54 protein-coding genes (1 of these 54 running past the window's edge) are annotated in these 57,671 nt (G+C 35.2%); 32 read left to right on the top strand and 22 right to left on the bottom strand.

What is annotated here, in order from left to right; all coding sequences use genetic code 11:
• Both RCH13_RS11650 and RCH13_RS11645 read left to right on the top strand, forming a co-directional pair.
• On the top strand, positions 1-1,183 hold the 3' portion of the coding sequence (locus RCH13_RS11650) for a protein adenylyltransferase SelO (RefSeq protein ID WP_326987420.1). Its footprint begins 362 nt before the window's first position; the window shows 1,183 of its 1,545 coding nt (coding positions 363-1,545); its start codon lies beyond the left edge, outside the window; its stop codon occupies positions 1,181-1,183.
• 12 nt (positions 1,184-1,195) lie between these two features.
• Positions 1,196-2,488, top strand: coding sequence for a DUF6080 domain-containing protein (locus RCH13_RS11645; RefSeq protein ID WP_326987419.1), 1,293 nt, complete (start codon positions 1,196-1,198; stop codon positions 2,486-2,488).
• Positions 2,489-2,491: 3 nt separating this feature from the next.
• On the opposite strand, the gene RCH13_RS11640 is transcribed toward RCH13_RS11645, so the two are convergent.
• The gene (locus tag RCH13_RS11640) at positions 2,492-2,995 is read right to left on the bottom strand and encodes a superoxide dismutase family protein (protein WP_326987418.1); all 504 of its coding nucleotides are present in this window, start codon (positions 2,993-2,995) and stop codon (positions 2,492-2,494) included.
• 149 nt (positions 2,996-3,144) lie between these two features.
• Here RCH13_RS11640 and RCH13_RS11635 point away from each other — a divergent pair, with 149 nt between their 5' ends.
• Together RCH13_RS11635 and RCH13_RS11630 are read left to right on the top strand one after the other, a co-directional pair.
• Positions 3,145-5,367 (top strand): TonB-dependent receptor, encoded by a 2,223-nt coding sequence (locus RCH13_RS11635; RefSeq protein WP_326987417.1) that lies wholly within the window; start codon positions 3,145-3,147, stop codon positions 5,365-5,367.
• A gap of 109 nt (positions 5,368-5,476) precedes the next feature.
• The gene (locus tag RCH13_RS11630) at positions 5,477-6,118 is read left to right on the top strand and encodes a hypothetical protein (RefSeq protein WP_326987416.1); all 642 of its coding nucleotides are present in this window, start codon (positions 5,477-5,479) and stop codon (positions 6,116-6,118) included.
• Positions 6,119-6,205: 87 nt separating this feature from the next.
• On the opposite strand, the gene RCH13_RS11625 is transcribed toward RCH13_RS11630, so the two are convergent.
• Positions 6,206-6,745, bottom strand: coding sequence for a hypothetical protein (locus RCH13_RS11625; RefSeq protein ID WP_326987415.1), 540 nt, complete (start codon positions 6,743-6,745; stop codon positions 6,206-6,208).
• 300 nt (positions 6,746-7,045) lie between these two features.
• Between RCH13_RS11625 and mnmA the strand changes: the two genes are divergently transcribed.
• Positions 7,046-8,233 (top strand): tRNA 2-thiouridine(34) synthase MnmA, encoded by a 1,188-nt coding sequence (mnmA, locus tag RCH13_RS11620; RefSeq protein WP_326987414.1) that lies wholly within the window; start codon positions 7,046-7,048, stop codon positions 8,231-8,233.
• 8 nt (positions 8,234-8,241) lie between these two features.
• Here the strand turns inward: mnmA and RCH13_RS11615 are convergent, their stop codons facing one another.
• From RCH13_RS11615 to RCH13_RS11585, 7 genes are all read right to left on the bottom strand, one after another.
• The gene (locus tag RCH13_RS11615) at positions 8,242-8,724 is read right to left on the bottom strand and encodes a PIN domain-containing protein (protein WP_326987413.1); all 483 of its coding nucleotides are present in this window, start codon (positions 8,722-8,724) and stop codon (positions 8,242-8,244) included.
• The gene (locus RCH13_RS11610) at positions 8,721-9,488 is read right to left on the bottom strand and encodes a hypothetical protein (protein ID WP_326987412.1); all 768 of its coding nucleotides are present in this window, start codon (positions 9,486-9,488) and stop codon (positions 8,721-8,723) included. Before RCH13_RS11610 ends, RCH13_RS11615 begins: the two co-directional genes overlap by 4 nt.
• Before the next feature lie 434 nt (positions 9,489-9,922).
• On the bottom strand, positions 9,923-10,666 hold the full coding sequence (locus RCH13_RS11605; protein ID WP_326987462.1) for a LytR/AlgR family response regulator transcription factor: 744 nt from the start codon (positions 10,664-10,666) through the stop codon (positions 9,923-9,925).
• Positions 10,667-10,702: 36 nt separating this feature from the next.
• On the bottom strand, positions 10,703-10,993 hold the full coding sequence (locus RCH13_RS11600; protein WP_326987411.1) for a 2TM domain-containing protein: 291 nt from the start codon (positions 10,991-10,993) through the stop codon (positions 10,703-10,705).
• Between the two features lie 301 nt (positions 10,994-11,294).
• A complete protein-coding gene (locus RCH13_RS11595; protein ID WP_326987410.1) occupies positions 11,295-12,611 on the bottom strand; it encodes a 2TM domain-containing protein in 1,317 nt (438 codons plus the stop codon).
• Positions 12,612-12,693: 82 nt separating this feature from the next.
• The gene (locus RCH13_RS11590) at positions 12,694-12,984 is read right to left on the bottom strand and encodes a 2TM domain-containing protein (protein ID WP_326987409.1); all 291 of its coding nucleotides are present in this window, start codon (positions 12,982-12,984) and stop codon (positions 12,694-12,696) included.
• A gap of 161 nt (positions 12,985-13,145) precedes the next feature.
• On the bottom strand, positions 13,146-15,266 hold the full coding sequence (locus RCH13_RS11585) for a carboxy terminal-processing peptidase (protein WP_326987408.1): 2,121 nt from the start codon (positions 15,264-15,266) through the stop codon (positions 13,146-13,148).
• A gap of 134 nt (positions 15,267-15,400) precedes the next feature.
• On the opposite strand from RCH13_RS11585, the gene surE reads away from it, so the two are divergent.
• Genes surE through RCH13_RS11570 form a run of 3 tightly spaced genes read left to right on the top strand, consistent with a single transcriptional unit; the run spans position 15,401 to position 17,919 of the window.
• Complete coding sequence (gene surE / locus RCH13_RS11580) at positions 15,401-16,165, top strand: 5'/3'-nucleotidase SurE (RefSeq protein WP_326987407.1); 765 nt, start codon at positions 15,401-15,403, stop codon at positions 16,163-16,165.
• 24 nt (positions 16,166-16,189) lie between these two features.
• Complete coding sequence (locus tag RCH13_RS11575; protein WP_326987406.1) at positions 16,190-17,230, top strand: GMP reductase; 1,041 nt, start codon at positions 16,190-16,192, stop codon at positions 17,228-17,230.
• Between the two features lie 29 nt (positions 17,231-17,259).
• Positions 17,260-17,919, top strand: coding sequence for a hypothetical protein (locus tag RCH13_RS11570; RefSeq protein ID WP_326987405.1), 660 nt, complete (start codon positions 17,260-17,262; stop codon positions 17,917-17,919).
• Positions 17,920-17,936: 17 nt separating this feature from the next.
• Here RCH13_RS11570 and RCH13_RS11565 read toward each other — a convergent pair whose 3' ends face one another.
• From RCH13_RS11565 to RCH13_RS11535, 7 genes are all read right to left on the bottom strand, one after another.
• Positions 17,937-18,602 (bottom strand): hypothetical protein, encoded by a 666-nt coding sequence (locus tag RCH13_RS11565; protein ID WP_326987404.1) that lies wholly within the window; start codon positions 18,600-18,602, stop codon positions 17,937-17,939.
• On the bottom strand, positions 18,599-19,552 hold the full coding sequence (locus tag RCH13_RS11560) for an L-histidine N(alpha)-methyltransferase (RefSeq protein WP_326987403.1): 954 nt from the start codon (positions 19,550-19,552) through the stop codon (positions 18,599-18,601). Before RCH13_RS11560 ends, RCH13_RS11565 begins: the two co-directional genes overlap by 4 nt.
• Complete coding sequence (gene egtB / locus RCH13_RS11555) at positions 19,549-20,697, bottom strand: ergothioneine biosynthesis protein EgtB (RefSeq protein ID WP_326987402.1); 1,149 nt, start codon at positions 20,695-20,697, stop codon at positions 19,549-19,551. Before egtB ends, RCH13_RS11560 begins: the two co-directional genes overlap by 4 nt.
• A 295-nt stretch (positions 20,698-20,992) precedes the next feature.
• Complete coding sequence (fabG, locus tag RCH13_RS11550; protein WP_326987401.1) at positions 20,993-21,736, bottom strand: 3-oxoacyl-[acyl-carrier-protein] reductase; 744 nt, start codon at positions 21,734-21,736, stop codon at positions 20,993-20,995.
• A 7-nt stretch (positions 21,737-21,743) separates the two neighbouring features.
• Positions 21,744-22,478 carry a 16S rRNA (cytidine(1402)-2'-O)-methyltransferase gene (gene rsmI, locus RCH13_RS11545; RefSeq protein WP_326987400.1) on the bottom strand — a complete coding sequence of 245 codons (735 nt, stop codon included), beginning with the start codon at positions 22,476-22,478 and terminating at the stop codon, positions 21,744-21,746.
• Positions 22,479-23,855, bottom strand: a complete 1,377-nt coding sequence (locus tag RCH13_RS11540; RefSeq protein ID WP_326987399.1) for a UDP-N-acetylmuramate--L-alanine ligase — start codon at positions 23,853-23,855, stop codon at positions 22,479-22,481.
• Between the two features lie 46 nt (positions 23,856-23,901).
• Complete coding sequence (locus RCH13_RS11535; protein ID WP_326987398.1) at positions 23,902-24,897, bottom strand: hypothetical protein; 996 nt, start codon at positions 24,895-24,897, stop codon at positions 23,902-23,904.
• Between the two features lie 113 nt (positions 24,898-25,010).
• Between RCH13_RS11535 and RCH13_RS11530 the strand changes: the two genes are divergently transcribed.
• The 6 genes from RCH13_RS11530 to RCH13_RS11505 all read left to right on the top strand — a co-directional run bounded on the left by RCH13_RS11530 (position 25,011) and on the right by RCH13_RS11505 (position 33,466).
• Positions 25,011-25,601, top strand: coding sequence for a thymidine kinase (locus RCH13_RS11530; RefSeq protein WP_326987397.1), 591 nt, complete (start codon positions 25,011-25,013; stop codon positions 25,599-25,601).
• Entirely contained in the window at positions 25,598-28,045 is a 2,448-nt protein-coding gene (locus RCH13_RS11525; protein ID WP_326987396.1) for a bifunctional UDP-N-acetylmuramoyl-tripeptide:D-alanyl-D-alanine ligase/alanine racemase, read from the top strand. Before RCH13_RS11530 ends, RCH13_RS11525 begins: the two co-directional genes overlap by 4 nt.
• Positions 28,045-30,210 (top strand): patatin-like phospholipase family protein, encoded by a 2,166-nt coding sequence (locus RCH13_RS11520; RefSeq protein WP_326987395.1) that lies wholly within the window; start codon positions 28,045-28,047, stop codon positions 30,208-30,210. The genes RCH13_RS11525 and RCH13_RS11520 overlap by 1 nt, the downstream gene beginning before the upstream one ends.
• A gap of 5 nt (positions 30,211-30,215) precedes the next feature.
• Positions 30,216-30,623, top strand: a complete 408-nt coding sequence (gene ybeY / locus RCH13_RS11515; protein WP_326987394.1) for an rRNA maturation RNase YbeY — start codon at positions 30,216-30,218, stop codon at positions 30,621-30,623.
• A gap of 95 nt (positions 30,624-30,718) precedes the next feature.
• Positions 30,719-32,581 (top strand): tRNA uridine-5-carboxymethylaminomethyl(34) synthesis enzyme MnmG, encoded by a 1,863-nt coding sequence (mnmG, locus tag RCH13_RS11510; RefSeq protein ID WP_326987393.1) that lies wholly within the window; start codon positions 30,719-30,721, stop codon positions 32,579-32,581.
• A 66-nt stretch (positions 32,582-32,647) separates the two neighbouring features.
• Entirely contained in the window at positions 32,648-33,466 is an 819-nt protein-coding gene (locus tag RCH13_RS11505) for a class I SAM-dependent methyltransferase (protein WP_326987392.1), read from the top strand.
• A 151-nt stretch (positions 33,467-33,617) separates the two neighbouring features.
• Here the strand turns inward: RCH13_RS11505 and RCH13_RS11500 are convergent, their stop codons facing one another.
• Positions 33,618-34,808 carry a phosphoglycerate kinase gene (locus RCH13_RS11500; RefSeq protein ID WP_326987391.1) on the bottom strand — a complete coding sequence of 397 codons (1,191 nt, stop codon included), beginning with the start codon at positions 34,806-34,808 and terminating at the stop codon, positions 33,618-33,620.
• Positions 34,809-35,526: 718 nt separating this feature from the next.
• Here RCH13_RS11500 and rpiB point away from each other — a divergent pair.
• The 8 genes from rpiB (at position 35,527) to tsaB (ending at position 42,171) form a co-directional block, all read left to right on the top strand.
• Positions 35,527-35,958 (top strand): ribose 5-phosphate isomerase B, encoded by a 432-nt coding sequence (gene rpiB, locus RCH13_RS11495; protein ID WP_326987390.1) that lies wholly within the window; start codon positions 35,527-35,529, stop codon positions 35,956-35,958.
• A gap of 34 nt (positions 35,959-35,992) precedes the next feature.
• Positions 35,993-38,137 (top strand): ribonuclease R, encoded by a 2,145-nt coding sequence (gene rnr, locus RCH13_RS11490; RefSeq protein WP_326987389.1) that lies wholly within the window; start codon positions 35,993-35,995, stop codon positions 38,135-38,137.
• A 201-nt stretch (positions 38,138-38,338) separates the two neighbouring features.
• Positions 38,339-39,022: a LysE family translocator gene (locus RCH13_RS11485; RefSeq protein ID WP_326987388.1), complete on the top strand. Its 684-nt coding sequence runs from the start codon at positions 38,339-38,341 to the stop codon at positions 39,020-39,022.
• Entirely contained in the window at positions 39,019-39,948 is a 930-nt protein-coding gene (locus tag RCH13_RS11480; RefSeq protein WP_326987387.1) for a S66 peptidase family protein, read from the top strand. Before RCH13_RS11485 ends, RCH13_RS11480 begins: the two co-directional genes overlap by 4 nt.
• Positions 39,948-40,307, top strand: coding sequence for a DoxX family protein (locus tag RCH13_RS11475; protein ID WP_326987386.1), 360 nt, complete (start codon positions 39,948-39,950; stop codon positions 40,305-40,307). The genes RCH13_RS11480 and RCH13_RS11475 overlap by 1 nt, the downstream gene beginning before the upstream one ends.
• Positions 40,307-40,678, top strand: coding sequence for a YraN family protein (locus RCH13_RS11470; protein ID WP_326987385.1), 372 nt, complete (start codon positions 40,307-40,309; stop codon positions 40,676-40,678). Before RCH13_RS11475 ends, RCH13_RS11470 begins: the two co-directional genes overlap by 1 nt.
• 11 nt (positions 40,679-40,689) lie before the next feature.
• Entirely contained in the window at positions 40,690-41,448 is a 759-nt protein-coding gene (locus tag RCH13_RS11465) for an SDR family NAD(P)-dependent oxidoreductase (protein ID WP_326987384.1), read from the top strand.
• Between the two features lie 30 nt (positions 41,449-41,478).
• Positions 41,479-42,171, top strand: coding sequence for a tRNA (adenosine(37)-N6)-threonylcarbamoyltransferase complex dimerization subunit type 1 TsaB (gene tsaB, locus RCH13_RS11460; protein ID WP_326987383.1), 693 nt, complete (start codon positions 41,479-41,481; stop codon positions 42,169-42,171).
• A gap of 13 nt (positions 42,172-42,184) precedes the next feature.
• Here the strand turns inward: tsaB and porW are convergent, their stop codons facing one another.
• From porW to RCH13_RS11440, 4 genes are all read right to left on the bottom strand, one after another.
• Positions 42,185-44,740 carry a type IX secretion system periplasmic lipoprotein PorW/SprE gene (gene porW, locus RCH13_RS11455; RefSeq protein ID WP_326987382.1) on the bottom strand — a complete coding sequence of 852 codons (2,556 nt, stop codon included), beginning with the start codon at positions 44,738-44,740 and terminating at the stop codon, positions 42,185-42,187.
• 84 nt (positions 44,741-44,824) lie between these two features.
• Positions 44,825-45,388: a Maf family protein gene (locus RCH13_RS11450; RefSeq protein ID WP_326987381.1), complete on the bottom strand. Its 564-nt coding sequence runs from the start codon at positions 45,386-45,388 to the stop codon at positions 44,825-44,827.
• Positions 45,389-45,395: 7 nt separating this feature from the next.
• A complete protein-coding gene (locus RCH13_RS11445) occupies positions 45,396-45,914 on the bottom strand; it encodes a KdsC family phosphatase (RefSeq protein ID WP_326987380.1) in 519 nt (172 codons plus the stop codon).
• A complete protein-coding gene (locus RCH13_RS11440) occupies positions 45,904-46,656 on the bottom strand; it encodes a Rossmann-like and DUF2520 domain-containing protein (RefSeq protein ID WP_326987379.1) in 753 nt (250 codons plus the stop codon). Before RCH13_RS11440 ends, RCH13_RS11445 begins: the two co-directional genes overlap by 11 nt.
• A gap of 104 nt (positions 46,657-46,760) precedes the next feature.
• On the opposite strand from RCH13_RS11440, the gene RCH13_RS11435 reads away from it, so the two are divergent.
• The 9 genes from RCH13_RS11435 to RCH13_RS11395 all read left to right on the top strand — a co-directional run bounded on the left by RCH13_RS11435 (position 46,761) and on the right by RCH13_RS11395 (position 55,395).
• A complete protein-coding gene (locus RCH13_RS11435; protein WP_326987378.1) occupies positions 46,761-47,312 on the top strand; it encodes an RNA polymerase sigma factor in 552 nt (183 codons plus the stop codon).
• Positions 47,313-47,325: 13 nt separating this feature from the next.
• A complete protein-coding gene (locus RCH13_RS11430) occupies positions 47,326-47,877 on the top strand; it encodes a hypothetical protein (protein ID WP_326987377.1) in 552 nt (183 codons plus the stop codon).
• A gap of 11 nt (positions 47,878-47,888) precedes the next feature.
• The gene (locus RCH13_RS11425) at positions 47,889-48,401 is read left to right on the top strand and encodes a hypothetical protein (protein ID WP_326987376.1); all 513 of its coding nucleotides are present in this window, start codon (positions 47,889-47,891) and stop codon (positions 48,399-48,401) included.
• A gap of 110 nt (positions 48,402-48,511) precedes the next feature.
• Positions 48,512-49,504, top strand: a complete 993-nt coding sequence (locus RCH13_RS11420; protein WP_326987375.1) for a hypothetical protein — start codon at positions 48,512-48,514, stop codon at positions 49,502-49,504.
• Positions 49,505-49,580: 76 nt separating this feature from the next.
• Positions 49,581-51,377 (top strand): translation elongation factor 4, encoded by a 1,797-nt coding sequence (gene lepA, locus RCH13_RS11415; protein ID WP_326987374.1) that lies wholly within the window; start codon positions 49,581-49,583, stop codon positions 51,375-51,377.
• A gap of 53 nt (positions 51,378-51,430) precedes the next feature.
• On the top strand, positions 51,431-52,492 hold the full coding sequence (locus RCH13_RS11410; protein WP_326987373.1) for a hypothetical protein: 1,062 nt from the start codon (positions 51,431-51,433) through the stop codon (positions 52,490-52,492).
• Positions 52,492-53,151 carry a hypothetical protein gene (locus tag RCH13_RS11405; RefSeq protein ID WP_326987372.1) on the top strand — a complete coding sequence of 220 codons (660 nt, stop codon included), beginning with the start codon at positions 52,492-52,494 and terminating at the stop codon, positions 53,149-53,151. The genes RCH13_RS11410 and RCH13_RS11405 overlap by 1 nt, the downstream gene beginning before the upstream one ends.
• A 118-nt stretch (positions 53,152-53,269) precedes the next feature.
• Positions 53,270-54,967, top strand: coding sequence for a M14 family metallopeptidase (locus tag RCH13_RS11400; RefSeq protein WP_326987371.1), 1,698 nt, complete (start codon positions 53,270-53,272; stop codon positions 54,965-54,967).
• A gap of 47 nt (positions 54,968-55,014) precedes the next feature.
• Positions 55,015-55,395: a DoxX family protein gene (locus RCH13_RS11395; RefSeq protein ID WP_326987370.1), complete on the top strand. Its 381-nt coding sequence runs from the start codon at positions 55,015-55,017 to the stop codon at positions 55,393-55,395.
• 42 nt (positions 55,396-55,437) lie between these two features.
• On the opposite strand, the gene RCH13_RS11390 is transcribed toward RCH13_RS11395, so the two are convergent.
• Positions 55,438-56,319: a cupin-like domain-containing protein gene (locus RCH13_RS11390; RefSeq protein WP_326987369.1), complete on the bottom strand. Its 882-nt coding sequence runs from the start codon at positions 56,317-56,319 to the stop codon at positions 55,438-55,440.
• Between the two features lie 454 nt (positions 56,320-56,773).
• On the opposite strand from RCH13_RS11390, the gene RCH13_RS11385 reads away from it, so the two are divergent.
• Positions 56,774-57,562: a GLPGLI family protein gene (locus RCH13_RS11385; RefSeq protein ID WP_326987368.1), complete on the top strand. Its 789-nt coding sequence runs from the start codon at positions 56,774-56,776 to the stop codon at positions 57,560-57,562.
• Positions 57,563-57,671: the final 109 nt, after the last annotated feature.

Below are 57,671 nucleotides of genomic sequence, written 5' to 3'. Positions count from 1 at the left end.
GAAAGGAGCCGGTGCAACGCCTTATTCCAGACATGCAGATGGACGTGCCGTTTTAAGATCTTCGATTCGAGAATATTTAATGAGCGAAGCCATGCATCATTTGGGCGTACCGACAACGAGATCACTTTCTCTATCATTTTCCGGTGAAGACATTGTGCGGGACATGATGTATGATGGCAATCCACAGTATGAAAAAGGCGCCGTCATGATGCGAACCGCGGAAAGTTTTTTGCGTTTTGGCCATTTTGAATTGCTTTCCGCCCAGCAAGAAACTGAAACTTTAAAAAAGTTAACAGATTTCACCATTACAAATTACTATGCCGAAATCTCCGAAAACGACCCTCAAAAATATGCCGAATTATTTCAAAAAATTGCAAACCGAACTGCAGATTTAATGGTAGAGTGGTATCGTGTGGGATTTGTACATGGCGTGATGAATACGGATAATATGTCCGCTTTGGGCTTGACCATAGATTACGGTCCCTTTTCTTTTTTGGATGAATATGACTTAAGTTTTACGCCGAACACAACGGATTTACCCGGCAGAAGATATGCTTTCGGAAGTCAAGCCAAAATTGCACAGTGGAATCTCTGGCAATTGGCCAATGCACTTTTTCCCCTCATCAAAGATGAAAAGATTTTAGAAAAAATACTGAATGACTTCACCGAAAACTTTTGGCAGAAACATGATCTCATGATGGCTGATAAATTTGGGTTCAATGAACTTTTAGAAGGCGACGGTGAGTTTTTCACCAATGCTCAAAAAGTAATGGAAGATTTAAAAATTGATTATACTCTTTTCTTTAATAAATTAGAAAGGTTTGAGAATGGAATGAATTTAAAAGATCATTTTCAAGACATTTTTTATCATTTTTTATCTGAGGAAGAATCGTTGCAATTTTCAGAATTTATCAACTTATATTTTAATCGTTTGGCGAAAAATGAAATTTCGAGAGCGGAATCAAATGCCTTAATGGCGAAAACAAATCCAAAATTTATCCTGAGAAATTACTTGCTGTTTGAATGCATACAAGAAATGAATGAAGGAAAAAAGGATCTATTTTTAAAACTTCAGAAGGCTTTGGAAAATCCGTACGAGGAATTATTTCCAGAATTTTCTAAAAAGCGCCCTGCCCTTTATAATGGACAAGTTGGATGCTCCACGCTTTCCTGCAGTTCCTAAAATTGCTTACTTTTGCCGAAATTCTATATTTTGGTTTTCAAAAAAAAATTTTTCGGCTTTCTAAAAACGGTATTTCCCGCCACCAACTTTGAGGCTTTATTGTTTCTGATTTTTCTCACAGGTTATGGAATTTTAGGAACTTCTATCGCGCTGAACTACAGAATTATTTTCGATGACCGCATTCCGTGGGATGCGTACTTTAGTTTCGATAATCGGGCAATCGTGATGACCGGTGGCGGATTTGAAAGACATCCACTTGCGAATTACTTTTTTGATTGGCTCCGAAACTTTGCACTCTGGATTTCTGACGGCAAAAAAGATGAAACTTTTCGCCTGGTTTTAGCCTGGATCAGTAATTTAGCCATCAGTTTAAGCATTGTTCAGATTTATAAATATTTGAAAAACATCATTGGTTTGCCTCAGAAGATCTCCCTGCTGATTCTTGTATTCTATGCCTTTTTCTCCACGAATATTTTGCTCTCTTTCACGCCAGAAACTTATACCTACACGCTGTTCTTCCTCATCCTTTTCAATTATTATACCGCGTTGAAAATGAAAAAAGAAGAAAAAATTCCGGCTACTGCACTTACCTTCGCAACCGTTTTCATTGGGGGATTAACCGTGACCAATGCTTTAAAAGTTTATATTCCATTGCTCTTTGAAAAGAATATTTTTAAAAGTGGAAAAAAAATTGGGAATGCGGTCATTCGCGTAGCGATTTCTGTGGCCGTTTTTGTGCTGCTATTTCTGTACAGAATTGACTTTAAATATCTCAACTTCCTGAATAAATCAGGAGAACAATATGAAAAATTCTCTAAACCGAAAGTCACCCCGATTTGGGATATGATTGCCTCTTGGTTTTTTGGCGGCAACATTCTATTATCAGATTTTGTAACGCGAGATTACCACAACAAAAAGGGCTTTAATTACAAAGCCCTTTTTATGGAAGTTTATCATTCTTGGTTGCCGTACGTATTGATTGCAACGTTAGTACTGATGATTATTTGGTCTTACGTGAAAAATTTTAAGAACAAATTGGTGCAGATTTTAATGATATCCTTTTTTGTTGATATCCTCATTCACTGCATCCTAAAATTTGGTTTACACACTTCTTACATCTACGGTGGACACTTTGTTTTTGTGTATCCGCTGCTTCTCGGGTGGTTATTTTTCACCTATAAAAACAATCCGAAAATTACAACATTCTTGTACGTCTCGGTTTGCTTAATGTGCTCTTATGTAGTGTTCAATAATATTTTTAGAATGGAAGAGTTTTTCTTCTTCTTAAATAAATACTATCAATAAGTTCTACTTAATTTCTACGCAACCTACTCTACCACCAGCATTTCCTGTAGGTTGAGTTTTAAAATCATCTTTATCTGCGTGAACAATAATAGATTTACCGATGATGTTTTTTGCTGGATCATTACAACCGATACACCATTTATCAGTTTTAAAGATTACTCGCGCTGTTCCGTTTTTATCTGCATTTAAGTTTCCAATATCTCCCATGTGGAAAGCTGCGGTGTCCCATTTTCCGTGATCCATGGTTGTTGGATTCCAGTGTCCGCCTGCAGATGATCCGTCTGCTGCTGAGCAATCCCCTTTTTCATGTATATGAACCGCGTGAATTCCTGGGGTTAGTTTGTAAACGTTTAAGTCCATTTCTACATTTTTACCCGTTTGGGTAAATTTTGCTGTTCCTTGCGTCGCTGTTCCACTTTTAGACATTACCGTGTAGGTTTTAGTGGTTGTACATGATACCGCGAAAAGTGCTGCACCAAAAAGAACTGAAAGAGTTGTAATTTTCATAATAATATTTTTAGAAAGTTAGTCATTTTCAAAGCGAATCGAATTGACGGGAATCATGATTGCAATTCAGTAAGCAAAAACTGCCATTCAGCAACAAAATTTTTTAGCAAAAGGTATTCCGTACTAGATTTGAAGTATAAAATTATACCATGCAAAGCTTTATCCTACACAAAGTTTTATTATTGATTGCTATTTTGATGGGCTTCTTTCTCCAGTCTCAAGTGCAAATCTCTGGTAAAGTCAACTTCAAAAATAAAGGAGCACAAGAAATTTCAGTCACGCTGAAAAATACTTACGAGGGTGCAACCACAAATTCCGAGGGAAATTACACTTTTTCTACAGCGGAAAAGGGTCCACACATTTTAGTTTTTACGAATCCAAAATTTGTGGAAGTTGAAAAAGAGATCAATATTGCAGAGTCTAATCTCACTCAAAACATAGATTTAAAAGAAGAGATTTCAGAGATTGATGCCGTGGTAATTTCAGCAGGTTCCATCGAAGCGAGTGATAAAAAACGCGCAACCGCACTTTTGACTCCTATAGATATTTATACCACGGCAGGAGCAAATGGCCAGATTTCCTCCGCTTTGGAAACACTTCCCGGTGTGCAGAAAATTGGGGAGACTGAAGGATTATTTGTTCGCGGTGGAACGGGAACGGAAACCAAATTTTTTATGGATGGTAACCTGGTTAATAATTTTTTCGGTAATTCAATTCCGGGCGTGAAGTCTATGGATAGACTCAATACTTCTTTATTTAAAGGCAATGTATTCTCGAGTGGCGGTTATTCCGCCTTATATGGCCAAGCTTTATCTTCGGTTTTGGTTTTAGAAAGTATTGATTTTCCCGAAAGAAATTCTGTAGATATTGGAATTTCGCCCATCTTCCTCAATGCAGGATTTCAAAATGTGAACGAAGAAAAAACCAAATCCTTTGGAATTTCTGCAGGCTATTCTAACATTGGATTGATGACCAAAATCATCAAATTCAACAATGGGTTTACGAAAGCACCTGAAGGTTTTGGTACCAATTTCAATTTCAGGCTTAAAAATAAAGGCGGTGGAATTTTAAAATATTACGGCAGCTTTGATGCAAATAGAATTGGACTACAAGAAGAAAGCTTAGAGCCCGATGTTGATTTTGACCAAACCGATTTGAAAGGGAAAAACACCTTCCACAATCTTTCTTTCCGGCAAAAATTTGGAAAGTATGTTTTGAACCTAGGAAGTTCCTACACCTACAATAGCAGCTTGATCAACCTCCGTAATTCTTTGCAAAATGTAGATTTCAACCGTAATACCATAGACAATGAGGGAAATTACTTCAACGCAAAAGGAATAATAGAAAGAAAAATTAATAAAATATCAGCGGTAAGAGCAGGTTTAGAATGGAATAAAACCAAGGAAACCACCAGAATTTCATTGGCTCCAAGTCCTTATGAATTTAAAGATGCCATTTCCTCCCTTTTTGCCGAAACAGATTTGGGATTTAGCAATAACCTCTCGGCTAAAATTGGTCTGCGTTCAGAATATTCCTCCGCTTTAGATCAATGGAATATTGCACCTCGATTTGCCATGGCCTACAGAATCTCTAAAAACTGGACAAGTTCATTGGCATACGGAATTTTTTATCAAAATCCAGAAAGCAAATTTTTTGGCCCAAATGTTTTAGATTACCAACGTGCTGAACACTACATTTTACAAGTTCAAAAATCTTCTGAAGGTCGCAGTTTTCGTGCCGAAGCCTTCTATAAATCCTACGCGGATTTGATTAAAACTAAATTTTTAGATTACAGGGATATTGCCGTTAAAAATAAGGGTGAGGGATTTGCAAAAGGCCTGGAAATTTTTTGGCGAGATAAAAAATCAATCCAGGACATTGATTATTGGATTTCTTACTCATTTCTGGATTCAAAGCGTGATTTTCAAAATTATGATCGAAGTTTATATCCCAGTTTCGCTGCAAAACATACTTTATCGTTAGTCGCAAAAAAGTTTGTTAGTACCTGGAAAACTGGATTTAATATGTCTTATACTTATGCTTCCGGGCGACCTTATTATAACTTCCGACCAGATAATGAAGGTAATTTCTTTTTAGGTAATAATGGGAAGCTGAAAGATTTCAGTTCATTAAATTTCAGTTTTAATTACTTACCCAATTTAGGAAAAAAGGACGCAAAATCTTTTACGGTCCTTGTCCTCGCAATTAACAATGTTTTAAATCAGAAAAATATTTATGGCTACAATTTCTCTGCAGACGGATCCAGAAGCAGAGCTGTTTTACCGTCCGCAAACACTTTTATTTTTATCGGAGCCTTCATCAGTTTTGGTATAGACAGAACCGAAGATGCCATTAATAATAATCTGCAATAACCATTCAGAAATCAAAATCAACCCTTCAGAAAAAAAGAATTTCACCAACAGATTTCAGACAATACCTTTGGCTCATCAAAAAGATAACAACCCCTAAAAATGTAACACCATGAAAAAATTAATGTTAATCTTCGCGCTTATTATTGCTACAAGCAGCTTTGCTCAAACTGGATTTGAAAAAATCATGACTGAAAAAACGGCAAAATTGGAACATGCCAAAACACCAGAAGAACTTGGAGCGATTTCGAACGACTTTACCAGAATAGGCGAAAAAGAGAAAACGCAATGGCTCCCTTTCTATTACGCCGCCCATTCTACCATAGAAAAAGGCAGACTTTTAATGAGAACCGGAAATGTTGCTCAATTGGATCCCATTGCAGCAGAAGCACAGAAAAGTTTAAATAAAGCCAGTGAATTGAGCAAGGAAAATGCGGAAATTTTAATCTTGCAAAAAATGATACACGGTTTAAAAATGATGGTTGATCCGCAAGGAAGATTTATGAGCGAAGGAATGTTGGGCGAAGAAGCCTTAGGAAAAGCTGAAAAATTAGACCCCGAAAATCCACGCATCACTTTGTTGAAGGCCGAAGACACCTACTTTGTTCCGGAACAATTTGGTGGCAGCAAAACAAAAGGGCTGCAATTATTTCAAAAGTCTCTGGATCAGTTTAAAGTGTACCAACCAAAATCTGCAATGCATCCAACTTGGGGAAGAGCTGAAGCAGAATATTTTTTGGCGAGCAAACCTTAAACTTTACTTCTAAAGAAAAATCTCCTGAAATTCAGGAGATCTTTTTGTTGTTAAGATTTATGAAGTTGCTCTGTTCCGGCTATTTTTTTAAAGTCCAAAAACAACACCTACACTGGGAATAAATCCACTTCCAAATACAGATTTTTCTTTATCATAAAGAACATTATACATTCCGCCAATTTGCAAATAGGCGCTTCCCCCAATTTTCTGCATGTAACCGCCACCAAGGTAAAGCGCGGCTTCGTCTCCCGAATATTTTTGGTCTGTGAACTTATTTTTCTGAGTGAAAAAATACTCCTGAAACATGCCGCTCAAATAAAAATTCCTTGCGATGTAATAGTTAACGTAAGGTCCAACACCAAAGGTGGTAGCGGTAAAATATTCCGAATTAGACCAAGTGAAGTTCGTGGCTAAACCGCCTTCTAAATTAGGCATAATTTTATAGCCCACTCTGGGCGAAAGGTAAACAGAAGTGCCACTGTTTCCACTGCCGAAAGTTCCACCAAGTCCAGCCGAGCCGCCAAAAGTCCACTTTGAACTTTCTCCCCCAATATTGCTGGATGTTCTGATCTGAGCATATATTGAGGTTCCGGTTATTAATAATAAAAGCAGAATAAATTTTTTCATATTTTGAATATTTAGCAACTCAAAAGTAAGGCTTTTTTTGAAATCGAAAACTTCTATAATTCCTATGCGATTTCAATTCTATCCAGCGTAAAATTTTTAAGAAATGAACAACAATTGCTTCTAGCCCCGATTGGGACGGCATCCTTTTTATTTTTTTCGGAAAAATAAAAAGATAGAGTGGAAAGCGGGACGAGTCTTGAAAGAAGCGAAACTCTTCTTGCTCCTTAGAAAAGTGCTTTTAATATCGTAAATTTGCGCCTCACTAAAGAGCATCCTTGAAATGCTTTATAAAATGAACCTATGAAAATTGTAGTTGGACTTTCTGGAGGGGTAGATTCCAGTGTTGCAGCGTATTTGCTGCAGAAACAAGGGCATGAAGTGATCGCGCTTTTTATGCGAAACTGGAATGATGCCTCCGTTACTTTGGAGGATGAATGTCCCTGGATTGAAGACAGTAATGATGCTTTGATGGTGGCGCAAAAACTCGGAATCCCTTATCAGGTGATTGATATGAGCGAATTGTATAAGGAGAAAATCGTGGATTATATGTTCGAGGAATATAAAAAAGGCCGAACGCCGAATCCTGATGTTTTGTGTAACCGTGAAGTGAAGTTTGACGTGTTCATGAAAACAGCCTTATCACTTGGTGCTGAGAAAGTTGCAACGGGACATTACGCACAGGTGAATTCTACTCTTGACGAAAATGGAAAAGAAATTTTTCACCTTTTGGCGGGAGCAGATAACAATAAAGATCAGTCGTATTTCCTGTGTCAGTTGAATCAGGATCAGTTGTCGAAATCTTTGTTCCCAATTGGAGCATTGACGAAACCTGAAGTTCGGGAAATCGCCAGAGAAATGGGTTTGGTGACGGCAGATAAAAAGGATTCGCAAGGTTTATGTTTTATCGGAAAAGTGAGTTTACCAACTTTTCTACAACAACAGCTGGAACCAAAAGAAGGTGAAATTGTAGAGATTTTTAAAGATTTCCCCGGTTTTCATCACAAAACGCCTCAATTTTCTTCAAAATTGGAAGAATTGCAATTTCTTTCTCAGAAAATAAAATACGAAAAATCAGACGGAAAAGTAATTGGCAAACATCAGGGTGCTCATTATTTTACAATCGGACAAAGTAAAGGTTTGGGAATTGGCGGACATGTAGAATCTTGCTTTTTGATTTCCAGAGATATCGAAAAAAATATCGTTTTTGTCGGCGAAGGAAGAAATTTCCCGGGACTTTTCAGAAGCGCTTTAAAAATAGAAAACTCAGAAGTTCATTGGGTTCGGGAAGATCTGCGTTTGCAAAATGGCGAATCAATGAACGTAAAAGCCAGAATCCGCTACCGACAAACTTTGGAAGAAGCGACGCTCTATCAATTTGAAGAAGGTTTCTATATCGAGTTTGAAAATCCCCAATCTGCGATTGCAGAAGGACAGTTTGCTGCTTGGTATTTGGGGGATGAGTTGGTGGGAAGTGGTGTGATAAGTTAATTGGGTTACTAAAATAAAATCCCCAAACTTTCTGCCACTGGAATTGTCAAATCTATAAATTCAAAATGTAACCCTTTATTTTGTCTCAACGGTTCAATCATTTTGGGAAGTGCTTTTCTGTCTTTTGTGATAAATGCATCAATTCCTCTATTCTTTATCTGAGCAAAAAGTTTTAAATCATTTATTATAACCTTTCTTTTTTCCAACTCTCTCAAAGGATAATCGTCTTTAAATACTGAAAAGTATTCACCAGAAATTTTAGCATCGCCATAATCAAATTCTAATAATTGCATAGAATTCAATGCCAATAGATTGTCAGGATTATCCGCCACCGCATATTCACTCACAACTATTGTAGATAGAAATAAAACAATATTATTTTCAAGAAAATATTGATAATATTTTACAACATTTTCGTGGTATTCATCATCGGATTTTAATAGTCTAGTAACAAAAGAATTATCTAGAAGGACGCTTTTTATATCCTTCATACGGTGTCGGTTTTTAAACTTTCAATCCAGTTATCTACATTCTTTATTTTGCTCAAATTATATGAGGCTCTTTCAATAACCTTATCTAATAGACTTTTATCAAAAACAGGAAGATATGATATAAATTCAACCAACTTCAAATCGCTAAACTTACCGTCTGATAAGTTTTTCTTACCTGCTACTTTTATTCCATAAGGTTTATATGTTTTTTTATCCCCATTTAAAATTTGTTCTTTAGTAGCAGAAATAGTTAAATTTCCAAATTTTGATGTAGAAATATGAATATTGGGATTTTTTCCACCTTCTTGATAAATCTCACCATAAAGATAAAACTCACTATTATAAAATTGAGGCGAAATCATATTATAAGAAGTTTGAGAATCAATAATTAGTAGTGGTTCTTTTGATAAAGAACTATTAAATTCAATCTTAAAACCTTCTTTAAGAGCTTTTTGTTGAAGCCTATCAATTATTTCTTGTCGTTTATAATCTAAGAAATCCAAAGATTTTCTTTTATTAATCTCAGAAGTCAGACCGTTGAAAAGAATAACGGCAGATATAGGAAGAAAAAATTTATGTTTGGCTGATCCAGACTCAATATCATATGATATTTGTGGTCTAAGTTTTTTTTCATCTCGTGTCGGATACAAGAATGTTTCGATGTCGGATATAACAGTTTTAACCTCGTTAATATCGACGTCTTTAGGGGTTAATGTTTGAGCGAAATTATCAACCCTAATTTCTATGAAACCTTGTTCTTCCACAATCCAAAATTAGCAAAAAAAATATAATTGAACCGATTTTACATATCATTCATTAAAAAAATATAAAATCATATTTATACTGGATTTCATTTATAATATTGCCAATCATAACGAAAGAGTATTAAAATAATGTGTTTGTGAAATTGAGCAAAAAATAAATGCTGATCTGTTCCGTTTTAAAAGAATTTTAAAAATCAGTAGCAACTTCCAAAAAAAAACCAAATGACCAACAAAACAGTAATCGTCGCAGGCGGAACCGGAAATCTTGGGGGCAGAATCATTAAGGAATTACTTAAGAAAGACGTTGAAGTTTGGGTTCACATTCGTTCAAGCAAAATTGGAAGAAAGCCTAGGATGTGCTCGACAAATACTCAAAAAAAATCATGCTCCACTTTAAAAAAGTGTGAACTTAAATTCAGGTTGTCTTTTTCTGGCTAATTACTCAACCAATCCTTAAAATCCTTCACGCGATCGCGACTCACCGTAATTTCCTCTGACGGCTGAAACTCCATTTCTACTTTGTAATAAGGAGAAGTGTGAATGTTATTAATGAAATTGGAGTTGATCATAAACTGTCGGTTCACGCGGAAAAAAATTTTGTCCTCGAGAACTTCTTGCAATTCATCTAAAGTAAAATCGGTGGGAAATGCACGTTCAGAAGTCTGGAGATACACAATTTTATTTTCACTGTAAAAACAAGAAACAGAATCCGTTTGCACCACTTTCAAATTGTAACCAATCTTCACCAAAATCCGAGATAGTTTTTGCTTCTCTTCCTTGATTAAAGATTTAATTTCCAACGTGTTATAATTGGAATCTCCGGGTAAGAAGCTTTTGTATTTTTCCACTGCATTTTCCAAATCTTCTTGCATGATGGGCTTTAATAAATAATCAATGGAATTGAGTTTAAAAGCTTTCAAAGTGTACTGATCAAAAGCCGTGGTGTAAATCATAAAGCTTTTGGTAGCTACCTTTTCGAAAATATCGAAGGACAATCCATCACCTAAAACAATATCAGAAAAGATTAAATCCGGGTGTGGATTATTTTGAAACCACTCCACACCTTCTTCTACAGAATGTAGCGTGGCAACCAATTGTAAATGAGGAATTAAACCAACCAATCGCTCCAGTTTTCTAGCGGCAGGTTTTTCATCTTCTATAATGACCGTCTTGATTATTTTCACCTTTTTAAATTTATAATTGCAAGTCTAAAACTATTTATTTTTATCCATTATTTCCCTAATTTTTCGCTCTTCCCAATCTTTTCCCATTAATATATTGGGCAGGAAAACGCTAATGGCATGTCCCAATAATCCAACGCCCCAAAAAATGGCGGTCCAGTAATTATCCTGATCAGAAAGGGAGGATCCACGCTGTACGCTCTGTCCAATAATGAAGAGGTTTACCAAAAGATAAACGGCTGCATGAATGTAAAACCCTTTGAGTATTTTTACACGCTTTTGAGCTTCTAAATATTTGATTTCGTTCTGGTTAAAATTTTCCATAGTCTTATTTATTAAGTTCTCTGTCCATCATTCTTCTTTCCCAATTTTGATTAAAGAAGAATATTTTAATTGTTTTTAAAATTAATATAAGTCCCCAAATCCAAAAAATCACAGCCCAGTTATTGAATTCTAAAAAATTGCTTTCGCCCACATCACCATAATTTTTGTAATATTTCCAAATGAGATAACCTGTAAGACGAGGACAAAAAATATAAGACTCCCGTAAAATTTCTTGAGTTAAAGAACTCTTTCCCGCGCAATTGAATAATCAAATTCTTTGTTTAATCTATTTTCCATCATATTAGTTTTTTGAATTTTGTCTGTCTAAAATTTTCTGAATCTGTTTCTCTTCCCAGTTTCTTCCAATTCCGAAGGTTTTTAAAGCATGCATAGTTAAGCCAAATCCCCACCCTAACATGGGCCAGACAAACCAAAGATATTTTGGATAAGTGTAAAGATTAATGAATACTAAAAAGGGGATTATAATACAATAGGAGGTCAGGTTACTGTAAAAACCTTTCAATTCTTCAACTCGTTTGGCGGCTTTTTGATAAGCGCTGGACTCTGATGATATTGGCAATGACATGGCGCTAATTTTTTGGGTTAACATGGGAATTTTCACTTTAAAAAAGTCTGGAGATTTCTCTATAAATACATTTTGTTTGGTGAGCAAAGCATAACGCTGTACGATATTCGAAAGCCCTATTCCTGCGCTTTCTTTCACTTGTTCTCGCTGTTGCAAATTATTTTCGATAAGCAAATATCCGTTTTCAGAATAAATTTCTATGTGCAATGGTTTCGATGAAGTGGCAAAATTATGTTTGATGCAGTTTTCCAGTAATAATTGCAGAGAAAGGGGAACAACATAAGATTTCAGCGTATTTTCATCCATCTGGAAGTCAAAACTAACACTGTCTTCAAATCGAGTTTCCAGCAGATTGCAATAGGTTTTTGCAAATTCTATCTCTTCTTCTACCGTCACCAATTCTTTATCTTTCTGCTCCAGAACATAGCGGTAGATTTTAGACATCGAAGCTGTAAATCTTTGTGCCTGAGTCGGGTTTTCATCAATTAATGAACTCAGAACATTTAGAGAGTTAAAAAGAAAATGGGGATCGAGCTGATTTTTTAAACTCTCAAACTGCGCATTGGCGGATTTTGCAATTAATTTCTGTTCTACTACTTCTTTTCGGGTAGATTTTTTCCATTCTTCGATGAAGCCTTTCGCATGCAAGATAGCAGAAATTAGAAGGGCAATATTAATCATGAGCCAATTAAAAAAGCCCATATCACCTGAAAAAAATAGAGAAGAATCATGTTTCTGAAATACGATAAAATTAATGTAGTTACAGAAAAGCACCAAAATTACATTTACAAAAATAGTAGAAATAACTCCCATGATTGTTCTCATTCGGGTTTGGTCCACCCAGGAGTATTTGGTATTCAAATAATCATTAGCAACTCCATTTCCGCCCGCAATCACAAAACTGTATAATCCAGAAATGGAAAGGCTGATCAAGTAATTTTCAAAACTTTTTACATTACTTAAAAGGATGAAAATTCCGGTCCCAATGAGCAAGGCAATCCACAAAATTGTTAAAAAACTTTTTTTGGTCATGATTTAAAAATTTTTCTAAAAAATTCTTGTCGAAGCGAGCGCTTCTGTAGGGTAAATTTAATTATAAATTAAAGCCTGAAAATTATTTACGCAATATTTTTTGAATTTCTTTTTCTTCCCAATTTTTGCCTAAGATAAAGTCTTGTCCAAAAACTGACATTCCGTGTACAGCCAAACCGATCCCCCAGAACAATGCCGTCATGTAAGGTTTAGAAGTTAATAAACTGCTTACATTATCAACAGCGCATCCTGCAATGATGATCGCATTTACGGCCAAATAAATAGTCGCGTGAACATAAAATCCTTTTATACTTTTTACTCTTTTTTGCGCTTGTGAAAATCTTTCTTCCTGATTAAAATGGTGCGTTTCCATGAGATGTGTATTTGTTTGTTGTTATTTGATGGAGTAAAGGTATTCTCTGCCTCAAATGTTTTCAACAATTTTCTACTGAACCGTAGATTTAACTTGCTGACTGGTACAAAATAAAAAAAACCATCGGGATTTCCGATGGTTTTATGCTGATTTGAGTGTTTCTATTTCATGGAAGCTACTACATTTACGGCCTCTTGCAGATAAAGATCTCGCTGCAAATTCTTGCGCCAGTTTTCAGTTTTCTTACTGAAGGCTTCGTCAGTTTTTTCCCGCAGTACTTCATCTGTATTTAAAGTAAATTTCAATCCATTATTGAATTTATCCAACACTTTAAATTTCTTAATTTGGGCTTTACGCACCTTCATCACTTCATTAAATTTATCTTGCTGCAGAGAAATGGTTTCCTCTTTATCCAAATTTTCTTTCCATTGTGCAGATTCCTGAATGAGCTGATAATTTTTATTTGTTTCTAAACGCCCTTTTGTTTCCGCTTCCAGCGCTTTCAAGGAGAAATAATTAACCGGAGTATAACTTACCGCTGGAATTTTATCCCAAGCCAAAGCATAATCATCATACCGCTCGCCTACTTCAATATAGGTGAAAAAATCATTCATTTTAATATCAGATTCTATTCCTTTTCTCTGCGTAGATTCGCCGGAAACTCTGTAAAATTTTTGAATGGTCAATTTTAGAGAGCCAAAATCATCATTTGTATTTAAAAATCGATTTAAATCTACAAAGGTCTGAACTGTTCCTTTTCCAAAAGATTGTGGTGATCCGATGGTTAATCCTCTTCCATAATCTTGCATCGCTCCCGCTAAAATCTCTGAGGCTGAAGCAGAAAGTTCATTCTGCATAATTACCAAAGGACCCGTCCAAAGAGGGGTATTTGTTTTATTTCTAAGCGTATTTATTTTTCCATCGCCGCTTTTTACTTGTACGTAAGCTCCAGCATTCATAAATAATCCCATGATATCGCCAACTTCTGTTAAACTTCCGCCGCCGTTATTTCTCAGGTCTAAAATAACACCTTCTACATTTTGTGCTTTTAGTTTAATCAATTCGTTTTTAATGTCGTCTGAAGCATTTCTTCCTTTCGCATCTTCAAAATCGGCATTAAAACTTGGCAAACTGATGAGCCCATATTTTTTACCTTTTGGTGAATTGACAATAATACTTCTGGCAAAGGTGTCTTCAATGGCTACTTCTTCCCGAATCATCGTCACATCTTTAACCGATTTATCTTTTTTCTCTACCGTTAAAGTCACTTTAGTTCCTTTTTCTCCGCGAATCAGTCGCACAGCTTCGTCAGAAAGCATTCCAACAACATTTACGGTTTCTTCATTCGGTTTAGATCTTACTTTTAAGATTTTGTCACCTTCCGTAAGTTCTTTGGATTTCCAGGCAGGTGCGCCAATCGTTAATGCACCTAAATATAAGTTTCCTTTTTTCTCTTGAATAATTGCGCCAATACCGATTACTTTTCCTTTGAACTGCGTATCGAAATCCTCTTTATTTTTCGGAGAGTAATAATTGGTGTGTGGATCAAAAACTTCTGTATAAGAGTTCATATAGACGGTAAACCAATCCATTTTATTTCTTTTCTTAAATCTTCTAAAGGTATCTGTCACCAAATCTTTCACTTCAGCCGTAGCTTTCACCCTTTTCTCATCTTGACTAAGAATTTCAAGTTTGATGGTATCCTTCAGCTTAAATTTCTGTACAGAATCTTTTTTCTCTTTCTGTATTTCTTCTTTCGCAGTTAATGATTCCATTTCCTGCAGAATATTATACTTGATGTATTTTCTCCATTCATCACGCATTTCTTTCGCACTTCCCGGATTATTCTTGATTTTTGGCTCTAGAATAAAAGTTTCATCCTCTTCTAAATTAATGGGCTTGCTTAAAATATCTTGCGTTACTTTATTAATTTCGTCTACCCTTTGGTACAAACGATCTATCGTTAATTTATAGAAAGTAAGATCACCTTGATTCAGGTAATCATCTAATTTGGTTTTGTGTTTCGCAAATTCTTCCATGTCCGATTGCATAAAATAACGCTTAGAAGAATCTACCATTTCAAAATAATGATTATAAACTTCCTGAGAAAAGGCGTCATTGATCGGCTTCGGAGAATAGTGTAAATAACTAAGTGTATTTTTTACACTTACCATGATGGTAGACATTTTTTCGTCATCATTTTTCGGTGTATTAAAGCAGAACACCAAACTGGTAAGCGGAATGAAAAGCAATAATGTATTGAGTTTTAATCTTTTGAACATATAAATATTTAATAACTAATTTGTTAAAAATTTTCCTGTTTTGTTACAGAATTTAAGCAAGTATCAAAATTAATACCTTATTTATATCTGTGCACTATTTTTTAAAGTAAATTTGTGGGAAACCAACTTATTGTATGCAAAAACCCTTGATATTAGTAACCAATGACGACGGAATTACCGCGCCAGGAATTAGAAATCTCGTAGAATTTATGAATGAAATTGGAGAGGTAATTGTAGTCGCTCCAAATTCTCCCCAATCTGGTAAAGGTCATGCGATTACCATTAACGCCACGCTCACTTTTGAAGAAATTAGTTTAGAAGGGCCGCAGAAAGATTATTCGTTAAGTGGAACTCCCGTGGACTGTGTGAAATTTGCTTTGGATAAAATTTTAACCAGAAAACCAGATATCGTAGTTTCAGGAATTAATCATGGCGCCAATTCGTCAATTAACGTCATCTATTCTGGTACCATGAGCGCTGCCGTAGAAGCGGGTGTGGAAGGTTTGCAAGCCATCGGATTTTCTCTCTTGGATTTTTCTTGGGATGCAGATTTTTCTCAGGCCAAAGAATATATTCAGAACATTGTAAAGAAAATTTTAGAGAATCCTTTACCCAAAGGAATAGTGCTCAATGTAAACATCCCTAAACTTTTGAAAGATGAAATAAAAGGCGTGAAGGTTTGCAGACAAGCCAACGCGAAATGGGAAGAAAATTTTGATGAAAGAATTAATCCACATGGAAAAAAATATTACTGGCTTTCTGGATACTTCAATAATATGGATACAGGAGATGATGCTGATGAAACTGCTTTGACAGAAGGTTATATCTCTGTAGTTCCTGTTAAATTTGACTTAACCGCTCATGAATATCTGAAAGATTTAGAAAAAATACTTTCTTAAAATATCCCTTAAAAAAATTGTAAGATGCGCATAGAAAACGAAGTGAAATTAGGTTTCAAAGACGTGATGATTCGTCCAAAAAGATCTACCCTCAAATCACGTTCTCAGGTTAGTTTAGAAAGAAACTTCAGTTTTGTAAATTCTAAGAAAAAGTGGAGCGGAGTGCCGATTATCGCTGCAAATATGGACACGGTAGGAACTTTTGAAATGGCAGCAGCACTTGCGAAACACAACATTATCACCGCGATTCACAAGCATTACACCTTGGAAGACTGGAGCGAATTTCTCAAAAATCAAGACGATTCCATTTTTGATTATATCGCATTAAGTACCGGAATTGGGAAAAGTGATGAAGAGAAAATTCAACAAATTGTAACCGCGCATCCACAAATCAACTTCCTCTGCATCGATGTTGCCAATGGCTATTCGGAACACTTTGTAGATTTTGTAAAGAAAATTCGTCAACAGTTTCCAGATAAAACCATCATCGCGGGAAATGTGGTAACCGGCGAAATGGTGGAAGAATTGATTTTAGCAGGTGCCGACATTATTAAAGTTGGAATCGGACCCGGTTCTGTTTGTACCACGCGCATTAAAACGGGTGTTGGTTACCCCCAACTTTCTGCGATTATTGAATGTGCAGATGCAGCGCATGGACTTGGTGGACATATTATTTCGGACGGTGGATGCAAAATTCCGGGCGATGTAGCAAAAGCTTTCGGCGGCGGTGCAGATTTCGTGATGTTGGGCGGCATGTTTGCGGGTCATGAAGAAAGTGGCGGCGAAATGGTGGAAGAAAACGGAAAAAAATTCAAACTTTTTTACGGCATGAGTTCCCAAACCGCCATGGATAAACATTCTGGCGGAGTTGCAGAATACCGAGCTTCCGAGGGAAAGACCGTAAAAGTTTCTTTTAAAGGAAATGTTTCAGATACGGTAAAAGATATTTTAGGCGGCGTTCGCTCCACGTGTACTTATGTTGGAGCTTCTCAATTGCGGGAGCTTTCAAAAAGAACAACATTCATCCGTGTTTTGGAACAAGAAAATCAGGTCTTTGGTAGCTAAAATTTAGGAATAATTTCATTCTCTTCTCTATGAAAAAAATACTCGTTTTAACCTCGGTTCTCTTTACCATTTTTGTCTTCTCGCAAGAAAGACAAGAAAGCGAAAAAATTATTCAAGAAATTCAACAAGTTAAACAGAGCAATAGCTCTATGAAATTAGTGTGGTGGATTCCCACCGAATATTGGCAAATTGCGATGCAAAAACAGGACAATATTACACAAGCGCAAGTAGATTATATTAAAGATGCCTTTGATCCGTACACCATCATTGTAGCGGGAGATTTTTCTTTGGAACAAAGTTTTACCGGCTTAGAATTTAAGGTGAACAACATTAAAAATTCATTCGCGCTTTTGGATGAGAAATCGGCAAAAGTTCCCCCGCTGAAAGAAAGTGAGATTGATGAAATGGTTGTTCGAATGATTAATGATATTTTAAAACCTCTTTTTGGACAGATGTTAGGAAAAACGGGAACCGGTGTAGAAGTTTTTATTTACAAAAATAGAAATTCAACGGGACAAAAGTTGCTTGATCCCACCAAAAAAGGTGAATTACGAACGAAAGTTGGAGCTGATTTATTTAAATGGACCTTGCCTTTGGTTAGTTTAATGGAAGAGAAAACCTGCAGTATAGATCAAATCAAATTTCCCGGAAATTACCTCTATTGCCCTTTTCACGGAAACAAATTATAATTATTTTTATATAAAATTTAGGACTTTAAAAAAGCTTCAATTTGGAGATGTGCTAAATCAATGCATATATTCACCTCTTTAAGAGAATAGAGAGAAAGTTCAGTACACGCAATCATCACAGGATTTTTTGAGGCATACGTTTTAATTAGACTTTGAAATACACTGATTTCTTCCGGTGTTTCTGCCTTATTAAAAACTGTTTTTCGAAAATTATCAATCCAATCTTGATCATCTTTTTCTGGCAATTTTAAAATGATGCCTTTTTCTAAAAAACGAATTCTAAGGTAGGCCGAGTTCATCGTATAATTTGTCCCAAAAATAAATACTTCTATAATTGACTTTTCTTTTAAATAGTCGATTCCCAATTGCACAGGATGAAAAATTTCCAAAGGAAGATTTACTTGGTCTAAAGTTTCATGCAGCGTAATATTTGGCACTAATAATTTTTTGATCCCGATCGATCTGATGTGATTTATAAGTTCCTGAAGTTTGGGTATTAGAATTTCAAATTGATTGGGCAAAAAAGGGTTTATTTCCTGACAATCAATCTGATACATGAGATAAGGATAAGTTGAAAATTCTGAGTTGTCCTCTTTGAATTTCTTTTGAATTTCTTTTACGTAATAATGCGTTGATTCAAATCCTAATCCTAAAATGCCTTTTACAGGCTGTTCTACATTCATTTTTTAGTAAGAATATAATCTGCAAAATATTTTTTGGTGTCCAAAAACTTCGAGGAAATTTTTAAGCCTGAATTATTCAATATCGAACCTAAAATTTTATCGTCGTATTTTCGAGAGATTTCTGTGTGAATCAATTCATCTTTTTCAAAGTGAAAGGTTTTGTTGAGCTCCTTAACGTGAACTTCTTGTTTGATTGTACTTTTTAAATAACTCTTCGCAATTCCCTCTTCTTCTGTATATTCTGGGGCATGCTCAAATAGCTCAAGATTAAAATCTGCATCCAATTCTCTGTTCATTCTTTTCAAAAGATTGAGATTGAAATCCCGTGTAATTCCAGCTGCATCATGGTAAGCGGGCAAAACAATTTCTGCGGATTTTTTTAAATCAACGCCTAAAATTAATTTCTCGCCGTGTTTCAGATGTTGTGCAATTTTCTCTAAGAAATTGGTGGCGATTTGATCTTCCATATTTCCTAGATTTGACCCGATAAATAGTATCACTTTCGGCTTGTCTGAGAGAAATAATTGATCAAGAACCTGAAAATAGTCACCTTGTTTAGGATCGATTTCTAAATTTGGAAAAAGATTTTCAAAACGGCCGCTAATAACATCAAGACTATTTTGGGAAATATCTACGGGAATGAATTTAAAATTATAGTTATTTTCCCGTAAGGCTTTTAAAAGATGCTGTGTTTTTGCACCGTCTCCCGCGCCCAATTCAATGAGTTCAAATTCTACATTCTTATCCAAATTCAGAGAAGCGATTATCTCTTCACTTTGATCCCGAAAAATCTCTAGTTCCGAATTTGTGAGATAATATTCGGGCATGTTCATGATTTGCTGAAAGAGTTCATCACCCGCTTTGTCATAGAAATAATGAGAGGAAAGGAATTTCGGGGAATTCGTCAATCCTGCATTGACATCTTTTAAAAAAGTATCGTTTTTTGTCATTTTGCTAGTCTTATTCCAGTGATTTGCCACCTGTATTTTGGGTGAAAAAAGTTTCTATATGTTTTTCTTTCATGACCATTTGCCGTGGCTGTAGATGATCCTCTTAAAACCATCGTGCTCACCATGAATTTTCCATTGTATTCTCCAACGGCACCTTCTGCAATTTGAAAATTGGGATACGGAAGATAGGCGGAATAGGTCCACTCCCATCTGTTCCCCCAATCAAATTGGTCTGCAGCAACTTCCCATTCAAATTCGGTGGGTAAACGCGCGCCTTTCCAGGTGGCAAAAGCTTGCGCTTCATAAAAAGAAATATGGGTGAGAATGTGGTCTGGTTCTATCAGCTTTAAGCCTTCCAAAGTATAAGAATGCCATTTTCCCTCGATATTTTTCCAATATAAAGGAGATTTAATCTGATTTTCTTGCACCCAGGACCAACCTTCATCGAGCCATAATTTAAAATGATCATAACCTCCAGCTTCCATAAATTCTAGATAGTCTTTATTGGTGACTAAAGATTTTGAGATTTTAAAATCATGAAGAAAAACTTTGTGACGCCCTTTTTCATTATCAAAGTGAAATCCTTCGCCTTCAAAACCTATATCATAAATTCCTTCATTTACGGATAACCAACCTTCTGCTGAATTTTTCTGTGCGGTTAAATTAAAGCCTTCCTTGTAGACTGGATATATTGGATTGTAGGAAAAAGTATGTTTTAAATCTGTTATTAAAAGTTCCTGATGTTGTTGCTCATGATTGCATCCGAGAATGATCAATTCCTCTAACTCCAAACTTTGGTTTTCCTGAAGTAATTTTTCGATATGTCGATCTACATATTTTCTGTATTCATACACTTCTTTTACGGTGGGACGAGTAATGGTTCCGCGTTCCGTTCTAATGGCTCTTTCGCCTAAAGTTTGGTAGTAGCTATTGAATAAAAAGGAAAAATGAGGATTAAAAATTTTGTACTCCTTCACCAATTTTTTCAGGATCATTTCCTCGAAAAACCAAGTGGAATGACTAAGATGCCATTTCGGCGGACTCGCAAAATCTACAGGTTGTGGAACATAATCCTCTATTTCTAAAGGTGCGCAGAGCGCAACCGTTTGAGCCCGTGTTTCTTGAAATAATGATAGAACACTCATAAAATTTGGATTTCTAAAGTGACAATGAATACAAATAATATTCCGCTATGGTCAAAATACCAGCTAATTTGCGATTAATAGTACTAAAACGTTCTTCATTTATTCAAAAAATAACGAATCTTTTTATAGCCCCAATTGACTCATCTTTTATATTTTCAAATTTGAATCGTCAAAATGCGTTCCACGTTTTGCAGAAGCATCCCTTTTCCGAAAAGCGGGAAAAGGATAAAGCGGAAAGTGGGACGGAGGACAAAAAAGAAGCGCCAAATCTGACGCTTCTCAAGGAAAAAATATTTTAGGTCAACATTCCGCCGTCTACATTGAGCACTTGACCGGTAATGTAGTTTGACATATCACTGCCCAAAAACACGCATGCATTGGCTACGTCTTCTGGCTGTCCACCGCGTTTTAATGGGATGGAATCTCTCCAACCCTGTACGGTTTTTTCGTCCAGAGCTGCTGTCATTTCGGTTTCAATAAAACCTGGAGCCACGGCATTGCAACGAATATTTCTTGAACCTAATTCCAAAGCGATAGATTTAGAAAACCCAATCACCCCTGCTTTTGAAGCCGCATAGTTTGCTTGACCTGCATTTCCTTTCACCCCAACCACAGAAGTCATGTTGATAATGGATCCCGTTCTCGCCTTCATCATGGGCTTGATGACCGCTTTTGTAAGATTAAAGACCGAATCTAGATTGACTTTGATGATGGTGTCCCAATCGTCTTTGGACATTCTAAGCATCAAATTATCACGAGTGATTCCCGCGTTGTTAATGAGGATATCTATTTTTCCAAATTCCGCGATGACGTCTGCGGCTAATTGTTGCGCGGCGTCATAATCTGACGCATCAGATTGGTAGGATTTTACTTTGGTAATCTTTCCTAACTCCTCTTCCAAAGCTTTTGCTTTATCAACATTTCCTGCGTAAGTAAAGGCAACTTGTGCCCCTTCTTTCGCAAAAACTTCGGCAATACCTTTTCCGATTCCACGTGTTGCTCCCGTAATAAGGGCCACTTTCCCGTCTAATAATCCCATTTTATTTTTAGTTTTCTAAGTTTTTATATTTGTTGGTTGATGTTTTAACTTCAACTTCTTCTTCCTTTTGTATTCCGTTATTCACAATTAAAACAATTTCTCCTTTTAAAGTTTTACTCTTGGAGAAGTCAATTAACTCATTGATAGTTCCGCGTTTAGTTTCTTCAAATTTTTTGGAAATCTCCCGGCTTAAACTTGCACGCGTATCTTCCCCGAAAAATTCTTTGATTTGTTCTAAAGTCGTGTTAATCTTGTGTGGACTTTCATAGAGCACGATGGTTTTCTTTTCCTCCGCGAGTTGTTTCAGTTTGGTTTGTCGCCCTTTTTTCTGAGGCAAAAATCCTGCAAAAAGAAATTCATTATTTGGTAATCCTGAAACGACCAGAGCTGGAACAAATGCTGTTGCTCCTGGCAAACACTGCATTTCTAAATCTTCATCTGCTACTGCTTTCGCCAGCAAATAACCTGGATCTGAAATTCCTGGGGTTCCGGCATCAGTTATTATGGCTACATTTTGTCCGTTCTTCAAATCATCAATAACTTTCTTCGTTGTTTGATGTTCATTGTGCAAGTGGTAGGATTTTAGCGGTTTCGATATTTCATAATGCTTCAATAAAAAACCCGATGTTCGGGTATCTTCACATAATATATAATCAACCTCTTTCAGAATTTTTACCGCTCTGAAAGTCATGTCTTCTAAATTCCCGATTGGGGTGGGAACAAAATATAGAATTCCACTCATTTATAAATTTTGATAGATGTTTTTGCAAAATTCCTCTAAACTCGGATCTCTCGCACCCATTAATAGAAGCACGGTATTCTCAGTTAATTCTGGTTTCAATTCTTCTAATAAATCATTTCGATTTTCCACGAATCTGGCTTTTTTACCTTTTTCTAAGATTCCTTGCACTAATTCATTGGCAGAAATATCTTTCGTGGCAGTTCCACCGGCATAAAAAATTTCGCTCATCCATATTTCATCTTGAGATCTTAATGAATCGGCAATTTCTTGAATAAAATCATCTATCAAAAAGCGTGTTGGTTTATAGCCATGCGGTTGAAACCACGCAATTACTTTATCTGCAATTGGTTGACAGGCTTTGATGGAAGCTGCACATTTCGCGGGATTGTGTGCATAATCATCAATGACCCAAACTCCATTTTTTTGTCCGAGGATTTGATGGCGGCGATAAATTCCTTCATACCTCTCCAAACTTTTCGCACACGTTTCTAAAGGGATTCCAATTTGATGAGCCACTGCAATTGCTGCGGTGGCATTCTCTACGGAATGTTGTCCCAAAGAATTCATTTCAAATTCTTGATTACGTACTTCAAAAGTTAAAGAAAAACCTTTCTGCTTAAAATTTGTAGCGGAATAACCTGCGTTTTTATCATCAAATCCAAAATCTTGTTGTGATTTGACTGACAGCGATTTTGCTAAGCTATTGGATTGATTTACAACAAATAAGCTCTTAGAATTATTTTTGAAAACTGTAAATAAATCAATAAGTTCATCAATTTCCTGATGGTCTTTATCAACATTTAATAATAAGCCAACTTCTGGTTCATATTGTACTACAGAACCATCACTTTCATCAGCTTCAATAATAAGCCATTCACCTTTACCGACTGCCGCGTTTCCAATTTTTCCACTTTTAATAATGCTCGTCAAACCTGCTCCAGAAATGATACTGGGTTCATAATTCGCATCGAGTAAAATTTGGTAAAGCATGGCTGAAGTGGTCGATTTACCAGACGTTCCAGCAACAGCGATGGTTTTTTTGCTTTTCGCGATCATTGCCAAAAGCTCACTTCTTCTGATAATGGGAATTCCAAGTTGTTTAGCTTTTTGAACTTCGAAAACGGTATCTTCAATGGCGGTAGAAACTACAATTAAATCAGTGCTTTCATTAATACCAGAACCATCTTGCAGAAAACAGTGGATGCCTCCATTTTCAAGTTGTTCCTTAGTTTTGTTATATTCATTGGGATGAAAATAGCGGTCACTCCCGGAAACATCTTTCCCGATTCCCTTTAAATATTGCGCAATGGCACTCATTCCCACTCCAGCAACTCCAATAAAAAATATATTTTGAAAATCTGAAATTCTTTCTGGCATTATCTTACTCTTCTTTAATTTATTAAGATTCGGGATTGTGATTGGATTACAAAAATTTATTTTCTACTAAATTCCAAAGTCTTTGGGCATACTCATCCACCTTATTCCACTCTTTTTTGTAGTACAATTCACTGAGATACGTTCTGGCGTCTTCAATATTTTCATAGGAATTAAGTTGCTCGATGGTTTGCTTTAAATCCGCCTCATCACCATTGAACAAAAGTTTTGTAAACGCAATCTTGTCATTAAAGTCCAATCTAAATTCTGGTTTTTTCTTCACCGCTTCCATAAACTCAGTGGAAATATTGGTTTTCAGCAAACTTCCCGCGTCTATTTCTTTCTTTTCCAGAGCTTCTTCCTCCTCAATTTTTTCCAAAGGATCATCTTCAAACATACTTCTCATGGCTTTTAAACCTTTGATGTTTGCTAATTTAAATTTTCTTTCGACAGCAGGCGAAGAATTTGGCGTCTCTCCAACTGCCTCCTCGGAAGGGTCAGAAATAGGCTCCGATTTGCTAAATTCTACAATTTTTCTACGTCTTTCTTCTAGTTCTAAAAATTCCTGTTCTTTTTTTGCAATACGTTCTTCGTACTCTTCTAGATCAGAATTTTTAGGCTGCTCAAACTCCTCAGGACGCTCATTGTCAATTTCGAAGGTAAGTTCTTTTGATATTAAATCTTCACCTTCTACATTTATGCTTTCTAAATTTGAACTTGTTTCCGGTTCAACCGTTTGCGGAATTTCATCTAATATATCGTTATCCAACTGATCTTCAATATCATTGATTTCATTCGTAAACATAACTTCTTCTTCTACTCTCTCTTCAGGTTGATTGAAATCTGCTACACCCCCATTTTTTGACTGATTTTCGGAGATGTGTTGGTGGTTCACTCCATCCTCAAAAACTGACTCCTCGTCTTCGTATGCTTCTTTATTTTTTTCTAAAATTTTTAAAAATGCAATTCTGTCTGTAAGTTCAGCAAACAATTCCTGTTTTGCGAGCAATTCCTCTTTGGTGGTTATTTTGGATAGGTTTTCCAAAATGCTTTTCGATTCAAAAAAAATTTTATCCTGTATATCTTGAATATTTTGCATCATAAAGCTTATTAAATTTCCTTATTTTTGGTCTCTAAATATTACGGCTAATTTAACAAATGTTTTTAGAAAACACAATTAATCACGCAAAACAGAGCGGTTGGATGGAAGTCATCTGCGGCTCTATGTTTTCAGGAAAAACGGAAGAATTGATCCGTAGACTTCGCCGTGCAGAAATGGCAGGTCAAAATGTAGAAATTTTTAAACCGAAATTAGATACCCGGTATGGCGAAGAGGAAGTAGTTTCTCACAATCAAAATAAAATTCGAAGTACGCCTGTAGAAAGTCCCAGTGAGATTCTACTTTTGGGCTCAAACTGTCATGTAGTAGGAATTGACGAGGCTCAATTTTTTGATGAAAGCATTGTAGAAGTCGCGAATACGCTTGCAAATAGTGGAATTCGTGTAGTGATCGCTGGTTTAGATATGGATTTTATGGGTCGTCCCTTTGGGCCCATTCCTAATTTGATGGCGACCGCAGAATACGTGACGAAAGTTCACGCCATTTGCAAACGAACGGGAAATCTGGCCAACTATTCTATGAGAATCTCTGCAAGTATAGACTTAGTAGAACTTGGAGAAACTGAAAGTTATGAAGCGGTGAGCAGAAAAGTTTTCAATGAAGAATTTCTCAACAGAAATAATCAATGAATTATACCACCAAAGAAATTTCAAATATTACCAACTCCACTTTAATTGGAGAAGAGAACCTGCAGGTTAAAACCATACATTTTGACAGTCGAAATATTTTTTCATCTATTGAAGCGGCCTTTATAGCAATTAATTCAGAGAAAAATACTGGTGAAAAATACATTAGATCAGCAGTAGACAAAGGCATTAAAATCATTATTTCTGAAAATAAATTAGCAGGTTTTCCTGAAGTTACCTGGATTATCGTAGAAAATGCAATACGATTTTTGCAGCAACTGGCGCACTATCATTTGAGACAATTTAGCTTAAAAACTATAGGAATTACTGGCAGTAATGGAAAAACAGTTGTTAAAGAATGGCTTTATCAAAGCGTATTTGATCAATTTATTACGGTAAAAAGTCCAAAAAGTTTTAATTCACAAATTGGTCTACCCCTTTCTTTGCTTCAAATAAACAATAAACACGAGTTGGGGATTTTTGAAGTTGGTATTTCCAAACCATCTGAAATGGAAATTTTAGAAGAAATTTTTTCGCCAGAGATTGGAGTTTTAACCCACATCGGCGCTGCACATTCTTCTAATTTTATTTCTGAAGATCAGCTCATCGAAGAGAAAATAAAATTGTTTCAACATTCGAAGGTGATTATTTTTAACGGCGATCATCATGAGGTTTCGGAAAAATTGAATCAAAAATATGCAGATAAAAAACACATTTCCTTTGGATTAAAAATATCCAATGACGTCCATTTTGAAAATGATTGGGCCACAAAAACTGAGCCGCTTGTTGTAAATTTTTGCGGAGAATTAATTACAATTCCTATTCAACAAAGAGATGAAGCCACTTTGAGTAATGCATTGTGCACCATTTCTTTACTTAAAGAATTGGGTATTGGTACGGAAATTATAATTGAGAAAATTAATAATTTGAAATCGGTGGAAATGCGGCTTGAAAGTGTGACTGGTCTGAGAGATAATTTAATCATTAACGATTCCTATAATTTAGATTTAGACTCCCTAAAGATTGCGTATCACTTTATTAACGAATATAACAAACCGCAGAAGTCGCTCATTTTGACGGATTTTGTAGAGGGAAAAAATTCTGAAAAGTTATATCATGACGTTGCGGAATTAACAAACAGACAAAAATTTCATCAGATTTTTTTGATTGGAACGGAAATCACACAATACCATGATCTTTTTAATGATGAAACGATCACCTTTAAAAATACAGATGAACTCATTAAAAGTCATGTACTTAACCAGATTGAAAATCAGCTCATTTTATTAAAAGGAGCTCGTAAATTCGAAATTGAACGGGTTAAAACTTATTTGGAGCTACAGAAACATGATACGATATTGGAAATTAAGCTGAATGCAATTTTGCACAATATTAATGTCCATAAATCAGTTTTGAAACCCGAAACCAAAATGATGGCAATGGTAAAAGCTTATTCCTATGGTTTGGGAGGTTATGAAATTGCAGAATTCCTGCAGCATCATCACATTGATTATCTGGGTGTTGCGTACGCAGATGAAGGAGTAGACTTGCGGAAAAATGGAATTTCTACACCGATTATGGTCATGAATCCGGAGCAGCACAGTTACAATATTATCATCGATTACAAACTGGAGCCAGAAATTTATAGTTTTAGAGTTTTAGAATTGTTTACGGCAGAACTTAAACAGAAAGGAATTCAGAAAAAATATCCCATTCATATCAAGTTGGAAACCGGTATGCATCGTCTTGGTTTTAAGTCTAATGAAGTCGACAACCTCATTCAATTATTGAATACCCTTGATGTAAAAGTAGCCTCCATATTTAGCCATTTAGCTACCTCAGATATTGAAGATGAAAAGAATTATACTTTAGGACAGATCACTGAATTTACGGCTATGTCTGACCGATTAATCGCTGGTCTTGGTTATCAACCTTTGAGGCATCTTTTAAATTCTTCAGGAATCGTCAATTTTTCCGAACATCAATTTGATATGGTGAGAATTGGAATTGGGATGATTGGAATTTCCTCTAATGCAGCGATAAAATCAAAATTGCAAAATGCAGTGACATTTAAATCTGTAATCTCTCAAATATCGAATATTAGCGCGGGAGATTCTGTTGGATACAGTAGAAATTATAAAGCAGAAGTTTCTACAAGAATTGCTACTTTACCTGTAGGTTATGCAGACGGTATCCCCAGATTAATAGGAAACGGTGTGGGAACAGTCGGTATTAGAGGTAATTTGTATTCAATCGTGGGTAATGTTTGTATGGACATGATGATGGTAGATTTAAAAAATGAAAACCAGATTGTGGAAGGGGAAGAAGTTATTATCTTTAACTCCCAACCTAGCTTAGAAGAATTTGCTGATTATTGTAAAACAATCCCTTACGAAGTTTTGACCTCAATTTCGAGGCGTGTTAAACGAATTTATGTAAAAAATTAATGAATAAAATAATAGTTCTATTTGCTGTATTTTTCTTAACCCTGGTTACAAAGGCACAGGTTAAAGAAGGATTTTCTGTACCACAAAAAGCTAAAATTGGCCTCTCACTTTCTGGGGGTGGTGCTAAAGGATTTTCTCACATTGGCGTCTTAAAAGTTTTAGATTCCTTGGGTGTAAAAATTGATTATGTCTCTGGAACCAGTATGGGCGCTATCGTCGGTGGGTTATATGCATCGGGATACACGGGAAAAGAAATTGAAAAAATAGTGATGGATACAGATTTTTTCTCCATCATTGCCAATGAAAAAACACGGGAAGAAGCAACTTTTTTCAACAAATCGGTGGATAAATACATTGTGACTGTTCCTGTAAAAAATGGAAAAGTAAATGTGTTGCCGAAAGCTATATCAACTGGTCAGAAAAACATCTACCTTTTGAAGGAGCTTTTTAAAAATGTCTCCACAATAAATGATTTTTCCAAACTTCCTATACCATTTATGTGTGTAGCTACAAATTTGGAAACGGGAAAAATTAAAATTTTTGAAGAAGGAGATTTGGTGAGTTCCATTATGGCAAGTTCTGCATTTCCCTCTTTAATGGATCCTGTTAAAATAAATGATTCCCTTTATATTGATGGTGCCATGACCATAAACTACCCATCTAAACCACTCAAAGACAAAGGAATAGATATTGTTATTGGCGTTGATTTAAGTCAAGGTTTGGCCAGCAGAAAAAGCCTATTAAGCGCGGTGGATATTTTAAATCAAGTTATTGATTACGGAATCCAAACCGAAACAAAAAATCAGTATCAATTTACTGATATTAATATAAAACCCAATTTAACCGGATTGGGAGCGACCAGTTACGGCGAAAAAAAGCGGATCCTTGATTCTGGTTACGTTGAAGCGATTAAATACATTGAGCCACTTTCGCTACTCCCGAAGCGCGATAATAAGTTTTTAAGAGCGCCGATGAATTCTATTTATTCCAACGTTTATAAAATAGACAGTTTAGTAGTAGAAAATAATAAAATTTTCCGAAAGAACTACATTCAAGGTAAAATGAACCTTAAAGTTCCTTCTCTACAAACGTATGGTGCTATCAACAAAATGATAGACCGTCTATATGCCACTAATAACTACAGCCTTATTAATTATGATGTTATTCAGGAAGACGAAGGCAATTATCTTAAATTAATCGTCACTGAAGATGACACCCGATTTTTCTTAAAATTTGGTCTGCATTACGATGAAATTTTTAAAACAGGACTTCTTTTAAATGCTACGGCAAAAAGATTACTTTTTAGAAACTCTACCATTTCATTAGATGTTGTAGTAGGAGATACGTCTAGGTATTATTTCAATTATTTCATTGACAATGGGTATATTCCTGGGTTTGGAGTATATGCTTCTGGAATGAAATTGGAATTAAATGATAAAGATTCTAACATTGTAGAAAGATGGAACTGGTTCCGAAATGAAGCCTACATCCAATCCATTTGGAGAGATAAATATGCCATCGGCGGCGGATTTAGTCATGATTATTTCGAAAAGAAAATCACTGGAGCGCCAAGTTATGAGGGACCAGAAAATCTCTTAAACTCCTATGTATTTATTAAAAGTGATACTCAAGATGATTTAGGTTTTCCAACGAAAGGAATTCTTTTGCATGCGGAAGGAAAATTATTGGATCTTTTGAATGATGATAGAGAAGGCAGAACCTTTCAAGGTAAAATAACAACCCAAATTAACTTTCCGTTTACTTCGTGGTTCACGTATCGATTGGGATTATTTGGTGGATTTACGATTGGGGACAATCTTTCTCCCTACTACCAATATAGAATTGGTGGAATTTTCGAACAGAATTTGGGGAATTTTGCAAAATTTGGCGGATATGAATTCGGTCAGTTATCTGCAGAGAATTTACTTACTGCAACCAATAGCCTTCAATTTAATGTCTACAAAAATTATTTTTTAGAAGGTCAGCTTAGTTTTGCCAATCTATTTAATGATATTAAAGTAGATGATTTATTTCAAGTGACCAATTCCTCAATTGGACTCACAGCAGGTTACAAATCACCTGTAGGACAGATTAAAATCAACGGCAGCAGATCACTCGATTTTAAAACAACTATTTACAGTGTCATTTTAGGTCATTGGTTTTAAGAGATATGATACAGTTTTTTTTCGAAAATATTCCTGAAATTTCTCTTGATTTAAAAAATTCTGATTGGATCAAAAATTTGATATTGGAAGAAGATAAAAAAGTAGGAGAAATCAATTACATTTTTTGTGATGATGAACATTTACTGCAAGTAAATAAAGATTTCTTACAGCATGATTACTACACAGATGTCATCACCTTTGACTATGTAAAGGGCAAAACCATCTCCGCAGATATTTTTGTATCTTTGCCGCGCATTTCTGACAACGCAACAACCTTAAATAAAGACTTTAAAATTGAATTTATGAGGGTTTTAGCACATGGAATTCTCCACTTATGTGGTTATGGGGATAAAAGCACTGAAGAGATTGCAATAATGCGGGATAAGGAAGATTACTATCTTTCAAAATTCTAATTAACTTAGTAAATCTTTTCACTTCTATTTTCAATCCCATTTTTACAAGAAATTGCAGATGTTTCACGTGAAACATTATTAATATTTTATACACGATGATAAACGAAATATATGACGTTATTGTGGTTGGTGCAGGTCACGCTGGGTGTGAGGCTGCAGCTGCTGCTGCTAATCTTGGGTCCCAGACGCTTTTGATTACCATGAACATGCAAACAATCGGACAAATGTCTTGCAACCCAGCAATGGGAGGAATTGCAAAAGGACAGATTGTACGGGAAATTGATGCGATGGGTGGTTATTCTGCAATCATTGCTGATAAATCAGCCATCCAGTTTAAAATGCTAAATCTCTCCAAAGGTCCTGCAATGTGGTCGCCAAGAACTCAAAATGATAGAATGATGTTCGCACAAGAATGGCGTATAGCTTTAGAAAAAACGCCAAATCTTGATTTTTTCCAGGATATGGTCAAGAGTCTAATTATAGAAAATCATCAGGTTGTAGGTGTTCGTACTTCATTAGGTCTGGAGATTAGAGGAAAATCTGTGGTTCTAACGAATGGAACTTTTTTAAACGGCCTAATTCATGTCGGCGATAAGCAGTTAGGGGGCGGTAGAATGGGTGAACCTCGCGCGTTTGGAATTACCGAACAATTGGTTTCTCTGGGTTTTGAAGCTGGACGAATGAAAACAGGTACTCCGCCTCGAGTTGACGGTAGAAGTCTCGATTACACAAAAATGGAGGAACAAAAAGGAGATGAAATCCCAAAAAAATTCTCTTACCTAGAAACTCCTCCACTCACCAAACAACTTAGTTGTCACATTGTATATACCAATGAAATTGTACATGATATTTTAAGGGAAGGTTTTAGTCGAAGCCCCATGTTTAATGGTACTATTCAAAGCACTGGTCCAAGATATTGTCCAAGTATTGAGGATAAAATCAACCGTTTTGCCGAACGTAATAGACATCAGCTTTTTGTAGAACCAGAAGGTTGGAATACGTGTGAAATATATGTAAATGGATTCAGCTCCTCTCTCCCGGAAGATGTTCAGATGAAGGCTATGAAACATATACCAGGCTTTGAAAATGCGAAAGTATTTCGTCCAGGTTACGCTATTGAATATGATTACTTCCCTCCTACCCAACTGTATCATACCTTAGAAACAAAATTAATTAAAAACCTCTTTTTTGCAGGTCAGATTAATGGGACTACAGGTTATGAAGAAGCAGCTGGGCAAGGGTTGATGGCAGGTATTAACGCACATCAAAAGGTACGTGATAAAGGTGAAATCATCCTGAATCGTGATGAAGCTTATATTGGAGTTTTGATTGATGATTTGATTACAAAAGGAACAGAAGAGCCCTATAGAATGTTTACTTCTCGTGCAGAATACAGATTGCTTTTAAGACAAGATAATGCAGATATAAGACTCACCGAAAAAGCCCATAATTTTGGTTTGGCAAGTGAAGAGCGATTACGAAAAGTGCAAAAGAAAATTTCCCAGAGTTCAGAACTAGAAGATATCCTAAAAGAATCTTCCTTAAAACCAGGACTTATCAACCCAGTTTTAGCTTCCATAGAATCTTCTCCAGTTGATCAAGCTTACCGCGCTGCACAAATTCTTACACGTCCAAATATGACTCTGGAAAAATTAGAAGAGATAGATTTTATTCGAGAAAAAACATCGAATTTTCCTACTGAAGTAAGAGAACAAGCTGAAATAAATATTAAGTATAAAGGTTATATTGAGAAGGAAAAAGAAAATGTTGCGAAACTAAATAGGTTAGAAACGATTAAAATTCCTGAAAATTTCGATTATAGCAATATCAACTCCCTAAGTGGTGAAGCAAAACAAAAACTACAAAAAATACAGCCACAATCGATCGCACAGGCTGGTAGAATAAGTGGCGTTTCTCCAGCTGACATTAATGTTTTACTGATTTTTTTAGGAAGATAACTAAAATGTTTCACGTGAAACAAATAAAAAATACGAAAATATATTCGTCAATATATTCTTTATTAAATGCAAATAAAAGATCATTTCCTAAGTCAAGAAGTGTTTTCCCTCACAGAGACAGACACTGACGGCATTTTAAAAACTAGCCCCCTTCCAGAAAGTTTGGATCAATATTATGAAAGTGATTCTTATATTTCACACCATCAAGATTCAGGTTCTTTAAAAGAAAAATTATACAAATTTTTACAATCTTTCAATTTAAAATATAAGAAAAGAATACTGCATACGGTCTGCTCACAGAATGCAAAAGTTTTAGATTATGGATGCGGGGCTGGACAATTTTTAAAATTTATCGAAGACGATTTTAAAACTTTTGGGTTTGAACCTAATGCTGCGGCAAAATCTGCAGCTGAGAAAAAATTAGGAAAAACAAAAATTATTAGTGATTTAAATACCATTGGTAATGGAAGTTTAGATGCAATTACTTTGTGGCATGTGTTTGAACATATAGAAAATCAAGACGAAATTCTACGTCTTTTTCATCAAAAATTAAATTCAAAGGGAGTGCTCATTATAGCAGTTCCGAACCCTACTTCTTACGATGCAATTCATTACAAAGAATATTGGGCTGCGTATGATGTACCAAGACATATTTTTCACATTACGAAAAAAGGGATGGAAAATTTAATGAACACTCCAAAGTGGAAAATAAAAAAAATAAAACCGCTCCTACTCGATTCCTTCTACATTTCCGTTTTGAGTGAAAAATACCAAAAAAATACAATTTCTTGGTTGAAAGGATTCTATTACGGAGCGATTTCTAACATAAAGGCATCAAAAACGGGTCAATATTCAAGTTTGATATACATTATAGAAAAAAAATAGTTTTTCCAAAATAAGCATGTTTCTGACTGTTGCATTTTGTAAATTTTTAAAAATTATACAGAAAAACAATCTTTTCATCTCCTTATGATAAATTATTTGCAAAAAAAAGTTTCCAATTGGAAACTTTTAAATTTAACGCTTAAAATTGATTTTAATTATTAATCGCTTTAATTCCTGGAAGTTCTAAACCTTCTAAACTTTCTAACATGGCACCTCCACCTGTTGAAACATAACTTACTTTTTCATCATAACCGAACTTTTTAACAAAAGCTACACTGTCTCCTCCACCAACTAAAGAAAATGCACCTAATTCAGTTGCTTCTGCTATACTTTCGCCTAAAGCAATGGTTCCACCTGCAAAATTTGGCATTTCAAAAACACCTACCGGTCCATTCCATAAAATAGTTCTAGAATTCATGATCACATCATGATTTAGATCTCTGGTTCTGCCTCCTGCATCTAATCCCATCCACTCTTCTGGAATTTCGAAAATATCAACTTCTTTAATCTCCGCATCATTGCTAAATTCATCAGCTATCACTGAATCTACCGGTAGATGTACTTTCACATTCTGCAATTTGGCTTTCTCCAAAATTTCTAAGGCCAAATTCATTTTATCTTCTTCCAATAGAGACTTTCCTATCTGTCCACCTAAAGCTTTAATAAAAGTAAAGGCCATACCGCCACCGATAATTAAATGATCAATTGCTGGTAGAATATTTTCTATAATAGTAATTTTTGTGGAAACTTTGGATCCTCCAAGTATTGCAGTTATAGGCTTTTCCCCACTTTTTAAAACTTTATCAATCGCTTCTAACTCCTGGGACATTAATAAACCGAAGAATTTAGTTGAAGGAAAGAATTGTGCAATAATTGCTGTAGAAGCATGCTCCCGATGAGCAGTTCCGAAAGCATCATTAACATAAGCATCAGCATATTTTGAAAGTTTTTCTGCAAAATTTCTGTCGCCTTGCTCCTCTTCATCATAGAAACGTAGATTCTCTAATAATAGAATTTCTCCAGCTTTTAAATTACCTGTCATACTAGCTGCGTCTTCTCCCAAACAATCCGGACAAAACTTCACCTCGTATCCTAAAACATCCTCAATTTCCGGTATAATGTTCTTTAGAGAGAACTCTTCCATCACCTTTCCCTTTGGTCTGCCTAAGTGCGACATCAAAATAACGCTTCCACCATCTTGTAAAATTTTATCTATCGTAGGCTTTACCGCTTGAATTCTCGTATTATCGGTAACTTTTAAATCTGCACTTTGTGGTACATTAAAATCTACACGAACCAAAGCTTTTTTATCTTTAAAATCAAAATCGTTAATTGTCTTCATAAATTTTCTTGTTTTTTGCTTTCACAAATTTAGCATTAATTCGAAAGTTTAAAAATTAAAATTCATTTAAAATTCCACAATCCTCCCCAACTCATTCTATCTACATAACTTCCTTTTTTTTAAATAAAAGAAATGAATAGTGTTGTTGTAGGCATCGAACTAGTGGAGAAAAAAAGGACTATTATTTCACCACACAGAGTTGCGGTTCATTTCATAAGATACTAATATTGCAAATGCTTGAAGCCTAAGAATATACTGTACTTATCAATAATTGTTAATAAATAAATTTTTCTTGTATTCTTTGCAAGTCAACTCTTAACAACTTCTGCAATTGTACCCTAAAAGTTTATCTAATTATTCTGGACTATTCTTAAATTTTTAGTCCATTACACTTTTTACTTCAGTAAAAAAAGTAAAAGTTCCGCACACTTATCCACAGCAATAAGGGAAGATGTTAACAAATTTACCAATACGTTTTGGGCGTGACCCTCTCCTATTTTTTTAGATGATCCTGTGTTTTTGTAGATCGGGTCGCGGTGTCCGCTATTACTCCACATCTCTTCTTGCTAGAAGAGATTGTGGGGTAGCCACTTCCATCGCTCACGCAGGAATGTGGCGTAAATTTAATGTTAGAAATTTTATTTCAAGGTGAAAAAAAAGTGTATTTGCATTAATAGTGTTAAATTTGTAGTAAATGTAACAAGTATACCTATTTCTCATGATAAAAATAGCAATCGCATGCGACCATGCAGGTTTCGCCTACAAAGAACTTTTCAAAAAATATTTTTCAGACCGTTTTGAAATTGAAGATTTTGGAACAGAATCAAGCAATTCCGTAGATTATCCTGATTTTGTACATCCTGCTGCTGAATCGGTAGAAAGCGGTAAAAATACTTTGGGTATCCTAATTTGTGGCAGTGGGCAAGGTGTACAAATGACAGCCAATAAACATCAAGGCATTAGATGTGCATTGTGTTGGATGCCAGAATTGGCAGAACTGTCTAGGCTGCATAATAATGCAAACATGATTGCAATTCCCGCAAGATTTATTGCGGCGGAATTAGGCATAGAAATTATTGAGAAATTTCTCACTACAGAATTCGAGGGTGGAAGACACCAAAACAGAGTCAGTAAAATAGCGACCTGCTAAAAATAGAACTCTTTAAAACAAATGAAAAAATTAAATGGCAAATAAAAGTAAATTTATATCTCATAAAAATGATCAAAAACTCCAGCAAATAGGACGCTCGATCTTAAATTTTATGAATGAAAACTCATCCAAAATCTACAATTACAAACAAATTGCAGATGGAATTGATTTTAAAAATCCGCGTCAACGCGAACAAGTGATACAATCACTTCACAAACTCCTGTCTGACAAAAAAATCAAGGAAGTTGAGCACGGTAAATATATTATCAACCTAAATATTGAAGGAACTTTAACAGGAACAATCGACTTTAATCAAGCTGGTAATGCTTATGTAAGAGTTGATGGAGTAGAAGATGACATTTTCATCCACTCAAAAAATGTAAAAGATTCCATGCAAGGCGATAAAGTCCTTGTAGTAACCTACAATTTTAAAGGTAAAAAATTAGAAGGTTCCGTTTTAGAAGTTTTAGAAAGAAAAAGAGACCAGTTTGTAGGAACTTTTCAATTGATCAAACACAAAGATTTCGGATTTGTAGTCAGTGATAAAAAATCAATGAGTACAGACATCTTTGTTCCAAAAGGTAAAATAGGCGGTGCAGAAGATGGCGACAAAGTTATTGTAAAAATGACCGACTGGAAAGCCGGAGAAAAAAATCCAGAAGGAGAAATCATTCGAGTGTTGGGTGCTCCCGGTGATCACGAGACAGAAATTCATTCTATTTTAGCAGAATATGGTTTACCCTACAGTTTCGCCGAAGAAGTGGAGGCAGAAGCAGAAGCAATAGACCGCACGATTCATGATACAGACAAACGCCGAGATATGCGAGATATCTGCACATTTACCATTGACCCGAAAGATGCTAAAGATTTTGATGATGCGCTTTCCATCCGGCAATTAGAGAATGGAAACTGGGAAATTGGTGTTCACATAGCAGATGTTTCTCACTACGTAGTTCCCGGTACTTTGATTGATGACGAAGCCTATGAACGTGCGACCTCTGTTTATTTGGTAGATCGCGTTGTTCCTATGTTGCCAGAAGTTTTAAGCAATGATGTATGTTCCCTGCGTCCAAATGAAGATAAATATACTTTCTCTGCAGTTTTTGAAATTGATGAAAATTCTCAGGTTCAAAACGAATGGTTCGGAAGAACTATAACCCATTCAGACCGTAGATTTTCTTATGAAGACGCTCAAGAAAGGATAGAAACTGGCGAAGGAGATTTAACAAAAGAAATTTTAACCCTGGATCGATTAGCGAAACAATTGAGAAAGGAGAGAATAGACAATGGTGCAATCACCTTTGACCGCAGCGAAGTTCGTTTCACATTAGATGAAAACAGCCAACCGATTGGTGTTTATTTTAAAGTCAGCAAAGATTCTAACCACTTGATTGAGGAATTTATGCTTTTGGCGAATAGAAAAGTTTCAGAATTTATTTCCTTAAAAAAAGGTGGAACACCAACTCAAAATACCTTCATCTACAGAATTCATGATGATCCCGATCCAACTAAATTGGAGGCTTTAAGAGATTTCGTCGGAACTTTTGGATATGAAATGAATTTAGCCAACACTAAAAAAGTGGCGGAATCCTTAAACAAATTACTCAAAGAAGTTCAAGGAAAAGGTGAAGAAAATATGATTGAAACATTGGCGATGCGCTCAATGAGCAAAGCCATTTATTCTACCAATCCGATTGGCCATTACGGTTTGGGATTCGAATATTATTCCCACTTTACGTCTCCAATTCGGCGTTATCCTGATTTAATTGCACACCGATTATTACAGCATTATTTAGATGGTGGTAAATCTCCGAATAAACAAGAATACGAGGAAAAATGCAAACATTGCAGTGCCATGGAGAGATTGGCTGCAGATGCAGAGCGGGATTCCATCAAATTCATGCAGGTTAAATTTATGGAAAAACATTTGGGCGAAGAGTTCAGCGGTATTATTTCTGGCGTTGCAGACTTCGGATTCTGGGTTCAAATTCCAGAAAATGGTGCAGAAGGTTTGATCAAACTTCGGGATTTAATGGATGATTCTTATTCTTATGATGCTAAAAATCATTTGGTTCAAGGCAGCAAAACCGGCAATCAATACCAATTGGGAGATAAAGTAACCATCAAGGTGATGAAAGCCAATTTAATTCAGAAACAATTGGATTTTAAAATTATGTAATTTTTTTAAAAAATATATTGTACAAGAGTATTCAGAGAAATCTGAATACTTTTTTTATGACCTCAATTCAGAGGTTAATTGTGCTATTTGAGAGGTTTTTCGGTGGTTGTGATGGTTATTTTATCCTTATTTTGGTCTTTATGTTGTCAAACTTTCCGTATTTTCGCAGGACAACAATGTTTGTAAATCACAACAGTAATTATGTTAGAACTCATTTTCTCGGCAATCGGTTTAGGCATTATGCTGAGTCTTGTTTTTATCGGTCCTATCTTTTTTCTTCTCATTGAAACAAGTTTTACACGTGGTCCGAAACATGCAATGGCATTGGATTTGGGTGTAATTCTGGCCGATATAATCTGTATCGCTGCCGCTTACTTTGCAAGTGGAGATTTGGTAGAAATCATTGATAAACATCCAGGATTTTATAGAATTACCGCATTTATCATTCTCATTTACGCAATTTACATGGTGGTTTCCAAGACTAAAATGCATTTGGCGGGTGAAGAAAAAATGATTAATCAAAACTATTTTAAAACCTTCGTAAATGGTTTTTTCTTTAATATTTTAAATATTGGGGTTGTACTTTTTTGGCTTGTCACCGTAATATCTGTGCGCAATTCTTATCCAGATCTTCATGATTTCTTGCTTTATATGGGTCTTGTTGTAGGAACATATTTGGTAATTGATTTTTTCAAAATTACCTTAGCAAAGCAATTTCATAACAGATTAACGCAAAAACTAACCAATCAAATTAGGAGAGGAGTAGGTTTTGTTTTGGTTGCATTCAGTATTCTAATATTCCTGCAAAGCTTTAAAAAATTCAATCAGTTCGATCAAAAATTAGAAGACGCGGAGAAAATTCAACAAAAACTTATTCACCAATGAGCACAATAATTTTTCCCAAATCCCTGAAAAAAGGAGATAAAATTGCAATTATTTCTCCCGCTGGATCTGTAGAAGAGGCTCAATTAGAACAAAGTTTAAAACTAATTGAAGCGCACGGATTTGAGCCCGTTTTAGGAAATCATTTGTACACAAAATATAATCACGGGTACGGATATGCAGGCACAGAAAAAGAAAGAATTTCTGATTTTAACTGGGCAATAAATGAGGATGAAATTAGCGCAATATGGGCATCTAGAGGAGGATATGGAGCTCAACATTTGGTGAAGCATGCAAAGATGACCAACTTCAAAAAAAATCCAAAGTGGTACATCGGTTATTCTGATAATACAGTCATTCAAAGTCTTTTACTGAAAGATAACATCGCCTCCATCCACGCACAAACCATTAAAACCAGTAGTTTTGGCGTCTCTACAGAAAGTTATAGCCAAACTTTTGATATTCTAAAAGGGAAATTTCCTAAGTATAAAATAGATCCGAATCCATACAACAAAAGTGGATTAGCAGAAGGAAAATTAATTGGTGGAAATTTAGCTTTGATTTACGCACTTTTAGGAACGGCCTATTCATTCAAATTTAAAGATAAAATCCTTTTTATAGAAGACATCGGTGAGAAATATTATGCGTTAGATCGAATGTTAATAAGCTTAGATTTGGCGGGAGTTTTCCGAAAAATCAGAGGCTTGATTGTGGGCGGCATGACCTTAATGGGTGATGAAAAAGAAAATAAAAATTACGAGGAGAGTTTTGATGAATTTTCTTACCAAATTATAAGTGAAAGAATTTCAAAATATAATTTCCCGGCGCTTTATGCCTTTCCAAATGGACATATATTTGAAAACCGACCCTTAATTATTGGCGCCACAATTAAGCTGAAAGTAGGTGCCGAAAATAGAGTAGAATTCTAATGGAAACACTTGAAATTTCTAAATACCTCCTTGGTGGATTTTTAATTTTGGTAGGAATCATGCATTTTCTTTTACCAAAATTCTTCATGAGCATTATGCCACACTATTTGCCGGCGCATAAGACCTTAGTTTTGCTCAGTGGTGTAGTAGAAATTTCATGTGGAATTTTACTGCTTTTTCCCAATACTCAAACGATTGGAGCCTATGCAGCCGTCGCATTATTTGTCGCAGTATTCCCTGCGAATATTGAAATGTCTCGGCAATTCTATGTAAAAAAGAAGAAAGGTTTTTGGTGGACTATTATAAGATTACCTTTTCAAATTGGACTTATTTATTGGGCTTTACAATTCATCAAATAATGGCGAAACATAACGATTTTGGCGCTCTCGCAGAAGATTTAGCCACCGATTTTTTAGCCCGAAAGCAGTATAAAATTTTGGGTAGAAATTATCGTTACCAGAGAGCTGAAATCGATATCATCGCGGAGTTTGAAGGAATCGTTATTATTGTGGAAGTAAAAGCGAGAGGCACGGATTTTTTTATGGAACCACAGGAAGCAGTGACCAAAGGAAAAATAAAATCGCTCGTGAAGTGTGCAGATTACTATATGCAAAGCAATGAGATAGACAAAGAAGTTCGTTTTGATATTATCACCGTGGTACCAGATGAACATAAAAAATTACAGATTACCCACATCGAGGACGCATTTCAGTCTTTTGATGCCAATTAAATTCCTTAATTATGAAAACAGTTTTAATTACCGGAGCAACCTCTGGAATCGGAAAAGCCACAGCTGAGCTTTTGGCAAAAGGAGCTTTTCGATTAATTATTTGCGGTAGAAACGAAGCGGTTTTAAATCAGATGAAAACGGAGCTTTCTGCCAAAACCGAAATAACTAGTTTAAAGTTCGATGTCCGAGATAATAATCAGGTAATAAAGGCCTACAATTCTCTGCCAGAAGATTGGAAAGATATCGATGTGCTCATTAACAATGCTGGAAACGCTCACGGAATGGATTCCCTGGAAAACGGAAACGTTTCAGATTGGGACGCAATGATGGATGGTAATGTAAAAGGCATTCTCTACATTTCAAAATTAATAATTCCAGGAATGAAAAAACAAAATTCTGGACATATTGTTAACATTTCTTCTACGGCGGCTCGACAAACCTACGCGAATGGTGTCGTGTATTGCGCCAGCAAAAAAGCCGTAGATGTTATTTCTGAAGGAATGCGTTTGGAACTCACAGAATTTGGCATCAAAGTAACTAATTTGCAGCCAGGCTTGACGGAAACAGATTTTTCTAAAGTTCGTTTTAAAGGTGATGGAGTTCGCGCCAAGACTGTCTATGAAGGATTTCAAGCTTTAAAAGCAGAAGATCTTGCAGATGCCATTTCCTATTGTATCAATGCGCCAAAACATGTTTGTGTTTCTGATATGACCATTTATCCAACTGCGCAAAGTGAATCTAGAACGGTGTATAAAAATAAAGATAAATAAAATACAGATCATCTGAAATCATTTCTTACCATGAAAATTCTCCATATAGAGACCTCTTCTAAAAATTGTTCTGTTGCCATATCTGAGGACATGAAAATACTGTGTTTATGTGAACAGGTTTCTGAAAATTACAAGCAATCAGAAAGCCTGCATACTTATGTTCAATGGGCTTTGGAAGGAGCTGATATCTCTTTGCAGGATTTAAACGCTATTAGCTTAGGAAAAGGTCCGGGATCTTATACCGGACTTCGTATAGGAGCTTCTGCTGCGAAAGGTTTCTGCTACGGTTTAAATATTCCGCTCATCGCGGTGGAATCGATAGAAACACTTGTACAGCCTTTTATTGATAAAGGATATGATTTTATTATTCCTCTGCTTGATGCGCGACGGATGGAAGTATACACTGCCGTATTTGATGGGAAGACGGGAGAAAGAAATTCTGCAACAGAAGCCATGATTTTAGATGAATTTTCCTTTCAAGAATTTGCAGATAAAAAAGTATTGTTCGTGGGTGATGGCGCTAAAAAAGTTCAGGTTATCGTAGGATTAAGTTTCGCGGATTTTAATGATACGATTTATCCTTCAGCGAAATTTTTGGTGGAGAAAGCAGCGCAAAAATTTTCAGAAAAAGACTTTGAAGATGTGGCATATTTTGAACCATTTTACTTGAAAGATTTTCAGGGAATCAAAAAGAAAGATAAGATAAAAAAAGGCGAAGATTAAACTTCGCCTTTTTTTATTTCAACTCCAATTGGGGAAGTTGGAATTGATCCGGAGCAATTAAGCCTTCCTGTTTTTTTGGTTCTCCAGGTCTTGGTGGACCTTGATTTTTAATCTCATTTTCTCTCACTTTCTCATTCATTTTCGGGGTCGAAATATCATTTTGATCTTGGATTGGAGCAGTATTAGTATTGTCAATCTTATTTCCAGAAGCATCAGTAGTTTCAATCTGCAAATCACTTTGGAGGTATTTCAGCATTTCTCGGGCTTTTTCCCCTTCCCGTGTTTTTTCGTAATTCAAGGCGATTTGTTCCAGTTGTAAAATCATGATTTCTTTACCTGCAATTTTCCCGGAATTAAATGCATTGAGCAAAGAGAATTTTGGAACCAAACCGTCTTTCGGATATTTTTCTAACGCAGTTTCAATTAAACTTTTACTTTCTGCATATTTTTCGGTACTGTATAGATCGAAGGCTTCTTCATACACCTTCTCTACTTCTTCAGAAGATTTAGCAAACTCATTATTCCTTGGATTTCTTACAAATTCAGCATAAGAAGTATAAGGGAAATCACTTAAAATCATTTGTTTCGCTCTTTCTGCAGCTGCGGGATTCTTTTCGTAATTAAAGGCAAACGCTTGATAAAGTGCCTGTAATTTAATGTCGTCTTCTGGTGCAGAATCTACCAAAGTGTATAATGTTTTTGTAGCAAGTGGTGTATCTGAAAAAAAGTTCTCATACATTCTCCCTAAACCTAAACTTGCAGTATCACGTGCTTTTTTCAAAGCTGCAATGTCGGCAGTATTCGTTGGGATTTTTTCGATGTAAAAACTGGGCTCTAGTCTTCTCGGATCTGGAGCTGTTCCAATTCCCATGGCTTCATTCTTTAGATCTTCTATGGAATTGCTCCGTGCAGAAGTTCGCCAATTGTCATTCAGGGCACGGTTTCCCCAAATTTGTTTAAAGCTGGATTCCCCTTTTGCAATGGTGCTGGAATTAGCGAAATAGAATCCACCTTTGCCGCCTCCGAAATCTTGAAAACCACCCGCAGTTCCTGCAAACACAGAATTGGCAGAGTAATCACCTGTATCAAATCCTTGGTTTCTTTCTTCGCGTCTTTTCAGCAATTCTTCTTTTTGTTCTTTTACTTTAATATCTTCTATGAATTTAGAAAAATAAGCAATTCTTTCAGCTTCTGGCATTCGAGTCAAGGCTAAAATACTGTCGTTTTTCTTGATTAAATAGTAGTTAGAAGAAACTTGTTTGATGTTTTGAGATTGTTCTTTTAGCAATTTTTTTGAGGGTTCATAAGTCATCACCGTCAAAGCAGAATCGTAATAGGCGCCTGCCGCCAAATAATCACTATTTTCAAAATAGCCTTTTCCAATTTCAAAATAACTTAACCCTCTAATTTGTGGATCAGAAACTTTTTCTGTGAGCGATTGTGCAAAATAAGCTTTGGCTTCCTCCTTTTTACCCGCTTTATACGCCATTAAACCTAAGGCATAATAAAACTCATTTTTACGGGAAGCGTAGGTTCCTTTTTTACTTATTTTCTCTAAATAATCCTTGGCACCTTCGTAATCATCATCTTTTCCGTTAAAGGTTTTTGCGATCTCGATCTGAGATTTCACTTCAAATTCAAAATCATTTGAGTTTTTGTAAGCGGTCACAAAACTTTCCCGAGCTTCTTCATTTCTGCCTAAATTGGCTAAAATTTGACCACGAAGAAAAGAGATCCTACTTCTTAGTTTTCTGTTTTTATTTACCGCATATGCTTCTTCCAATTCTTCTACGGCTTTTTGTTTTTGACCAGACTCAAGCAACATTTCTGAATAATAAATACTCATTAATTTTCTTTGATCTTTCTTAAGATTATCCTCTTTTAGCTCAGTGAAGACTTCTTCGGCACGTACATAATCTTCCATTTTAGAATAAGCTAGAGCTTGATAGATTCTTGCAAGAGGAATTCTTTTATCTTTTCTCATGTTAGAAAAAACATAATTTAAACCATCTAAAGCTTCCAGAGGTTTATCACGGTAAAGTCTCGATTGGGCCAATAAAATATTAGCGTCAAAAATTCTTTTATTCTTTTCTTCTCCAGATTTCATTACAGAATACTTTGCAATCGCTTTTAACGCTTTAGCTTCCGCAATTTCTAGGGTAGTTGCACCAGTTTTAGTACCAGAAGCAGAATTCGAACCCGATGAATTGAAGGAGCTAGGATTAAAATTGGAATTGGCAGAATTTCTAGACGAACCTGGAACACCAGGACCACTACTTCCCCTATTTCCTGGTCCGGTAGGTCCATCATTTGAAAGCATTCCGCCACCTAATTCGCTACCAAGAGGTTGCTCATCATAAGTTAGAAGCTGGATGTAAGGAGCGTAGAAATTGTCTTTGTGGGCCTTATCTCGATTTCTTAATTCCGTTTCAAGCGCATCTTTACTGTTAAAGAGCGTATTGTAGTAGGAATAAAAACCTTTCATAAATGTGGAATCATTGGACTTTTTCCGGGTGGAACAAGAGTTGAAAACCACGACTGCTAAAAGAAAGAATATAGTTTTTTTCATTATTTCATAATAACTTTCAAATCCAGCTTTTAGTATAAAAAATCCGAATTAATTTGTGTAAAAATAATGATTTTTATTTTTGAATTAAGCGTTTTCAAAATCTTTTAAAGCGGTGTAAAGCAAATGCGTTGGAAGTCCCATGATGGTGTAATAACTGCCGATAATTTGTTGAATTTTTGCCATTCCTAACCATTCTTGAATTCCGTAGCTCCCGGCTTTATCAAATGGAGCGTAATTTTTCACATAGAAATCAATTTCCTCCTCTGATATTTCTGCCAGCTTTACGGACGCAACATCTGTTCTAGAAAATGTTTTTTTCAAAGTTTTCAGCGTAAAGGCCGTATAAACTTCGTGGGTTTGGCCAGAAAGTTTTCTCAACATTTCTTTGGCTTCTCCTTCATCTTTCGGTTTTCCTAAAATCTCATTTTGAATAGCAACAATTGTATCTGCTGTAATCAGAACTTCATCTTCTTTCAAAGATCGGAACGCGTTTGCTTTAAGGGTAGAAAGAAATGCGGCAACCTCTGGAATTGGCAATTTTTCAGGATAAATTTCTTCACAATCAATGGGTACCACATCGAATTCAAATCCTAAACTGAGTAATAATTCTTTTCTTCGGGGTGAGCCAGAACCTAAAAGTATTTTCATAAATGTTTTAAATGCTTTGGGTATTATCTTCCACCCATTTTCCTTGAATTTTCATGACCTGTTCTATCACATCCCGCACGGCACCTTTTCCGCCTTCAATTGAAGAAATATAGTCTGAAATTGCTTTCACTTCTGGAACGGAATTTTTTGGACAAGCAGAAATGGCGGACTTAAGCATCATTGGAATATCGGGTAAATCATCGCCCATCGTCAAAATTTCTTCATTTTTGAGAGTGTATTTTTCCTTAAAATTGTTGAAATCAATCATTTTGTCGGGTGATTTTGCATAATAATCTTTGATCCCCAAATAATGAATCCTATTTCTAACTTCTTCATCATTTCCGCCTGTAATAACCGCGATGGCATAATTATTTTTAAGGGCCTTTACTACAGCATACCCATCTAAAACATTCATGACTCTACACATATTTCCACCCGGCATTAAATATACACTGCCATCTGTGAAAACGCCATCTACATCAAATACGAAAGCTTTTATGTCTTTTAATTTTTTTTTATAACTCATACATTTCTTTTATAGAATCATTCATTGTGCGGTAAATTTTAAGGTGTTCTTCGTCCGTTAGTAAATCTTCATGAACTTTTAAAACTCTTTCATCACCGCGTATTGCAGGACCGGTTTGGGCAAATTTTGGATCAATTTCTTTTATTTTAGCTGTAGTTTCCTGTATTAAAGGAATAAAATAGTGGAAAGGAATATTTTGGGCATCCGAAATTTCTTTGGCTCGTGCATAAAGGTGATTCACAAAATTGCAGGCAAAAACGGCGGTAAGATGAATATACTTTCGTTTTTCAAAATCGCTTGCCATCACATGAGGAGAAATGTTCTGTGCTAAATTTTCTAAAAAATGTAAATCAGCCGCATTATCTGCTTCTACAAAAAACGGAATTTCAGAATATTTTAAATTTTTACTCTTAGAAAAAGTCTGTAGCGGATAAAAACTTGCTTTCCTGTAATTTCCTTCTAAAACGGCTACAGGTAAAGAGCCAGAAGTGTGCGCAACCAGACAGTTTTCTGCTGTAATCATTTTTGAAACTTCATTTACGTAATCATCACTCACCGCAACGATATAAAAATCTGCAGATTTTAGTACTTTAGTAGAATAAGGAACATCGAAGGCGTCAGAAATCTCTTTCAAATCCTTTTCATTTCGGCCAAAAATTTGATCAAGAGAAATTCCTTTTTCAGAAAAAGCTTTCGCTAAATGATAAGCAACATTGCCCGATCCGAGAATTACAATCTTCATGAATTTAATTATGAACAAAGATAATTAATTTGCTTTGGACTAAAAATTGAAATACTTATTTAACTTTTAAGTAGATTTATAATCAAAATAATGAAAGCGTCTCAATGAAGATCCAGGAAATCGAAATTATCGAAATGATGTCTGACGAAAAAACCCGTGAAAAAGGAGTTCGTTTGATGATGGATGCTTACCAGAGTAGGTTATATTGGCATATTAGAAGATTTTTAGTGGATCACGATCTGTCGCAAGATGTTTTGCAAGACACGTTTATAAAAGCGTATCAAAATTTTCATCAGTTTAAGCAAGACAGTCAATTATATACGTGGCTGTACAGAATAGCAACAAATGAATCTTTGCAACAACTTAATAAATTGAAAAAGATGCAGCAAAGTGACGAAGGGTCAGAATATCATCTTCAAAATTTAGTAGCAGATAACGCGGGAGTAGAAGCAGAAGAAATTCAGATATTATTGCAAAAAGCAATTCACTCCTTGCCCGAGAAACAGAAATTGGTGTTCACCTTAAGATATTATGATGAACTGCCTTATGAGGAAATATCTACCGTTTTAGAAATGTCAGTTGGAACATGTAAAACCAATTACCATTATGCAAAACAGAAAGTAGAGGCTTATATTAAAGAAAATTATACGGAATAAAATTTTTTCTCCAATGAAAAATTTAGATATAGAAAAGTTAGAACGAAAGAATATTTATCAGGTTCCTGATAACTTTTTTGAACAAATGCAGGCAAAGGTGCTCCAAGAAACTGCTCCTGTGAAGGAAAGAAAATTTTTTAAAATGAATTGGGCATATTCAGCCGCCGCCGCAGTTGCATTGCTATTCGGAATTACGTTTTTAGTTAATAATGAGGGCAGCACAGAAAACACGGAAATGGCAGTTGCGAGTGCAAATCTGGATAGCATAAAGAGTTCAATATTAGCAGATAAGCCAAAAATTGTAGATCATATTTCTTATACTGACAAAAGGGTAAAAGAAGATAAAATTCAGGAAGTAAAAAGTGTTGAAATAAATGCACAGCGGCCGAAAGCAATAGCTACAGTAACTCGAAAAATGACCACCGCAAAAATAGAAAACACTAAAATAAATACGCAGCAAGAGAACATGCCGATGGATCAGATTCTATCAAGTTTTACTTCGGCAGATTTAGCGGATTTAGGAAGAAATACAGAGCAAGACATTTATTTAGATCTGTACAATTAAAGCAAGTAACCATGCAAAAGATTTTATTATTAGGTGTAGTTTTATTGAGTTCACAAATCACCTTCGCACAGGAGCAAAGGTATGATTGGAAAACAATGAAACCCGATCAAAGAAAGGAAATCATTCAAAAAATGAATCCTAAAGAGAGGACCATGTTGCTGAATCAATTTAGAGAAGACATGATGGTTTCTGAATTAGACGTGCCGAAAACAAATGAAGAGGAGTTTAAAACATTGTACGCAGAGTATCAAGAAAAGCAAGCAGCCATCAAAAGAAAGTTTAAGTCGGAAGCAGATTATGAAAGCCTGAGTGATGATGAAGCCACAAAGCAATTGAATCAAAGTTTTGAAATTGGGCAGGAGCTTTTGGATAATAGAAAAATGTACGCGCAAAAATTTATGCAAGTGATTAAACCACAGCAAGTTCTCCAGATGTATCAAACAGAGGGAAAAATGCGCAACAAAATTATAGATAAGAAACAAGACGGGCTTGGAAATCCAAGTTCGCAGCGTAGGAGACCATAATAGTTTATTTTTTTAATGTTGAAGCGACCTCTGCAATTAATTTTGTAGAGGTCGTTTTTTTTTCTTAAAATTTGAAATATTATGTTAATTTCGTCAAAAATAATTTCAAAATGTTTAGATATCTATTTCTTCTTCTTCCCCTTTTTGCTTTCTCCCAAAAAACGCAGGAAATTTATGTGATGGGAACCATTAAGGATAAATCCAATACTACAAAAAGTGTCTCCTTTATTGATCTGCGTGAGAGCAAAGATCTGGGAACTGTTACTTTTAAAGGTAAACAAGTACAGTTTATCTTCCCAAAAAATGATGCTGAAATTTTCGTTAACGAGTGGTTCTTGAAATATAACAAAGACCCAAAAGGAAACAATAACATTGTTTTGGTATTGGAAAAACTGCACTTTGCAAATAATCCCACAGAAGATGAAAAAAATCACTTTACTGCTGATTTCAGAGCGAGCACGTTTTTAGAAAAAGAGGGGCAATATTTCTTTCTAAGCAGAGTAAACAATTTATACACACCAAATCAAGATTTCCCAGAAAATCCTATGGGTATTGCATTAACGGTGACACAATTATTTCAGTCCCTACTAAATCAGTCTTATACCAAAACTCCTTCTACTTTAGCATTGAGCAAGGAATCTTTATCTGATTATGAAACTTTTTTAGTCCCTAGTTTAGCTGCTAATAAAAATCCAGAATTGGCTTCGGGTATTTATTCAGATTTCGAAAGTTTCTTTTCTCAATCACCATTATTGGGTTATGAATTGATTCGGAATGCAAATAATGAAGTAAAAAGCGCTAAGAAAGGGGAGGAGACAATTCCATCATATAAAATCTTTGCTTATTCAGATGGCAACAAGGCGCATTTAAATACAGCAGGAGGATTTTTAGAATTAGAAAAAGATGATAAAGGCTTTTTTGTAACTTCCAATGAAGGCACCTTGAATCCAGCACAAATGAATTCTACTTACGGAATGTTTGGCCTTATCGGAGCAGGGATTGGTGCCATAGAAACCAGTGCAAAAAACAAAGCTGCCCGCAAATTACCGACTTCAAAAATCTACATTGATCCGTTGTCTGGTAAATATATTTACGGCAAATAGACTCTAAAAATAGATTCATACACAGAGAGGCATTATTGCCTCTCTTTTTCTATCTTTGCAAATACAAGATTCTTAAATGAAAAACATACGTAATTTCTGCATTATTGCACATATAGACCATGGTAAATCAACTTTGGCAGACCGACTTTTAGAATATACCAATACCGTTACACAAAGAGAACTACAGTCCCAGACTTTAGATGATATGGATATTGAAAAAGAGCGCGGAATCACCATAAAATCGCACGCTATTCAAATGGATTATGAATTAAATGGAGAAAAATATATTCTCAATTTAATTGATACTCCGGGTCATGTAGATTTCTCTTATGAAGTTTCCCGTTCAATCGCCGCTTGTGAAGGTGCGCTTCTAATTGTAGATGCTGCACAAAGTATTCAGGCTCAAACGATAAGTAACTTATATTTAGCCTTAGAAAATGACTTAACCATCATTCCGGTTCTTAATAAAATTGATTTACCTTCCGCAGATCCAGAAGAAGTAACGGATGAAATCATGAATCTAATTGGGTGCGAATATGAAGATGTATTGCGTGTTTCTGGTAAAACCGGGGAAGGCGTTTTGGATCTGTTAGAACATATCGTAAAAAGAATTCCTGCACCAGTAGGTAATGAAGATGGTCCACTCCAAGCTTTGATTTTTGATTCAGTTTACAATCCATTCCGTGGCATTGAAGCTTACTTCAAAGTAGTCAACGGAAGCATCAAAAAAGGACAACGAATTAAATTTATGGCCACCAATAAAATGTACGAAGCCGATGAGGTAGGTACATTAAAATTAAAACAAACGCCTAAGAAAGAAATTAAAACGGGCGATGTAGGATATATTATTTCTGGAATTAAAGATGCGCGAGAAGTTAAAGTAGGAGATACTCTTACCACTTTTGAAAACGGCGCAACAGAACCGATCGATGGTTTTGAAGAAGTAAAACCTATGGTTTTTGCAGGAATTTATCCCATAGAATCCGAAGATTTTGAAGAACTTCGTTTCTCTCTGGAGAAATTGAGATTGAATGACGCCTCCTTGGTTTTCGAACCAGAAAGTTCTGCCGCCCTAGGATTTGGATTCCGTTGTGGATTCTTAGGAATGCTTCACATGGAAATTGTGCAAGAGAGATTGGATCGGGAATTTAATATGGATGTGATCACTACTGTTCCCAATGTTTCTTACCACGGTTACAATAAAAAAGATCCAGATACCATGATTCTCATTAATAATCCCTCAGAAATGATGGATCCTATTTCTTTGGATCGCGTAGAAGAGCCTTTTATTAAAGCTTCTATAATCACGAAATCAGATTATGTAGGTCCCGTAATGACTTTGTGTATCGAAAAACGCGGCGAAATTGTGAACCAAAGTTATTTAACCGCAGATCGGGTAGAACTCGTTTTCAATATGCCTTTAGCAGAAGTTGTTTTCGATTTTTATGACCGTTTAAAATCTATTTCAAAGGGTTATGCTTCTTTCGATTATCACCCAATTGGGTTCCGTTCTTCTAAATTAGTGAAGATGGATATTTTAATTAATGGTGATATGGTAGATGCACTTTCCTCTTTAATTCATGATAGCAATTCCTTTTATATTGGGAAAAGAATGTGTGAGAAATTGCGCGAACTAATTCCAAGACAACAGTTTGACATTGCGATTCAGGCGGCTTTAGGTGCGAAAGTTATTGCAAGAGAAACCATTAAAGCTTTAAGAAAAGATGTTACCGCAAAATGTTACGGTGGAGATATTTCCCGTAAGCGTAAATTGCTAGAGAAACAAAAGGAAGGAAAGAAAAAAATGAAACAAATCGGTAGAGTAGAGGTTCCACAATCCGCATTTATGGCGGTGTTGAAGTTGAATGATTAAGCTCGAATTTTTTTTGACTATTTTTATCCAAGATAATTTCGAGATGATCCAAAATGGAAAAACTAATTCCTTCCTTTAAAGATATTACTCTATGGCAAAAACAAAATTTTGTTAACACAGGAGGAACTAGAGCAAAATTTGTTGCTCTCAATGAAAAAGAAGAAATTTACTATTTTAAAGGTTCGAAAGAGGCTCCTGATGGAAGTATCAGATATCCGTTAGAATTTTGGTCTGAAATAATATCTTCAAAGATTGGTCAATCGTTAGGATTCGAAATGCTTGATTATAATATTGGTTATGATTCGAATCATATTCAAAAGATTGGTTGTTTATCTAAGTCTATGATTATTGAAAAGCATGAAAGGCTTACAGAGGGAATAACATATTTAAAAGGATATTCACCTAATTATGATCCAGTTAAAGATAAGAAAGACTACACATTTAAATTTATTAATGATGCTTTAATTCATCATAAAATCAATATCCATCTCCCTTTTTTAATTGACACTATAATATTTGACTGCGTAATTGGAAATTCCGATCGACATCAAGAAAATTGGGGCTTTATCAGAAAATATATTGAAATATCGTTAAATGAAAAGAGTCAACCTTTAAGTAAAAAAGTAGAAACTAATTTATTTACAAAAGTAAAAAATGCATTTGTAAATAAGCGAAAACAGGAAGTAGAAAACGCAAGAAAGAGTAATAATGTAATCAGATTAAATTTTAATAACACTAGCAGATTTTCCCCTATTTATGATTCAGGTTGTTGTTTGGCGAGAGAAAAAAATAATGCGGAAATTTTGGAAATGAATAAAGACATTCAAATAATTGAACGATATATAAATAAAGGTAAATCCGAAATTCATTGGGAAGGAAAAAAAATTACTCATTTTGAATTAGTTGAAAATTTGCTGAATAATTATGGCGAAATCGTCAATAATAGATTAAAGGTTATTAAGAGTAATTTTAAAATTGATGAAATAGAAGCTATAATTTTCTATATCGATAGTCAATTGCCCGATTTTTGTAACGAATACAAGATAACACCAGAAAGAAAAGATGTTATTATAAAAATATTAAATTTGCGTATAGAAAAACTATTGTCTTTGTAATGAAAAAGATAATTAAACATATAGATTTAACTTGGAGAACAGGTAAAGGTGGAAGTAGAATTCCTGTAGGAAGAATAAAAAAAAATTCATCCAAAGGAGTTGTATTTAGTTATCTCAAAAAAGGAGTTGAAGAAGCTAGAAAAAATGGTTTTCTACTTTTTGAAGGTTTCCCAGATGTTAATAAAGTTTATGATTCAAATGTTTTAGATATTTTTGGACATAGATTAATTAAAAATGAAAGGAGTGATTCAAAATTTTTTTATGACTTTTGGATGATAGAAACAAATAAAAGAGATGATACCTTTTATTTATTAGCTATGACGCAAGGACTTGTCCCTACTGATAATTTTGAATTTTTAGCAGATTTCTATCCAGTAAAAGATCTTTGTTTCATAACTGAAATTTCGGGATTATCCAAGACTCAAATTGGAAGTAATTTATTGAATGAAAGAGATATACTAAAGCCTATATTGGAAAAAGATAATAATTATGATAAATACGCTGTTGCACTATATAAAGATGAGTATAAAATTGGGTATGTAAAGTTGATTAATAATAAAGTTTTTTATGCTTCTAAATATACTCCAAAAGTCACAGTGCATTCAATTGAAAGAAATGGAGTTTTGAAAAGAGTCTTTATTAAAGTGCTTTTTCAATAATTTTTATATTTTTGATTGTAATAAATTGGTAGTTATCATTAATCTTATAATATAAATTCCTGAATTCGTTCAGGAATTTTTTATATAAATTCGTTTGACCAAACTAAAATTAATCTTAATGAAATTTTTTTCAATCTTCGCTATCTTACTTTCCTCCTTAGTTCTCTCCCAAACCAAGCCTCAAACTCCTTACGAAAAAGGCAACGGAAATCAAACCAACACCTACGCAGAAATGGTTAGTTTCTACAATCAGGTAGCAAAAGATTTCCCAACCATTACTGTAGAAAATTTTGGAACGGATGATAATGGCGAACCCATAAAAGTGGTCATTTTTAATAATTCAAAAGATAAAAATGTTCCCACAATTCTTATCAATAACGGAATTCATCCGGGTGAGCCTGATGGAATAGATGCCACCATGATGATGATGCGCGATTTTGCAACCGGAAAACTTTCAGTTAAAAATTTAAAAATTGTTGCTATCCAGGCTTATAATATTTCAGGAATGCAGAGAAGAGGTAAATTCAGCCGCGCCAATCAAAACGGTCCGGAAGAATATGGTTTCCGTGGGAATGCCCGGAACTATGATTTGAATAGAGATTTCATTAAAAATGACACCGAAAATGCCAAAGCTTTTCAACAGATTTTCCAGCATTTCAAACCGATCTACTTTATTGATAATCATGTTTCAAACGGCGCGGATTATCAATACTTGTTCACTTATATTTCTACTAATAAAGAACGGTTGGGAAAAACGTTGGGAACCTATTTTAATGAAAAAATGCAACCAGAGATTATACAGACTTTAGAAAAGAAAGGTATTCTTACTACACCTTATGTCAATATTCACGGTGATTCTCCGGATGCCGGTTTTCCTACTTTTATGGATTCCCCGAGATATGCAACAGGTTATACCACGTTATTTAATACGATGGGAACCGTTGCGGAAACACATATGCTAAAACCCTATAGAGATCGCGTTCGCGCTACCTATGAAAATATGGTAAGTTCCATCAATTACACCTCTAAAAACGCGAAAGAAATTCAGCAAAAAATGGCAGAAAGCTTAAAAGATTATCAGCCTAAGATGAAATATCCTATTCAATGGAAACTAGACAGTACCAAATATCAACTAATTGATTTTAAAGGCTATGAAGCGCGTCAAAAACCTAGCGAAGTTTCTGGAAAGCCTCGTCTATTTTATGATCAAAGCAAACCTTTCACTCGAAAAGTGAATTTTTACGATCAATATATTCCTACGAAAGAAATTGTAATTCCGTCTTATTATGTCATCCCAAAATCTGAAAGAAAGGTCTTAGAACATCTCCACCGGAATAGCATTAAAATGACTTCAATTAAGCAAGATTCTACTGTTTTTGCCCAGCAATATCAAATTTCTGATTACAAAACAATGAAAAATCCTTACGAAGGTCACTATGCTCATTACGACACGAAAGTTAAAGCGGAAAAAAAAAATTTTAAAATAAGAAGTGGGGATTTTTTAGTTAGTACAAAACAAAATGGCGTAAAATATTTGCTGGAAACCTTGGAACCAGAAGCTACCGATTCTTTTTTCAACTGGAATTTTTTTGATGCAATTTTGGGTCAGAAAGAATATTATTCCGATTATGTTTTCGAAGATACGGCTACTGATTTATTGAAAAATAGTCAAGTTTTGAAAACCGCTTTTGAATTTGAAAAAATAGCCAATCCAGATTTTGCAAAAGATGGAAAGGCGCAATTAGACTGGATTTACAAACATTCCGAATATTATGAAGGAAGCGTAGGTTTATATCCGATTTATAGGATTTTGTAAATTCCACATGTCATTTAAATTCAAGAATTAAAACGATGATTAAAAATTTGATAAGAATAGTTTTGGGTGCTTTCATGCTTTTAGCAGGAATCGGTCACTTGACTTACGCAAGGGAAACTTTTCAGGCGCAGGTTCCGGATTGGATTCCGCTTTCCAAAGATTTTGTGGTTCTTGCTTCCGGCGTGGTAGAAATTCTCTTTGGATTGAGTGTGCTTTTCTGGAAGAAGCAGAGAAAATTTGTCGGATTAGCGTTGGCCATCTTTTTCATTTTAATATTTCCTGGAAATATTTCCCAATATGTGGAACAGCGGGATGGTTTTGGTTTAGATACGGATGCTAAAAGATTAATCAGACTTCTCTTTCAGCCTGTATTGATTTTCATCGCTCTTTATTCTACAGATGCAATTCAATTGCTCAAGAAGAAATAAAAGGAAAAACGCTTTTAGATATAGAATCTAAAAGCGTTTTATTTATTTTGGTAAACCTTTTTTCAAAGCGTAATTGGCGCGTTCGATGGCTTTTTTTTCTTTCCAAACCATGTATTTTCCTTTCAATCTAGCTTTCAAAATATTATCAAAATTTCTTTGAACTGTAAGATTCCAAAGCGATTTTGCTTTTACCGCCCAAGATTTATCCCAAGCTCGCAGCGAAATGGAAAAACTTCCGTCTAGATAGCGCATCCAATGCCACCAACCTGTCGGCATAAATAACGTATCGCCATGTTCCAGAAAACATTCTACACCCTGTACACCTTCTAAAGCTGGGAATTTTTCGAAATCAGGATTAGATATGTCATAATCTTCTAAGGCATAAGTGGCGAAGGGAATTTGATACAAACGCTCTTTCCATTTGTTATCAAAAAGCAAAACATGTTTTCTGCCATTAAAATGCGTGTGGAAAATATGCGCCATGTCAATATCATAATGAAGAAAAGTTTCAGAGCCTTTTCCGCCAAAAAACATATTTGGATATTTATCTAAGAATCCGCCCATTAATTCTTTCGGAGAGATATAATCATCCAGAAGTTTTGGGGCCGTTTTAATTGGGTCAAAAAGAAATATTCTTAAATCTGTGGGTTTTTCTTTGATCAAATCAATGTAATCCGAAAATTTCATTTTAGTTGCGGACGCATTAATTGGTGCGGCTGGATCTGCTTTGGAGGAATCATAAAGCGGAACTTCTACGTCGCCCACGGTTTCTTTCATGTATTCCATGGTCCATTTCTGGTAAGCCGGCCATTTTTTCGCCATGTTGCGAATGACAACTGGTTTGCGCGGAATTAAATACTTTTCTCGAAAATCTTCTTTAGAAATGTCTTCCACAACATCAATCGGAGTTAAATGTAGTCCCATATTACGTAAATATCAAGGTGCAAAATAATGAAAAGTTTTCAACATTGCAGATTTACAACTTAACATAATAAAAAAAATATTGAGAAAGCGATAAAAAAACTTGCATAGGTTTAGGTTTAGTTTAGAGTATTAATCAATTAAATTTTATTATGAAAAAATTGTTTTTACTTTCAGTTTTCATGTTGGGATCTGCATCCCTAGCTTTTGCAAAAGGATTAGAGGTTAGCCCAATGCAAAATAAAAAGATTGTGGAAGCTGCAACCCTAATTTCAAAAAAACGGATGATAATGATTACTACCTCGTGCGGAAATTCATATAATGTGGACTCTCCCAACTCTTGGACATCCAGTCAAATTAACACATGGATAATTGGGTTTGATGCGGGAAATTGCGCCTAGTTTGTAATTTAGGAATGATCCTTAAAGATTAAGGATCATGCTTTTAAAAGAAAAAAATGAAAACAAAATATATAATCATCTTGTTATTTTCTGTAGCAATTTTTTCAGCTCAAAAAAAGATCATGAAAATTTCTTATCAATATAATTATCTGACAGATTCTACTAACAAGTTATCTGAAAAAGAGGATCTCATGATTTTAGCTATAAAAGATAATAAATCTTATTTTTATAGTGAATTTAAACAAATCGGAGACTCTCTTTTAGAAGATGACGTGAAAAATGGAATTGATCTTGCAAATGCTTTGAAAATTAAGGAAAAATATGGACTAAGTAAAAATTCTTACTTCATCACGAAAGATTATCAATCGAGCCTACTTTTATTCTCAGATAAAATAATGAACAATTCTTATTCTTATTTTGAACAAATTCCTACAATTCCTTGGAAAATTTTAAAAAAAGATGAACAAATTTTAGGATACCAAACAATCCAAGCAACTGCACATTTTGCAGGAAGAGATTATATAGCTTGGTTTACAACAGAGATTCCTGTATTTGATGGACCTTACAAATTTCAAGGATTACCAGGTTTGATATTAAAATTAACTGATACCAAAAATAATTTTCTTTTTAAAGCAATTGCTATTGAAAAAAACAAATATATAAACACCAATAGCAAGATGGGAAAAGTCATCCCTACTACCAAAGAAAAATATGCTGAATTAAAGAAAAATTCTGTAACAAACTTCATTCAATTTATAAATTCAACATCTGAAGTTATGGTTTCTCCAGTGAATACATCTGAAAAACCCAAAGAAAAGCCATACAATCCAATTGAACTAAATTAATGTCTGATAAAACATGTCCCGTCCTAAAAAAGCGATACAGATTATTAAACAAAATTAAATAATTAAACACTAGCGATAACGTTATCGCTAGTGTTTTTTCTTTTGTAGG

It is taken from the genome of Chryseobacterium sp. MP_3.2, from assembly GCF_035984805.1.
In the GTDB taxonomy this organism is placed as follows: domain Bacteria; phylum Bacteroidota; class Bacteroidia; order Flavobacteriales; family Weeksellaceae; genus Kaistella.
The sequence above is the reverse complement of the archived record's forward strand: the minus strand, read 5'-3'. Positions and strand labels throughout refer to the sequence as shown.

Excerpts from the sequence above, each read along its gene's own strand:
- RCH13_RS11640 (WP_326987418.1), bottom strand. The coding sequence starts at position 2,995 with ATGAAAATTACAACTCTTTCAGTTCTTTTTGGTGCAGCACTTTTCGCG.
- RCH13_RS11635 (WP_326987417.1), top strand. The coding sequence starts at position 3,145 with ATGCAAAGCTTTATCCTACACAAAGTTTTATTATTGATTGCTATTTTG.
- RCH13_RS11630 (WP_326987416.1), top strand. The coding sequence starts at position 5,477 with ATGAAAAAATTAATGTTAATCTTCGCGCTTATTATTGCTACAAGCAGC.
- RCH13_RS11625 (WP_326987415.1), bottom strand. The coding sequence starts at position 6,745 with ATGAAAAAATTTATTCTGCTTTTATTATTAATAACCGGAACCTCAATA.
- mnmA (WP_326987414.1), top strand. The coding sequence starts at position 7,046 with ATGAAAATTGTAGTTGGACTTTCTGGAGGGGTAGATTCCAGTGTTGCA.
- RCH13_RS11615 (WP_326987413.1), bottom strand. The coding sequence starts at position 8,724 with ATGAAGGATATAAAAAGCGTCCTTCTAGATAATTCTTTTGTTACTAGA.
- RCH13_RS11600 (WP_326987411.1), bottom strand. The coding sequence starts at position 10,993 with ATGGAAAATTTTAACCAGAACGAAATCAAATATTTAGAAGCTCAAAAG.
- RCH13_RS11595 (WP_326987410.1), bottom strand. The coding sequence starts at position 12,611 with ATGACCAAAAAAAGTTTTTTAACAATTTTGTGGATTGCCTTGCTCATT.
- RCH13_RS11590 (WP_326987409.1), bottom strand. The coding sequence starts at position 12,984 with ATGGAAACGCACCATTTTAATCAGGAAGAAAGATTTTCACAAGCGCAA.
- RCH13_RS11585 (WP_326987408.1), bottom strand. The coding sequence starts at position 15,266 with ATGTTCAAAAGATTAAAACTCAATACATTATTGCTTTTCATTCCGCTT.
- surE (WP_326987407.1), top strand. The coding sequence starts at position 15,401 with ATGCAAAAACCCTTGATATTAGTAACCAATGACGACGGAATTACCGCG.
- RCH13_RS11575 (WP_326987406.1), top strand. The coding sequence starts at position 16,190 with ATGCGCATAGAAAACGAAGTGAAATTAGGTTTCAAAGACGTGATGATT.
- RCH13_RS11570 (WP_326987405.1), top strand. The coding sequence starts at position 17,260 with ATGAAAAAAATACTCGTTTTAACCTCGGTTCTCTTTACCATTTTTGTC.
- RCH13_RS11565 (WP_326987404.1), bottom strand. The coding sequence starts at position 18,602 with ATGAATGTAGAACAGCCTGTAAAAGGCATTTTAGGATTAGGATTTGAA.
- RCH13_RS11560 (WP_326987403.1), bottom strand. The coding sequence starts at position 19,552 with ATGACAAAAAACGATACTTTTTTAAAAGATGTCAATGCAGGATTGACG.
- egtB (WP_326987402.1), bottom strand. The coding sequence starts at position 20,697 with ATGAGTGTTCTATCATTATTTCAAGAAACACGGGCTCAAACGGTTGCG.
- fabG (WP_326987401.1), bottom strand. The coding sequence starts at position 21,736 with ATGGGATTATTAGACGGGAAAGTGGCCCTTATTACGGGAGCAACACGT.
- rsmI (WP_326987400.1), bottom strand. The coding sequence starts at position 22,478 with ATGAGTGGAATTCTATATTTTGTTCCCACCCCAATCGGGAATTTAGAA.
- RCH13_RS11540 (WP_326987399.1), bottom strand. The coding sequence starts at position 23,855 with ATGCCAGAAAGAATTTCAGATTTTCAAAATATATTTTTTATTGGAGTT.
- RCH13_RS11530 (WP_326987397.1), top strand. The coding sequence starts at position 25,011 with ATGTTTTTAGAAAACACAATTAATCACGCAAAACAGAGCGGTTGGATG.
- RCH13_RS11525 (WP_326987396.1), top strand. The coding sequence starts at position 25,598 with ATGAATTATACCACCAAAGAAATTTCAAATATTACCAACTCCACTTTA.
- RCH13_RS11520 (WP_326987395.1), top strand. The coding sequence starts at position 28,045 with ATGAATAAAATAATAGTTCTATTTGCTGTATTTTTCTTAACCCTGGTT.
- ybeY (WP_326987394.1), top strand. The coding sequence starts at position 30,216 with ATGATACAGTTTTTTTTCGAAAATATTCCTGAAATTTCTCTTGATTTA.
- mnmG (WP_326987393.1), top strand. The coding sequence starts at position 30,719 with ATGATAAACGAAATATATGACGTTATTGTGGTTGGTGCAGGTCACGCT.
- RCH13_RS11505 (WP_326987392.1), top strand. The coding sequence starts at position 32,648 with ATGCAAATAAAAGATCATTTCCTAAGTCAAGAAGTGTTTTCCCTCACA.
- RCH13_RS11500 (WP_326987391.1), bottom strand. The coding sequence starts at position 34,808 with ATGAAGACAATTAACGATTTTGATTTTAAAGATAAAAAAGCTTTGGTT.
- rpiB (WP_326987390.1), top strand. The coding sequence starts at position 35,527 with ATGATAAAAATAGCAATCGCATGCGACCATGCAGGTTTCGCCTACAAA.
- rnr (WP_326987389.1), top strand. The coding sequence starts at position 35,993 with ATGGCAAATAAAAGTAAATTTATATCTCATAAAAATGATCAAAAACTC.
- RCH13_RS11485 (WP_326987388.1), top strand. The coding sequence starts at position 38,339 with ATGTTAGAACTCATTTTCTCGGCAATCGGTTTAGGCATTATGCTGAGT.
- RCH13_RS11480 (WP_326987387.1), top strand. The coding sequence starts at position 39,019 with ATGAGCACAATAATTTTTCCCAAATCCCTGAAAAAAGGAGATAAAATT.
- RCH13_RS11475 (WP_326987386.1), top strand. The coding sequence starts at position 39,948 with ATGGAAACACTTGAAATTTCTAAATACCTCCTTGGTGGATTTTTAATT.
- RCH13_RS11470 (WP_326987385.1), top strand. The coding sequence starts at position 40,307 with ATGGCGAAACATAACGATTTTGGCGCTCTCGCAGAAGATTTAGCCACC.
- RCH13_RS11465 (WP_326987384.1), top strand. The coding sequence starts at position 40,690 with ATGAAAACAGTTTTAATTACCGGAGCAACCTCTGGAATCGGAAAAGCC.
- tsaB (WP_326987383.1), top strand. The coding sequence starts at position 41,479 with ATGAAAATTCTCCATATAGAGACCTCTTCTAAAAATTGTTCTGTTGCC.
- porW (WP_326987382.1), bottom strand. The coding sequence starts at position 44,740 with ATGAAAAAAACTATATTCTTTCTTTTAGCAGTCGTGGTTTTCAACTCT.
- RCH13_RS11450 (WP_326987381.1), bottom strand. The coding sequence starts at position 45,388 with ATGAAAATACTTTTAGGTTCTGGCTCACCCCGAAGAAAAGAATTATTA.
- RCH13_RS11445 (WP_326987380.1), bottom strand. The coding sequence starts at position 45,914 with ATGAGTTATAAAAAAAAATTAAAAGACATAAAAGCTTTCGTATTTGAT.
- RCH13_RS11440 (WP_326987379.1), bottom strand. The coding sequence starts at position 46,656 with ATGAAGATTGTAATTCTCGGATCGGGCAATGTTGCTTATCATTTAGCG.
- RCH13_RS11435 (WP_326987378.1), top strand. The coding sequence starts at position 46,761 with ATGAAGATCCAGGAAATCGAAATTATCGAAATGATGTCTGACGAAAAA.
- RCH13_RS11430 (WP_326987377.1), top strand. The coding sequence starts at position 47,326 with ATGAAAAATTTAGATATAGAAAAGTTAGAACGAAAGAATATTTATCAG.
- RCH13_RS11425 (WP_326987376.1), top strand. The coding sequence starts at position 47,889 with ATGCAAAAGATTTTATTATTAGGTGTAGTTTTATTGAGTTCACAAATC.
- RCH13_RS11420 (WP_326987375.1), top strand. The coding sequence starts at position 48,512 with ATGTTTAGATATCTATTTCTTCTTCTTCCCCTTTTTGCTTTCTCCCAA.
- lepA (WP_326987374.1), top strand. The coding sequence starts at position 49,581 with ATGAAAAACATACGTAATTTCTGCATTATTGCACATATAGACCATGGT.
- RCH13_RS11410 (WP_326987373.1), top strand. The coding sequence starts at position 51,431 with ATGGAAAAACTAATTCCTTCCTTTAAAGATATTACTCTATGGCAAAAA.
- RCH13_RS11405 (WP_326987372.1), top strand. The coding sequence starts at position 52,492 with ATGAAAAAGATAATTAAACATATAGATTTAACTTGGAGAACAGGTAAA.
- RCH13_RS11400 (WP_326987371.1), top strand. The coding sequence starts at position 53,270 with ATGAAATTTTTTTCAATCTTCGCTATCTTACTTTCCTCCTTAGTTCTC.
- RCH13_RS11390 (WP_326987369.1), bottom strand. The coding sequence starts at position 56,319 with ATGGGACTACATTTAACTCCGATTGATGTTGTGGAAGACATTTCTAAA.
- RCH13_RS11385 (WP_326987368.1), top strand. The coding sequence starts at position 56,774 with ATGAAAACAAAATATATAATCATCTTGTTATTTTCTGTAGCAATTTTT.